Genomic DNA, 57646 nt, shown 5'->3' with positions numbered 1-57646 from the left:
TAAAAGCTTTATTTTCACCCGATAAAATACCCATAAAACAAGAGGAAGCTCAAATGAGCTTCCTCTTGTGAAAAATTGTGGGACAGCAATGATCGCAAGATTCCTTTTTTACTGCTTGCAGGCTTATCGCTGCTGGATAACTTTTTTGCTTTTCAGTTCTTCCATTTCAGCAGAACTTAAATATTGACTCAAAATGGCATCAGTATCTTCACCCAGACAAGGTGGGGCCTTTTTATATTCTACCGGTGTCTTGGAGAGTTTAATCGGTGAACCGATTGAGGTGTAATCTTCACGTAAAGTATGCGGCATCTGAATCACCATATCGCGTGCCAATACCTGTTCTTCTTGCAAAGTCTGTTTCAGGTCATTGATCATTCCTACCGGTACTTTAACCGCATGGATTAAATCCACCCAGGTTTTTGCCGGTCTAGTATAGAAATGAGCCTGTAGAACTGTGGTCAATTCTTCACGATGTGTAACACGTCCAGAATTTTTTAAGAAGCGAGGATCTTCTGCCACCTTAGCCAGACCAACGGCCTGACACAAAGCTTGAAATTGCAGATCATTACCACAGGCAATAATAAATTCACCTTCCTGGGCTTTGAACACCTGATAGGGCACAATATTGGCATGCGCGTTTCCGAAGCGACCGGGTACTTTGCCTGAGGTGAGATAATTCATGGCCAGAACAGAGAGGGAAGCAACCTGGGTATCTAACAGCGCCATATCAATATACTGACCTTCACCGGTTTTCTCACGGGACAACAAAGCCGCCTGAATGGCAATTGCGGCATATAAGCCGGTGGTCAGATCGGCAAAGGCCAGACCTGCTTTTTGCGGGCCACCTCCTGGAAGGTCATCACGTTCCCCCGTAACACTCATCATGCCGCCCATACCCTGAACAATGAAGTCATAACCTGGCTCTTGCGCACGCGGACCATTTTGACCAAAGCCAGTAATGGAACAGTACACCAGACGCGGATTTATCTGGCTCAGACTTTCATAGTCCAGACCATATCTTTTCAACGAACCCGCTTTATAGTTCTCAATCACTACATCACTCTGTTCTGCGAGTTTCTTGATAATGCTTTGACCTTCCGGGGTAGATAAATCTACGGCAACCGAATACTTACCACGATTGGCTGAAAGATAGTAAGCCGATTCATGGGTATCTTCCTGCTGATTATTTTTAAGCCAAGGTGGTCCCCAGATACGGGTATCATCCCCATGATCCGGTTTTTCAATCTTGATCACTTCTGCACCCAGATCAGCCAGAATCTGGCTACACCAGGGCCCAGCCAAAATCCGGCTTAAATCCAGTACACGAAATCCTGTTAAGGCACCCATTATTACGCTCCCTGTTCGATCATATTCAAATGACATATCGTTCTTATCCCTCTTTTTAAAGCTATATGAAAATGAAAGAACAATCAACTTTATGATAATAAATTTCGTATAACAAAATAAAACATCTAAAATGATGAATATTCATCTTATTTTCTTTAGCCTGATGCAAATATAAGTATGAACGAAGAACAAGAGGTCACTGATAAAAAGGAAAAAGCGATCTCCCAGACAGGATTAAAAAAGGAGTCAATCAAGTGAATTAAAAACGGATTAGCCTTAAAGCATATTCATTAGCGGAATAGCTTTAAATATAAAAGATCATGAAAACCTAAGGATAGGAAAACAGAGATTTAAATATGACGGATTTAGCGAGAGAATTAGAAAAGATTAAACCTACGACCAAACGAACGCAGCAAATTGCTTTTATTTTCGCCTTTCTGGCTTTACTGGTAGATGGCGCGGACATGTTGCTGCTGTCTTTCAGTTTAAATAGCCTGAAAGCAGAGTTTGGTCTCAGTAATCTGCAGGCCGGTACACTGGGCAGTTTTACCTTAGCAGGTATGGCGATTGGTGGCTTTATGGGTGGCTGGGCCTGTGACCGTCTGGGCCGTGTACGTACCGTAGTCATTTCGATTCTGGTATTTTCCATATTGACCGCAGCCTTAGGTTTTGCACAAAACTTTGAACAATTTGCTGTTTTACGCTTTCTTTCTGCCTTTGGCATAGGCTCTTTATATATTGCAGCCAATACGCTCATGGCTGAATATGTTCCAACTGAATATCGCACCACGGTTTTAGGTACCTTACAGGCAGGATGGACCGTCGGTTATATTGTGGCCACTGTACTGGCAGGCTGGATCATTCCAGAATATGGCTGGCGAACCCTGTTTTTTATTGCCATTACTCCCTCGGTTATGGCGATTTTTATCCAGAAACTGGTTCCTGAGCCAGAATCCTGGCAGCGTGCACGTTTGCAGCGTCTATATGCCCCAGCTGAAATCACAGCACAGCAACCCGCCAAAAAAAGCACAGTCAAAGAGATTTTCGTGGATCCTGCGAATCGCAGAATGTTTATTTTGTGGATCTTTACGGCCGGTTTTCTGCAATTTGGCTACTATGGCGTAAACAACTGGATGCCGGCATATCTGGAATCTGAATTGCACATGAATTTTAAATCCATGGCAGGCTATATGATTGGTACCTATGTAGCCATGATTTTCGGAAAAATTCTGGCGGGCTTTGCTGCAGACCGTCTGGGTAGACGCGCTGTCTTTTCGTTTGGAGCAATTGGAACGGCGATTTTCCTGCCCGTGATTGTGCTATTCAATACACCAGATAACATTGCCTATCTGCTGATTTTCTTTGGATTCCTGTATGGTATTCCATATGCGATTAATGCCACTTATATGACAGAAAGCTTCGCCACCTCGATTCGTGGTACTGCGGTAGGCGGTGCTTATAATGCAGGCCGTATTGGCGCCATGTTTGCCCCTGCAATTATTGGCGCGGCAGCCAGCGGTGGTTCAATTGGCCTAGGTTTCCTGATTATGGGCGGTGCCTATTTCTTGTGTGGTGCAGTGTCAGGGATATTCATCAAAGACCGTCAATACGATCCACAAAAAGCATAATTTCAACTTATAAAAAAAGAGCCTGAATACAGGCTCTTTTTTTATATTCATCAATTAAAGCTGTATTTCTATTTGTTTATTCCTGATCTGTTTCTTTATGCAGATGAATACTTTTTAAACCATCATTTACTTTATTGAGCAGATGAATCAGGGTAATCACATCATCAAAAGCCAGCTTATTTAAGGCCTGACCATAAAAATCAAAGAAATCAGCTTGCAAGTTGTCCCATGTTTCCAAGCTGGGATGTAGCCAAAGCAGTGGATCTAATTCATCAGCATCAGGTGAATTTCACCATGGCCTCGACCCCATTCCTGAATGACCTGTCCAATACCGTGGCGGAACAGCATGACAAGGTTGATTCACTAAAAAATTTTCCTGTGTGCTGGTGCACCCATTCCGGGGCCATTGGTACAAAAAGCCCGGGAAACTCTGGGTGTTAAAGTCATATCAGCCTGGGGTATGACCGAATGTGGTGCGGTGACGCTGACTCTACCTGAAGATGAGGATGAACGCTCTTTCAATACTGATGGCATCGCTTTGCCAGGTGTGGAAATCAAGATCGTGGATAAAAAAGGTCAGACCAAAGCCGTGAATGAATCCGGGCGTTTGATGATCCGCACCTGTTCAAATTTTGGTGGTTATTTAAGACGTCCACATTTGAATGATACGGATGCCGAAGGCTGGTTTGATACTGGCGATATTGCCTATCAGGACGAGCAGGGCTATATCCGGATTTGTGGACGTAAGAAAGATGTGATTATTCGGGGCGGGGAAAATATTCCGGTCGCAGAAATTGAGTCATTGCTATATAAACATCCGAATATCGCTACAGTGGCTTTAGTGGCTTATGCAGATGAGCGAATGGGTGAGCGTGCCTGCGCAATCATCAAGCTGAAAGATCCTGCTCAACCTTTAAGCTTCAATGAGTTGGTGGATTTCCTGAAAACTCATAATCTGGCTATGCAGTATCTTCCGGAGCGCCTGGAAATCTGGGAGGATATTCCGATGACGCCATCCGGGAAAATCCAGAAGTTTAAACTCAGAGAATTACTGGCACAGCATATTGCCTCCACAGCGGCTGAAGCGAACTAAATCTGGGAATATACAGAAATTAAACCCTGAATAATCTTGCATCATTCAGGGTTTTTCTTTTTCAAAGAAAATGATCTAAAGGTTTAATGCAAACTTTAGAATCACGTCTATTTTAATAATTTTAATAAGGCTTCAGCCGTTGCAGCAGAAGAGGCCGGGTTTTGTCCGGTAATGAGCAGACCATCTTGTTGCACGTATACCTGCCAGTCCTCAGCTTTGGAATATTTCCCACCTTTTTCTTTCAGCATGTCTTCAACTAAAAATGGAACAATGTCTGTCAAACCCACGCCGTCTTCTTCGGTATTACTAAAACCGGTGACTGTCTTGCCTTCTACAATAGCACGGCCTTCGGAATCTTTCACATCACGCAGGACCCCCGGTGCATGACAGACCAGCGCAACAGGTTTATCTGCCTGCAAGGTTTGCTCAATTAAAGAAATGGAATTCTGGTCTTTGGCCAGATCCCATAATGGACCGTGACCACCCGGATAGAACACGGCATCAAAATCCTGATTTAAGACTTCACTCAACTTATGTGTATTGGCAAGAGCCTGCATGGCCACCTCATCTGCTTCAAAGCGTTTGGTGGTTTCGGTTTGCGCATCCGGCTCATTACTTTTTGGATCTAATGGTGGCTGACCACCTGCAGGAGAAGCCAAAACTACTTCTGCGCCTGCATCGACAAAGGTGTAATAAGGCGCAGCCAGCTCTTCCAGCCAGAAGCCGGTTTTTTTGCCTGTATCGCCAAGCTGGTCATGTGAAGTCAGTACCATCAAGATTTTCATATTATTTTCCTGTAGCTCATTAAACATCGCGAATGATCGACTGTTAATTTAACAAGTCACGGACGTCAGGAATGTTGTGATACGTTCATTTGCTGTATCGATACGTTGTTGTTTCAGTTGATTTAACTAAGGTGCATAGGCTTGCAACGTGAACAGTGTATTCAAGATCTCTCATCTGCCCATTAACAGGTCTTGCTGAAGATCAGCTTGTTTACGCAAGAAATCCCAGACCAGTTTTATTTTTGGTTCATGTTGCAGATCGACCAGCGTCAGCATCCAGAAAGTATGGGTAAAACTGACCTGATCACCCAAAACCTCTTTGAGTTCGCTTTTATCATTGACCAGAAATTTCGGCAAAATGGCCAGTCCGGCCCCTGCACGAACCGCAATCTCCTGCGCCAGAATACTATTACTGCGAAAACAGGCACTGACCTGCATGGGAAGACGTTCCAGCGAATAGAGTGCAGTGCTATAGACCAGATCATCAATATAATCGACAAAACGATGCTGTTTGAGGTCTTCCAGTTTTTTAATTTTCGGATTTTGCTGTAAATAATGCTGGCTGCCATATAGCTTTAAACAGTAATTAGACAAACGAGTAATGATATAGGGCCCAGATTTGGGCCGGTCAATCGCGATCACAATATCGGCTTCACGATGTGAAAGTTTAATCGCCTTCGGCACCGGAATCAGGTCAATGGTCAACAAAGGATAATGCTGGGAAAATTCTGCCAAAAGACGGGCTAAAAATGCCGTACCAAAACCTTCTGGCGCACCAATCCGGACCCGACCTTGCAAAGGGTCGTGGCGCTTGTCAATCTGGATAAAGGACTGTTCCATCTGTTCCACACGCGGCACCAGTGCCAGACCTTCCGAGGTTAGTTCATAACCGGTGGCTTCGCGCTTAAACAGTTGCGTACCTAAAGTACTTTCCAGGGCCTGAATCCGCCGCGCTACGGTGCTATGTTCAACCCCGATTAAGCGTGCTGCGTTGGTGAGTGTTTTAGCACGCGCCAAAACTAAAAAAAAGCGTAAATGATCCCAATCTACTTTCATTTTTTATTTAACATCCTGTTAAATTCCTGTGCATATTTGCACAACCATCGTGCACCAATTTCTATTGGTGGTCAAAGTGTTCTTTGTTAGTCTGCTGAAACAGCGTAAAAATTATACGTCAAATAAAAGCCAGTAAAGGCAGATACAACGACAATAACAAACCAGCACGGAGCGACCATGAACGCCATTTCTCATCCACAGCAAAGTACCGGATTCACCACCGCAAAACTCCTCATTAATGGTGAATTTGTCGAATCAAGAACCAGCCATTGGCAAGATATTGTTAATCCTGCCACTCAGGAAATCTTGGGCCAAGTGCCTTTTGCTACCGCAGAAGAAGTTAATGCCGCCATTGCTGCTGCACAAAATGCATTTGCCAGCTGGCGCCAGACCCCGATCCAGGCACGTATGCGAATCATGCTGAAACTGCAGGATCTGATTCGTACAAACCTAAAAAGTATCGCCCGAGTCTTAACGGCGGAACAGGGCAAAACCCTGGCTGATGCCGAAGGTGATATCCAGCGTGGTTTAGAAGTGGTGGAGCATGCCTGTTCGATCGGTTCACTACAAATGGGTGAGTATATTGAAGGTGTGGCACGCGGTGTCGATACCTATACTTTGCAGCAACCCTTGGGTGTCTGTGCAGGAATTACCCCGTTTAACTTTCCGGCGATGATTCCACTGTGGATGTTCCCGATGGCGATTGTCTGCGGCAATACTTTTGTCTTAAAGCCTTCTGAACAGGATCCACTATCGACCATGATGCTGGTTGAGTTAGCGATTCAGGCAGGTGTGCCGGCAGGCGTACTGAATGTGGTACATGGCGGCAAAGAAGTGGTCGATCTACTGTGTACCCATCGCGATATCAAGGCGATTTCTTTTGTCGGTTCGACTGCAGTCGGCACGCATGTCTATAACCTTGCAGGCCAACACGGCAAGCGTGTGCAGTCGATGATGGGCGCCAAAAACCATGTGGTGGTGATGCCAGATGCGAATAAAGAACAGACCTTAAATGCCTTGGTCGGTGCAGCTTTTGGCGCAGCAGGTCAACGTTGTATGGCACTTTCCGTGGCGGTAATGGTCGGTGAGACCAAGCACTGGGTCGATGAACTGGTCAATAAAACCAAAACCTTAAAGGTAAATGCCGGGCATGAACCGAATACCGATGTTGGACCAGTGATTTCAACCCGTGCCAAATCGCGTGTCATCGATTTAATTAACAGTGGTGTTGAACAGGGTGCAGAACTGCTGCTGGATGGCCGTGATGTACAGGTTCCAGGCTATGAACAAGGTAATTTTGTCGGGCCAACGATTTTTAATCAGGTCACGACCGATATGCGCATTTATAAAGAAGAAGTATTTGGTCCGGTACTGGCAATCATGCATGTCGATACTTTGGAACAGGCGATTGCACTGATTAATGCCAATCCGTTTGGTAATGGCGTTGGACTGTTTACCCAAAATGGCAATACGGCACGTACCTTCCAGAACCAGATTGATATCGGTCAGGTGGGCATTAACATTCCAATTCCCGTACCTGTGCCTTTCTTCAGTTTTACCGGTTCACGCGGTTCAAAACTGGGTGATCTCGGTCCTTATGGCAAACAGGCGGTGCAGTTCTATACCCAGACCAAAACCATTACCAGCCGCTGGTTTGAAGATGACCAGGAAACCACTGGTGTCAATACCACAATCAGTCTGCGTTAAGGAGCATCAGCATGAAGATTGCATTTATCGGTTTAGGCAACATGGGCGGCTCCATGGCGCAAAACTTGCTCAAGTCCGGTCATCAGGTTTTTGGTTATGACTTAAGTGCAGTGGCTTTACAGCATTTTGCAGAAGCTGGCGGTGTGGTCTGCGACAGTCCACAAGCTGCCGCGAAGCAGGCGGAGATCGTGGTCAGCATGTTGCCTGCAGCCAAGCATGTGCGTGAAGTCTATTTGGGTGAACACGGTATTCTGGAGGTGCTTCAAGCGGGCAGCTTATGTATCGACAGCAGTACCATTGACCCGCAAACCATTCAGGAGATTGCCGCAGCAGCGCAGGCCAAGCAGATTCGCGTCTGTGATGCACCGGTATCCGGCGGTACTTTAGGTGCCAAAGATGGCACTTTAACCTTTATGGTCGGCGCAGATGATGCCACCTTTGAGGCCGTTAAACCTGTTCTCGGCTGTATGGGTAAAAATCTGGTGCATTGTGGTGCGGTGGGAACAGGACAGGTGGCAAAAATCTGTAATAACCTGATTCTGGGGATTTCCATGACTGCGGTTGCAGAAGGGATGGCACTCGGTGCCAAACTGGGCATTGATCCACAGGCCTTGGCTGGCGTGATTAACAGTTCCACCGGACGTTGCTGGAGTTCTGAAATTTATAATCCGTGGCCCGATATTTGTGTCAATGCGCCGTCATCGCGGGGTTATACCGACGGTTTTGCCGCACAACTGATGCTCAAAGATTTGGGGCTGGCTGTCGATGCCGCGCAACAGGTGGATCAGCCGGTGGTACTTGGCAGCATGGTACAGAAACTCTATCAACAACTGTGTCAGGAAGGTGATGCCCATCTGGACTTCTCCAGCATCATGCATCAATACACCACGCCACCTGCTTAAAACTTAAAAGATTAGATGGAGCAAGGATTCGCTTCAATAATTACACCTTGTCAGTAATAACGATAAATTCAGGCTGAGGTTTAACATGTTAGATTATCAAACAACGGTTCAAGACTTTGATTTAAACACGGTTGCAAGCCAGTATCTCTCCGGTTCAATGCAGGCAGTAAATGCCTGTTATGAATGCTGTGACCGTCATGCCAATTCCGATGCCATTGCCTTGTACTGGCATGGTAAAGATGGCCGTAAAGAACAGTATAGCTTTGCCGAACTCAAAAAATATTCCAGCCAGTTTGCCAACTTTTTAAAGTCTCAAGGCATTGGTAAAGGCGACCGCGTTTCCGGATTATTACCACGTACTCCCGAGTTGATCATTACTATTTTGGCAACCTGGCGGATTGGTGCTGTCTATCAACCCTTATTTACGGCCTTTGGTCCCAAAGCCATCGAGCATCGTATTCAGCTGGCGCAAAGCAAGCTGGTGGTGACTGATCTGGCGAATCGGGACAAATTATCCGAGATCAGCAACTGTCCACCGATTGTGACGGTACATGCCGAAACTGAGGCAGAGCGCTATCCGCACGACCTCAGCTTCTGGACGGTATTAAACCGTCAGGCTGAAGCTTGTGAGCTGGAGATCCTGAATGTTGATGATCCATTTTTATTGATGTTTACCTCGGGCACCACTGGACCAGCGAAACCGCTTAAAGTCCCTTTAAAAGCGCTGATTGCTTTTGCAAGCTATATGCAAAATGCCATTGGTCTGACTCCTGAAGATGCTTTCTGGAATATTGCCGATCCCGGCTGGGCCTACGGGTTGTATTACGCGATTACTGGCCCCTTAATACTTGGACACTCGACCTTGTTTTATGAAGGTGGGTTTAATGCGGAAAGTGTCTGCGACATTGTTAAGGAATATGGCATTACCAATCTGGCTGGTGCACCGACCGCTTACCGCATGATGATGGCAGCCGATCCTGCTCAAATGGCAAAACTGCGCGGTAAATTACGTGTCGTCAGCAGTGCGGGTGAACCGTTAAATCCGGAAGTGATCCGCTGGTTTAAAGAGGTGCTGGATGTACCGATTTATGACCATTATGGCCAGACTGAAGTCGGGATGGTGGTGTGTAATCATCATGCCCTGGAACATCCGGTCCGTTCAGGTTCGGCAGGCTTTGCCAGCCCGGGTTACCGAATTGCCGTTGTCGATGAACAGGGTCATGAATTAGCGGCTGACGTCCCGGGAATCTTAGCGGTTGATATCAGCCAATCGCCGATGATGTGGTTCTCTGGCTATGAAGAAAGCCGTAAATCTCCCTTTGTCGGCCACTACTATTTAACCGGTGATACCGCGGAAATCCATGCTGATGGCAGTATGAGCTTCGTTGGACGTAGTGATGATGTCATTACAACGTCAGGCTATCGGGTCGGCCCATTTGATGTAGAAAGTGCCTTGCTGGAACATGATGCCGTGATTGAAGCAGCAGTCATTGGCGTGCCTGATCCTGAGCGTACCGAAGTGATTAAAGCCTTTGTGATTCTGGCGAATAATTTTGCAGCTTCGACCCATCTGGAAGAAGAACTGGGTCAATTTGTGAAAAAGCGTTTGTCTGCACATGCCTATCCGCGCCTGATTGAATTTGTGACCGAATTGCCCAAAACCCCAAGCGGTAAAATTCAACGCTTTTTACTGCGCAATCAGGAAATCAACAAGCAGCAAGCCAAGACCGCATAACAGCTAAAGCCAACAGATTGAATAAGAAGATTAAATAAAGAGATTGAAGGAAGAATCCATGCAATTAACGGAAGAACAACAACTGATTCAGGACATGGCAAAAAGCTTCGCCCAGGAACAGATTAAACCCTTTGCCGGCGAGTGGGATCAAAAAGGCATCTTTCCTAAACAGGCCTTAGCCCAAATGGGAGAGCTGGGTTTTTTAGGCATGCTGATTCCGGAAGAATGGGGCGGTTCGGGCACAGGCACGCTGGCTTATGTCTTGGCCTTAGAAGAAGTCGCTGCGGCTGATGGTGCAACATCCGCGATTATGAGCGTACATAACTCGGTGGGTTGTGTGCCGATTTTCAAGTTCGGCACGGAAGAGCAAAAGCAGCAATTTTTAAAGCCTTTAGCGCAAGGTGAAATGATTGGTGCCTTTGCCTTAACCGAACCGCATACCGGATCGGATGCTGCTGCGATTAAAACTCGGGCGGTCAAGGATGGCGATCATTACATTCTGAATGGCGCCAAACAGTTCATTACTTCAGGACACAATGCCGGAATGATTATTGTGTTTGCCGTGACTGATCCAGCTGCGGGCAAAAAAGGCATGAGTGCATTTTTAGTGCCGCGAGACACACCTGGCTATGAAGTCATTCGGGTGGAAGAAAAACTCGGCCTGCATGCTTCGGATACCTGTCAGATTGCCCTAACTGATGTCCGCATTCATGAAAGTTTAAGACTCGGTGCCGAAGGCGAAGGTTTAAAAATCGCCTTGGCTAATCTGGAAGGTGGTCGGATCGGCATTGCCGCACAGGCGGTTGGCTTGGCACGTGCCGCATTGGAAGAAGCCACTGTTTATGCGCACGACCGCGTGGCTTTTGGCAAACCTATTTTTGAACAGCAGGCGATTTCTTTCAGGTTGGCCAGTATGGCGACTGAAATTGAAGCGGCACGGCAACTGGTGCATTTTGCAGCACGCAAAAAAGAAGCCGGTGAAGCCTGTTTAACCGAAGCCTCCATGGCCAAGCTATTTGCTTCAGAAATGGCAGAACGTGTCTGCTCCAAAGCGCTGCAGATTTTTGGCGGCTACGGTTATCTCAAAGATTTCCCGATTGAGCGGATTTATCGGGATGCGCGGATTTGTCAGATTTATGAAGGCACCAGCGATATTCAGCGCTTGGTGATTGCACGCAGCCTCTAATTTTAAAAGGATTTATCTCATGCAATGGCAAACGATTTTACTCGAACAGCGTAACGGGGTCGGCCTAATTACTTTAAACCGCCCACAAGCGTTAAATGCACTGAATAACCAGCTGATTGTTGAAGTCAATCAGGCACTGGATCAGCTGGAAAAAGATCCGGCAATTGGCTGTATTGTGATTACCGGTTCGGAAAAAGCCTTTGCCGCTGGTGCCGATATTAAAGAAATGGCAGATCTGAATTTTCCGCAAATTTATCTGGATGATTTTTTCAGTCTGGCCGATCGAATTGCGCAGCGTCGTAAACCTTTAATTGCCGCAGTGAGTGGTTATGCTTTGGGTGGTGGTTGCGAACTGGCTTTAATGTGCGACTTTATTTACTGCGCTGATAATGCAAAATTTGGTCTGCCTGAAGTGACCTTAGGCGTGTTGCCCGGCATTGGTGGTACCCAGCGTTTAACCTTGGCGATTGGTAAGGCCAAAGCCATGGAAATGTGCCTGACTGCACGGCAGATGGGGGCGCAGGAAGCGGAGCAAAGTGGTTTGGTGGCTCGGGTATTTGCCAAGGAAGAATTGCTGGAGCAAACCCTGCAAGCTGCCGAAAAAATTGCTGAAAAATCGCTTACTGCCGTGATGATGATTAAAGAATCAATTAATCGGGCCTTTGAAGTGAGCCTGGCTGAAGGCCTGCGCTTTGAACGCCGGGTATTCCATTCCATTTTTGCAGGTTCCGATCAAAAGGAAGGCATGCAGGCCTTTGTGGAAAAACGCCCAGCCAAATTTACCCATCAATAAGAAATTCATAATAGGAACAAAAAGAATGAGTGATGAAAATAATTTAGCGATTCGGGTCGCAGGGGGGCTGGGCATTATCAGCCTGGACCGCACCAGCCATTTAAATGCCTTAACCCTGGCGATGATTCAGGGCATTCAGGCGCAACTCGATCAGTGGCTGCATGAACCACAGGTACAAGCGGTTCTGATCAATTCCAACAGTCCCAAGGCGTTCTGTGCCGGAGGAGATATCCGCTATCTGTATGACAGCTATCAGGCCGGCAATACCCAATATCAGGATTTTTTTGCCACTGAATATAAGATGCTGAGCACCTTGCGTAATTTTCCAAAGGCCGTGATCGTGATGATGGATGGCTATGTACTGGGCGGAGGCTTTGGATTGGCTCAAGCCTGTCATATCAAAGTTACGAGTGAAAAATCACGTTTTGCCATGCCAGAAACTGCGATTGGTTTTTTCCCCGATGTCGGTGCTACCCATTTTCTGTCCCGACTGGATGAAGTCGGTGTCTATATGGCATTGACTGGTGAGCAAATCAGTAGCAGTGATGCGCTGTATCTGGATCTGGTGGATTATCATGTGCCGAGTGAGCGTTTTGCTGAATTAGAAGCAGCATTGATTGCAGCACCGGTATTAAACCCGATTGAGATTCAAAAGGTCATTAGTTCCTATATTACGCATCCGGTGGAAAGTGAGCTGCAAAAACGTGCAGATCTAATTAATCAGCATTTTGGCTATCAACACCTGGAGGAGATTGAACAGAGTCTTGCTCATACAAGTAATTCAACTGATCAGGACTGGGCCAATAAGATGCGAACCATTTTGCAGCAGCGTCCGGTTATGGCCAAGCAAACCAGCCTGAAGTTACAGCAAGCTGGACAGAATTTGTCGCTAGAAAAATGCATGCAGCTGGAACGGGACTTACAAGATGTCTGGTTAGAGCAGGGCGACTTTATTGAAGGCGTTCGTGCACTGATTATCGATAAGGACAAAAATCCACAATGGCGAACCGAAAATGCAAAATTTGAACAAACACTGGAAAAGCTCTGGCCAGCATGGACTCAGCAGCGTATCGAAAATATTACTTAAAGCTGATGCTAAAAGACTCTCTATAATTTAATTATAGAGAGTCTTTAGATGTGTCCTATTATAGCGTCATGAATATGAATTTTGCTTAATGAGACGTTTTCTTTTTCTTGCCGCCCCCATCTTGTTTATTGACCGTTGACCAGGCAATACGTTCGGCTTCTTCTTCAGAATGACCACGTTCTTTTTCGCTTTCTTCAATATGTTCGGCCTGCCGTTTCTGCTTATCGGTATAGGCTGATTTGTCACCTCTAGGCATCTTAATATCCTCATCAGGTTTGGCTGAAATTACTATAACAAGAGCTTATTTTTACAAGGGTAAGTATTTGTTGGAATCATTTTATAAAAACCTAATTTTTTAAAATATGAAAATCTAAAGATTAAATAGATGAAGATAACGGTCAGCTAGAACCGCTATCTTCTGTGCCAGATTAGCCGTTAATAATACTGCCGCCATTCACATGAATCACCTGACCTGAAATATAGCTGGCTTCTTCACTGGCCAGAAATAAATACGCCGGTGCTACTTCACTTGGCTGGCCCATGCGGCCCATTGGGGTACTTTTACCAAAATCTTTAAGCTGTTCTTCATCAAAACTGCTCGGAATTAATGGTGTCCAGATTGGCCCTGGCGCGACACCATTGACACGAATGCCGGTTTTATTTTTCAATAAATTGGTGGAAAGGCTTCGGGTAAATGTAGTGATGGCACCTTTCGTGCTGGCATAGTCAATCAGCTGATCATGTCCGTGATAACTGGTAATACTGGTGGTATTGATAATGCTGTCACCTGCTTGCATATGCGGAATCACCGCCTGAGTCAGGTGGAACATCGACAGAATATTAACATTAAATGTTTTAAGTAATTGCTCGGGCGAGATATCGGTAATACTTTCTTTCGGGTATTGAACCCCGGCATTATTGACCAGAATATTAATCGTTTTAAATTCCTGAAGGGTCTGCTCCACCATTTTCTTGATTTCATCTTGATCTTGTAAATCACATTGAATCAGCAGACAACGGCGGCCTTCATCTTCCACCATTTTTTTGGTGTCCCGTGCATCCTGATCTTCATCCAGATAGCAAATGGCAATATCGGCACCTTCGCGAGCAAATAAGACCGATACAGAACGGCCAATTCCGCTATCACCACCAGTAATCAAGGCAACTTTGCCTTTTAATTTTTCACTGCCTTTATAATGCGGTTTAATAATTTCCGGTGCAGGGTCCATTTTGGTTTGCACACCCGGTTGATGGTCTTGTGTTTCAGTTGAAGCTGGGGTTTCAGGATAATGATTCATATCTTTTCCAATTCCAATGATTGTGGCCATATAAGAAAAAATATATTAGAAGCTTTTAGGCAAAATGAGGCTGGACTCAACATTTCATAACAGAATGTATTCGAGATTTATCAATTATTCGTTGAAACGGATTAGGTTGAGCAACCAGAACAGAAAAAGCTGATGAAACAGCTTCTGGCTACACTTTGATAGCTGAGGTGGTCTTGAAAGGTGAAATTTGATTAGGAAAGGTGAGGTATCAACGGAGATTTAAAATCTAGACATACATAGGCCTTTTTTACTGGGCTTGTATATAAAATAAATGGAGAGTTTTTTAACTCTCCATTTATTTATTCATTCTGATGTGTTTAAAAAATTTCTATAGAAATAAATTAAAGATTATCACTTAAATTAATTCTGGCCTGTGCTGCCTTTTCCTTTTTGGCTGAGGCTTTACCCCAGTTAAACTTTTGTGCACAGATGCCTAAGCCCACAATAAATAATGCAAGCACACTGGTATAAACCACTTCTTTAAAATAGGTTCCTTCAATAATCATGGTAATTAAAGCGCCGACAATAAAGATAATGACCAGATAAGTGAGCCATGGGAATAACCACATCTTGAATGGAATATTTTGTCCTTCAGCTTCCAGTTTTTTACGTAACTTAAGCTGAGAAATGGCAATAGCAAGATAGACATATAAAGATACGGTACCAGTCGCTAACATCAAGACATCATAAATATTCATACTTTCGGTGGCAGTCAGATAAATCGCCACGAAAGAAAACAGGCTTGAAAAGATGACACCTACCCATGGGCTGTTATTGCGGTTGGTTAAACCGAAACTCTTTGGTGCATCTCCACGTTTCGAGAGGGAATAGACCATGCGTGAACAGGTATAAAGTGCGGAGTTAAAGCAGCTACATACCGAGGTGAGCACGACAAAATTAACAATATGGCGTGCTTCGGGAATACCGAGTGCAGTAAGCGCTACGCTATACGTACCCCAGGTCGGATCTTTCAATAAAGGATTATTGTGTGGAATCAGGCAAACCGTAATCAACATTGAACCGACATAGAATAAAATGATACGCCATACAATTGAATTAGCGGCCTTACGAATTTCCTTGGCTGGATCTTTGGTTTCAGCTGCTGCTACGGTGACAATCTCTGCTCCCATATAAGCAAACATTACACCCAATAAGGCCGTGATCACCGATGAAAACCCATTAGGCATAAAGCCTTGAGCGGTTAGATGAGTTGTACCACCGAGCATAGAGGCATCGCCCCAAGGCCACAGGTGCATCACGGCCAAACTACCAAACACCAGAAACAGTACAATGGCAATAACTTTGATCAGGGCAAACCAGAACTCGAATTCACCAAAGTTTTTTACGTCACGGAGATTAATCCAGACCAGTGCTACAGTGACCAGAAGCATATAGCCCCAGATCGGGATAAATGGAAACCAGCTATTTAGGATTTTCCCGGCAACAAAGGCTTCCCAGCCCATGAGCAACGTCCAGAAAGACCAGTATAACCAGCCGATAGAAAATCCAGCCCAGCGCCCGATTCCACGATCCGCATAGGTTGAAAATGAACCACTGTCGGGATTCAGTACCGCCATTTCTCCCAGCATACGCATGATGAGTAAAACTAATATTCCACCTAGAGTATAGGCAATGAGTGCAGCCGGTCCTGCAGAATAGATGACATTACCGGAGCCGACAAAGAGTGCTCCACCAATGACACCGGCAATTGAAATCATGGTGAGATGGCGTGATTTAAGTCCGTTTTTTAAGCCGTTTGATGATTCGGAATTGGAGAAATGTTGATGTTCTGCCATATAATTTCCCTTAATATCAATAGCGTAGCGGCAATAAAATTCCTTATTTGGCTTACGCTATCTTATCCTTTGAAACTGTAACCGAATTCATCAGTGCTTGACCAATATTAAGTTAATCTTAATAAAATGAATCCTTGTAGCCCTATAGACAGGATCACACTTTGATTAAAGTACGGTTACATGCTGTTCATGTATGCGGTTAATTTCTCTTTTTTGTTGTAAAGTGACGAGAGCCATTTTTGAGCAATTCAAAGGAGCCAATTGGCTTAAGAGATAAAAAATATAAGCAGGCAATATTTACAGAAAAATAAAGCCTACCTAAAATATCAGGCTAAAAGCAGGTTTACGTTCCCTTTAAAAATAAATTAAAAGCTTTTTGATTTTAAAAATATAATTGTATTGATCCCTGAGTTTTTACTAAGTTAAAGTGCGGATCCCATGCTCGCGCAAGCACTTTAACAATATCCCGAAAGCCACCAGAATTTCCTGTTCACTCACACAGGCAAAGCCCAGTAATAATCCTTTCTGCCGGGTGGAATAATGTTTGGTATAGTATTGCGATAAGGCTCTGACCTTGATTCCCAGTTCAAGCGCTTTGGATGCAATCAAGACATCATCACTGCTGCTGGGCAATTTTAAAATCAGATGCAAACCGGCGGCGGTATTGTATTCATGCAGAAAATCTTCACCTAAATGTCGGCGAATCAGGTCAATTAAAAAAGCGTGGCGTTTGCCATACAATAAACGCATCCGTCGGATATGCGCTTCATAATGTCCTTCACGGATAAATTCAGCCAGTGTTTGCTGATCGATTAAGTGACCACCACGATAAAGTTCCGAAGCTACAATTCGCAATGAAGAAAAGAGCTGTTTTGGTACCACTAAATAGCCAATACGCAGGGCCGGATAAATCGTCTTACTGAACGTCCCCATATAAATCACCGGAGAATCCGGCTCTAAACCTTGTAAAGAAGGATAGGGCTGGCCCGAGAACCTGAACTCGCTGTCATAATCATCTTCAACAATCCAGCTATTGTGCTGGCGTGCCAGTGCAATTAACTGTTTGCGCCGTTCTAAACTTAAATGTGAGCCCAAAGGATACTGATGCGACGGCGTCACAAAAATCAGTTTAGGTGTTTTCTTGGGATGCAGATCGGGAATAATCCCTTCCTGATCCACCGGTAAGGAACGTAGATTGACGCCATTAATTCGTAAAATATTACGCGCGCCCCAATAGGCTGGATCTTCGATCCAGACCTCATCGCCTATGTCGCTTAAAGTACGCGAGACCAAATCAATCGCCTGATGGGTGCCTTCGGTAATAATGATCTGATCAGCATCGCACTGCACTGAACGGGCAATTTTCAGATATTCTGCCAGCTCCTGACGTAGTTCCAGGGAGCCACCGGCATTGCTGTAAATCAGGTTGTTGACTTGAGGTTCACGGCTCAAACGTGTCTGGATTTTGCTGAAAATATGATGCGGAAATTCGGTTACATCGGGTGCGCCCGGTACAAAGGCTCCCCATTGATAAGGCGAAGCTGCGGAATAACCGAGCAAGTAGGAACCGCGTTGCGACAGATTGTAATTTTGCTGCGCTTTTTTTTCCGGAATAGTAGGAGAATTCTGTTCTGCCTTCACTAAAAAGGATTCGGGTAATTTCTCTACTACCCAGGTGCCTTGACCGGTACGGGCATCCACATAGCCCTGTGCCTGTAATTGTTCATAGGCATTTAAAACCGTATTACGCGATACCTGAATTTCTTTGGCCAGATCACGCGATGCAGGCAAGCGGGTTTTGGGAGCCAATACGCTATCAATAATCGCGTTACGCAAGCAGCGGAACAGGCGCATCTGTAATGTTCCTGTGACATCTTGCTGCAATCGCTGCAGTAAATAATCTCCAAGCAAGCTACGCAATTGGCTCTCTCCTACAAATTTGAAATGGCTCTCGTGAGAGCGGTATTGCTAGGTGCAAAATAGTCTGATCAGGCAGTCATTGTAAAGTGTCTTGTATGCGTTTTGATCATGTACCTGCGGCTTGAATGCGAGCATACAGGCGGGCAGGCAATATACACAGATACCGATTAAAACTAAAGCGGAAAATCTAGACACTGATTTTGTTTGGAGCTCGCTGAACTAAGACCTGAATCAAGCAATGATTGCCATAACAGCTGAATAGAGATGTGTTGCAGCCGCCAGGACATACGACTGCATATAACAAAAGGATCATAGAATGAACATGATGATGAAAGGATTGACCTATACCGAGCAAGGTACAACGGCCTGGAACAATTATCTTAAGCAACTGGATAAAGTAGCGCCTTATCTGGGTGAGCTGAGTGAACGACTGGACATGCTGCGACGCCCAAAGCGCAGTTTGATTGTCGATGTTCCGGTCATCATGGATGATGGTACGGTTCAGCATTTTGAAGGCTATCGTGTTCAGCACAATTTAACTCGCGGTCCAGGCAAAGGCGGCGTGCGTTTTCATCCAGATGTCAATTTAGATGAGGTGATGGCTCTGTCGGCCTGGATGACGATCAAATGTGCTGCTCTAAATTTACCTTTTGGCGGTGCCAAAGGCGGTGTGCGAGTTGATCCGAGCCAGCTTTCCAAGCGCGAACTGGAACGCTTGACCCGACGTTATACGGCAGAAATCAATTTAATTATTGGACCGCAAAAAGATATTCCGGCGCCGGATGTTGGAACCAATCCGCAAATCATGGCCTGGATGATGGATACGTTTTCCATGAATGCGGGTTCTACGATTACTGGTGTAGTGACCGGAAAGCCGGTTCATTTAGGGGGGTCTTTAGGCCGCAGTAAAGCTACAGGTCGCGGCGTATTTATTAGCGGTCGTGAAGTTGCCCAGCAAATCGGTCTGGATTTAAAAAATGCTCGGGTTTGTGTACAGGGTTTCGGTAATGTGGGCAGTGAAGCTGCGCTGCTTTTCCAGGAAAATGGCAGCAAAGTGATCTGTGTTCAGGACCATTCTGCCACCATGTATCAGAAAGAGGGGATTGATATTAAAAAGCTGCTTGAATACTCAAATGCCCACCATAAAATTCAGGGATTTTCTACCAGCGATGAAATTTCTGCATCAGCTTTCTGGACCATTCCTGCCGAAGTCTTTATTCCGGCAGCGCTGGAAGGTGTGATTAATACTCAGGTCGCGCAAAATATTCAGACCAAAATGATTCTGGAAGGTGCCAATGGTCCCACTTTGACTGAATCGGATGAAATTCTGAGTGAGCGTCATATTACCGTGGTGCCAGATGTAATATGCAATGCGGGTGGCGTGACGGTCAGCTATTTTGAATGGGTTCAGGATTTGGCCAGTTATTTCTGGACCGAGGAAGAGATTAATCAGCGTATGGATGCCAGCATGAAAAATGCGGTACAGGATGTATGGCAAAAATCAGTCCAGGCCGGATGTTCTTTGCGTACAGCCGCTTATATTCTGGCCTGTGAGCGGATTTTAATGGCGCGTCAGGAACGCGGCATCTATCCGGGTTAAGCGAAGTTTTTGCAAGATGGATTAATCCATAAAAATGAATGGATTTAATCCATGATGACCTATCCTAAATTTTCGCAATGGATTTTTAAATTGGCTTCTTTATTTAAAAAGGAGCCAATTTTTATTAAAAAAATAAATACTTGTTTATAAATAAAATAATTTTATATTTTGACTCTTTTACTAATTTCAACTAGACCAATTGGCTCCTTCGATCTGCTGCAAAGTGGCTCTCGTCTCATACGTATAAAAGCGCAAAATGAACCATATCAGCCAGTCTTTGGCAAATTTCTATCCAAAGATCCGGATAGCAAAATTTACAACGTATGAATCAAGAATGAGGATACAAAATGGACAGTAAACACTCAGCACTGAATGCACGTAAACAGCAGGCGACACCACGTGGTGTTGGGGTCATGTGTCAATGGTACGCGGAAAAAGCAGAAAACTCGACCATCTGGGATGCAGAAGGCAATCAATATATCGACTTTGCGGGCGGAATCGCCGTACTGAATACTGGCCATCGTCACCCTAAAATTATTGCTGCGGTCACTGAACAATTAACCAAATTTACCCATACGGCTTATCAGGTTGTACCATACGAGAGTTACGTTGCTCTGGCAGAACGTATCAATGCACGCGCTCCCATCCAAGGTGCTGCAAAAACCTCATTCTTTTCGACTGGTGCTGAAGCTGTCGAAAATGCAGTTAAAATTGCCCGTGCCCATACTGGCCGTCATGGCATCGTGACTTTTGGCAATGGTTTCCATGGTCGCTCATTTATGACGATGGCCATGACCGGTAAAACTGCACCTTATAAACGCGACTTTGGGGTGATGCCTGGTGGTGTTTTCCATGCCCGTTATCCGGTGGAATCCAAAGGCATTAGTGTTGATGATGCAATTCAAAGCATTGAAGACATTTTCGCAGAAGATATTGCTGCGCATGACGTAGCAGCAATTGTGCTTGAACCTGTACAAGGCGAAGGCGGTTTTAATGTGGTGCCAGCAGAATTCCTGAAACGCTTGCGTGTATTATGCGATCAAAACGGCATTTTACTGATTGCTGATGAAGTACAGTCTGGTTTTGCGCGTACAGGTAAACTGTTTGCGATGGATTATTATGAGACCAAGGCAGACCTGATTACAATGGCCAAGAGTCTAGGCGGCGGTTTCCCGATCTCAGGCGTTGTAGGTCGTGCTGAAGTCATGGATGCACCAAATCCAGGTGGATTGGGCGGTACTTATGCCGGTAACCCGGTTGCTGTTGCGGCTGCCCATGCGGTACTGGATATCATTGAAGAAGAAGGTCTTTGTGAAAGAGCGAATGATCTAGGCGCAGAACTGGTTGATGTTTTACATGAACTGAAAATGTCATCTAGCATGGTCAAAGATATTCGTGCACTGGGCTCAATGGTGGCGGTTGAGCTTGAAACTGCGGAACAGGCAAAAGCTGTACAAAACCATGCCATGCAAAATGGTCTGTTAATCCTGACCTGCGGTCGTTATGGTAATGTAATCCGTTTCCTATACCCGCTCACGATTCCGGCAGAACAGTTCCGTGCGGGATTGGCTATCTTGAAACAAGGGTTTGCACTGTCTGTCGCAGCCTAATAAAAGAGTAATGATCATGCTTCAAGCGCAATATAGAGATTTATTACAGCATCCTGATATCAGCTTCGATCAGCCTGCCACGGATGAATATATTGAAGTCAAAGATGCAGCAACCCAAGCCACTTTGGCCTGGGTAAAATCCCATGACCGGACATCTGTAGAACAGCTGATAGCTCGTTCTCAGCAAGCCCAAAAAGCCTGGAAAACCAAGACAGCCCTCGAACGTGCGGATGTGCTTTGGGCCTGGTTCAATCTGATGCAGGAACATAAAGAATCTTTGGCTCAGATTCTGACTGCTGAACAGGGTAAGCCACTGGCTGAGGCGCGTGGTGAAATTGGTTATGCCGCTTCCTTTATCCGCTGGTTTGCCGAGCAGGCGCGCCGTATTGATGGTGACGTGTTGACACCAACGCTTGCCCATCAGCGTTTATTGGTCGTTAAACAGGCGATTGGGGTAACAGCTGCGATCACGCCATGGAATTTCCCGGCGGCGATGATTACCCGTAAAGCCGCGCCAGCTCTGGCTGCTGGCTGTTCCATGCTGGTTAAACCGGCTGAACAAACACCTTTAACCGCCTATGCGCTTGAAGTTTTGGCCTTGCGCGCAGGTTTGCCACAAGATGTATTGCTGCATGTTAGTGGTGATGCGGTTGCAGTGGGTCAGGTCTTATGTGAAAGCGAAACTGTGAAAAAGTTAAGCTTTACCGGTTCGACTCAAGTCGGCCGTATCCTGATGCAGCAATGTGCACCGACCATCAAAAAACTGTCTTTAGAACTTGGTGGCAATGCACCGGTTCTGGTCTTTGATGACGCCAATCTTGAACAGGCGGTACAGGGCATCATGGCCAGTAAATTCCGGAACAGTGGGCAGACCTGTGTTTGTGCGAACCGGATTTATGTACAAGATGGCATTTATGATGCACTGGTAGAAAAACTGGTGGCTGCTGTTGCCAAGCTGAAAGTCGGGGATGGCCGGGATGAAGCTTCTACCCAAGGTCCATTAATTGATGAGGCTGCGATTGAAAAAGTGCAATCACATATTGCAGATGCAGTGAGCAAAGGCGCACAGGTGAAAACCGGTGGACAGCGCTCAAATCTGGGCGGTACATTCTTCGAACCAACGCTTCTGACTGAAGTCACCCAACAGATGCGTATTGCAAAAGAAGAAACTTTTGGACCGTTGGCGCCGTTATTCCGCTTCAAGACTGAAGAAGAAGCAATTCAGATGGCGAACGATACGGAATTCGGTCTGGCCACCTATGTATTTAGCCAAAGTACAGCACGTCAGTGGCGTGTAGGCGAAGCCTTAGAATACGGTATGGTGGGAATCAATACCGGAGCTATCTCTAATGAGGTTGCGCCATTTGGTGGAGTCAAGCAATCAGGATTAGGCCGTGAAGGGTCCAAATTCGGTATGGATGAATATCTTGAAATGAAATATCTCTGTGTTGATATTTCTTCATAATGACGTTTAAAAAGTAAACGTATTCATTAAAAAACTGATAAGAAAATATCAGCCTCCAGTGAATCCCGCGTTTAATTTAAACCGGGATTCCTGCGATAGAGCAAGGACTCAATAAACAGATTGGAGGAGGGCATATTTTCAGTTGTTAAGTCATTCTTCTTCTCTAAAATTCCCCTAAATATCAATTAAAGCATCAGATTATCATCAGGATTTAACCCTGATTTCTAACTTTAAACCAAAAGCATCCAGTAATTTCTGCATAGACTTGAGTGTTGGATTGCCTTCAGGTTGTTCCATTTTCTGTAGAGTCTGGGGAGCAATCTTGGTAATTTTAGCCATATCGTTGAGTGTGAGGTGCAACTCGGTACGAATGAAGCGAGCAACCTGATGAAAAGGCCAGTCAGGATTGTTACTGACGGTTTCAAGTACAGACAATCTCTTTTGCATCTGTTGAATCGGAGTCAGTGGCTTGAAGCGTTTATCCATAATTCAGCTCCTCCAATTGTTGGCAAATATTATCAATTCGATACTGGCTATTTTCCAGAATTTCAGGTGCCAATTGCAGATGTTGCATGTGCTCGAGTAACCCCTGATAAAGTGGTAATTGTTCGATTAATACCGCTTTGATTTCTTGTGGATCAATCATCGTGCTTTCGGCGATCTGTTCAATGACTGAATGCCAAATTGGCATACCACCATGATCATCTCGCTCCCAACGCGTAGTTCGGGCAATACCATCTGGATGTAGCCACATCGGCGCAAAATCAAATAATGGGGTTAGTCGAATGATTCCATTACTGAAACGTTGAAGCGCTGTATTACGGGTATGATTGTCCTTATTGCCTAAAGCGACATTGGCAAGATCACGCTTCAAATATTCAAAGATTTCCTGTTTTGGTTCAGTACAGCATTGCATCAGCAGGCTACAGATCTGGTTATGGGTCATTCTTACCCCAAAACCGGCTTTTCCCCCCAGAGAAGCAATACTTTCCTGAGCAATTCTTTCGACCTTCCTGTCGATCACCTTACGGTCGAATCGAGGAATGAATAAAGTCTTGCCATGCAGCTCCAGTTCCTGATGAACACGAAGTCCCAGGTACTGAGCAACTTTCATATATAAGGCTTCGTGCATCAAAATTTTATCTAAATTCTGATCGCTGCCACGGCTGAATTTCACCAGCCAATGCTGTTTGACCTGATCATCTGTCAGCGTGTGATCCAGATAGAACAGGTCATCGTGACCTTGGGTCAGCAGTAATTTTGGCCACTCGCCCTGAATACCAGAAGAACCGGCAATAAAAAGTCCATAAGAGGCCAAGGATTCAATAAATTTTTCTTGACGTTCTACGACTTGGTCCAGACTAAAGCCATGATTCTGCTGAACAGGGAACTGCCCCTGTAGCCATTCATAAGCCTCTTTAATCCGTAAATTACCAATCGGATTGCCTGCACCCGCTTTTAAAAGCGCCCAGTCTGCTTGTTCCTGAGTATTTTCAGAAAAATTAAGCTGACGGAGTAATTCTTTACGACCATAACCTTGAGGTAACAAATCCATCAGGAAGGCCGGCCAGGTAGATTGCAATGTATTTTGCACATTTACCGGTAAATGATAGGCTAGCGCATGCCCATCCCTTAAATCCATATAAGAAATAGCATATTCAAACAGATATGATGTTCGCGTGGCTGCTTGCCATCCAGTCTGTTGTTGACCGACAATCTCAACAATAGCGCAATCAAGCCATTCATCTTCCTGATAAATCTGCAGTGTGCAATATTGATCCATAATTTTATTAAAATAGTAAAATAAAGTGATTTTATTTATTATATACCTATTTTAATAAAAAACTAATTTTATCTTCTTAAAGTTCTTTATCGTTCTAAAAGTCCTTATCTTCACCAGAACACAAGGCTTATGAGGCTATATAACAATTCTGATAAAAATCACTATATAACCCAATTCATTCAAAAATGAGTTTGGCTAGAGACCTACATCGACATATAGCTAATAAATTTAATAATCCTGTAATTTTAAATATCAGAGGAGCGCTAGCTCTGGTTATTTATTGTGAATCTTTCTTTTGAATAAAATTTTAAGCGGCAAATAAAGGACTAAATCCCCGTTTACGTAGTAATTTTCGGTACATGCTTGAACTCCGATCTGCCGGAAAATGCGCTTCTAAAGATAAGTCCAGAGGTAAATATTCAGGTTTCTGATTTTCTACAATCACACGATCTTCCTCGAAAATTTTCATATTAAAGGCATAGGCATCTTCAACCGGTAAATCTTTATCATAATTGCGGCAAATAGGTGCAAAAAGTCGTGTTGAACGCGCAGTCATGGGTGAAGCCGCATTCATGATGACCTGCTTGGCATGATTTGGAAAATGAATCGTAAGTGTTGCAGTAAAGGGTAGGCTCACTTCAAAATGACGTAACCATTTAAAATCTTCCTGGCCACGCTGCTCGATTCCGATCGGATAACGTCCCACACTGCTGATATAATCTGCATTAAAACCGACCTCCGTTTCTGTCGTACTGTAATCAGGAACTTCTACATCCTCCGGATCGCCAAAAGTGTCTGGATGCACCCAGGCAAAATGTGCCACATCAATAAAACCTTCGAGCTGTCTTCCTGCAAAACATTGAATGTCTATCTGAGGGCAGACCAGTTGCTGATACTCAGCATCATCCCAAAAAGGCATATGAGGAATATGAGGTTCTGCATCCTTTTCAGCGCTTAACGAACACCAGATCAGATCATATTTTTCTACCGCAGCATAAGTTTTCAGATGGAAACGCTCCGATATTTTATGCTGAGGATGTGCAGGAATACGGTTGCATTTACCTTCACTGCCAAAGCGTAAACCGTGATAACGACACACCACGCCTTGGCCGTCATTTTTCCCCAAGCTTAAAGGTACACCGCGATGCGGACATGCATCTTTCGCCACCACCAGTTCATCGTTCATTTTATAAATCACCAGAGGCATATCAAGCAGCATGCTACTTGTTGGCTGATCTGTAATATCACGCGCAAGTGCAATCGGATACCAGTACTGAGCCAAAAGATGCCAGTCATGTTCCTCGAATGTCATATGGACTGGTAAGTCGGGACTAAAAGCGGCGATATTTGTATTCATAATGGGTTCTGTGTCATGACCTTTAGCTGGACTATAAAACAGCAAGGTGTTCTATGAAATTTCAATTAATAGGACATAGGATTGCGTAAATCAGAACACTGACCGGCGATTGAAAACAAATAAGCATCTTTCTAGGTTTTTTATATTCAACCACGCAAATATTGAGATGGGATATTTCTAAGCTTAAATTTCGCTGAAAATATTTTTTTTAAAAGCGTGCTCTCAGTTTCAATGCTCTAGTTTGGCGCATAAATTGCTTATCACGCGTATAGAAAATTGATCATTTACTCAGAATCGACAAGGAATTGATGTGACGACTAGCTACTTACGCGGACAAGAACTTATTGACAGCATTCGCAGTGCACCTTATTCGCGTGACCTGATTGGCTATCATGATGAACCACTGAAAGTGGAGTGGCCAAACGACGCGCGTGTCGCGGTACAGTTTGTGCTGAATTATGAAGAAGGTGGGGAAAACCACATTGAACATGGTGATGCGGGTTCAGAACAGTTTTTATCAGAAATCATTGGTGCTGTCAGCTTTCCAGACAAACATATGTCGATGGATTCGATGTACGAATATGGTTCACGTGCAGGCTTCTGGCGCATTCATCAGGAGTTTCAGAAACGTGGTTTGCCGATGACCATCTTTGGAGTCGGCATGGCCTTAATACGTAATCCTTATGTGGTCGAGGCGATTAAATCAGCTCATTATGATGTCGTTTCACATGGTCAGCGCTGGCTACATTATCAGGACATGCCGCTTGAACTGGAACGCCAATATATGGATCAGGCGATCAGCGTTTTGGAAAGCCTGTTTGGTGAAGCACCGATCGGCTGGTATACCGGTCGGGACAGTCCGAATACCCGTCAACTTCTGGCTGAATTTCCTCAAATCAAATATGACGCTGATTACTATGGAGATGATTTGCCATTTTGGAGCACCTTGACCAATCAGGCAGGGGAAACACGTCCGCATTTGATTATTCCTTATAGCCTGGATAGCAATGACATGAAATTCAGTTCGCCTGGCGGTTTTAATAGCGGGGAGCAGTTTTATCAATATCTCAAAGATGCTTTTGATGTGCTCTATGCCGAAGGAGAAACTGCGCCAAAAATGCTGTCGATTGGCATGCACTGCCGTATTTTAGGACGGCCGGGACGTTTTAAAGCACTACAAAAGTTCCTGGACTACATTCAAAATCATGACAAGGTCTGGATTTGCCGCCGTGGGGATATTGCCGAGCACTGGTATAACCATCATGCGCCATAATCATAAAATGTATTTGAAAAGATCAGTTTAAATGCTCTTTTTTGAGTCATGCACTTTATAAAAATAACAAACACATCAGCTTTGGCACTGTTATTGCAAAACCAGTTTTAAATAACCAAGCAATATAATCAGGCGATTGAAGAGTGCAACTTGTTGAATTTAATCAAGCATCAACAGAAGATGCGATGATCTTTTTAAAGCACTGTGTGCAAATACCCAGCTGGTCGACCGAGCTTGCCGCAAAACGTCCTTATGCATCGCTTGAGGATATTTTGAATGCAGCGCAACAACAAGCGGCGACCTGGAGTTGGGATGAGATTAAAACTGCACTGGATAATCATCCCCGTATAGGTGAAAAACAGGCACAGGCTGAATTAAGTGAAATAGAAAAAGACTTTTCCCATCGTGAACAATCCGGTATTACAGCAGATAAAGATACCCAGCTCGCTCTACTTAAAGGCAATCTTGCCTATGAGAAAAAATATGGGTTTATCTTTCTGATCAAAGCCGCTGGATTGAGCAGTGAAGACGTCCTTCAAGCCCTGAACTATCGTTTGCTAAATGACCCAGAGATTGAGAAACGTATTGTCCATCATCAACTGGCAGAAATTGCCTTGTCACGACTGGCTCAGGAGCTTCATGCATGATTAGCACGCATATTTTAGATACACATCTGGGAAAACCTGCGACAGACGTGGTCATTCGACTTTTTGCTGAAGACGGTCGCCTGATTAGGGAAGCAAAAACCAATGCAGACGGCCGCGTCAGTGATTTCGGCATGACCGAGTTTAAAGCGGGTGCCTATAGTCTTGAGTTCTTTACATCTGCCTATTTTGAAAATTCGGGTTTAGAAACTTTTTTTCCTAAAGCAGTTATTCATTTTTATGTGAAAGATGCGTCCCAGCATTTTCATATTCCTTTACTGATCAGCCCATTCGCGTACTCCACATATCGCGGAAGCTGATTTTATATTTAGACTTTGAGGGTGAGAAAAATGACAGAACAAAGTAAAACAATATCACCTGAACATGAATATTTAGGTGCGGGAAAAAGTGCAGCTTACGGTTTGCAACACGTACTGACTATGTATGGCGGAATTATTGCACCACCTTTAATCGTGGGAACGGCCGCCGGTCTGGAAGCTTATCAAATTGGATTATTGATTGCAGCGGCGCTATTTGTGGGTGGTTTAGCCACAATTTTGCAAACCGTTGGGGTGAAATATATCGGCGCGAAATTACCTTTGGTACAAGGGGTTTCTTTCGCTGGCGTTGCGACGATGGTCGCGATTGTGACCACAGGCGGTGGTTTGCAAGCAGTTTACGGTGCGGTCATTGTCGCCTCATTGATCGGTTTTTTCCTCGCGCCTTATTTCTCCAAAATTATCCGTTTCTTTCCACCAGTCGTGACAGGCTGCGTCATTACTATCATTGGTTTGTCTTTATTACCTGTAGCAGTCCGCTGGATGATGGGCGGCAATCCCAAGGCACCAGAATGGGGAAGTGTCGAAAATATTGGTCTGGCACTCATGACTTTAGCTTTAGTCGTCTGCCTGAATTTGAGCCGACATGCTGCTATTCGTCGCTTATCTATTTTACTGGCAATTGTTTTAGGTTCAGTACTGGCTTATTTATTCGGTTTTGGTGATTTCTCTAAAGTTGCGAATGGAACATGGATTCAGGTACCCAGCTTCTTCGCCTTTGGACTACCGACTTTTGAGCTCACTGCCATCATTTCCATGCTTATCGTTACGCTAGTGATTATGACCGAAACCACAGCAGATATCATTGCAGTGGGTGAGATTGTAGGTACCAAAGTGGATGCGGATCGTATCTCGAATGGCTTGCGTGCCGATATGTTATCGAGTGCGATGGCACCGGTTTTTGGTTCATTTATGCAAAGTGCTTTTGCGCAAAATGTCGGCTTGGTGGCGATTACCGGAATTAAAAGCCGATTTGTGGTCGCTGCGGGTGGCATGATTTTAGTAGTGCTGGGTTTACTGCCCATTATGGGACGTTTGATTGCTGCCATTCCTGTACCGGTATTAGGTGGTGCAGGTCTGGTACTTTTTGGAACAGTCGCTGCAAGCGGGATTCGTACCTTGGCTAAAATTGATTATAACGAGCAAAAAAATCTCATCATTGTTGCGACCGCTATTGCTGCCGGTATGATTCCAATTATTGATCATTCCTTTTATGCCAACTTTCCCAAATGGGTACAAACCTTATTTCATTCGGGGATTAGCTCAACCTGCTTAATGGCCATTTTACTCAACCTGTTGTTCAATCATCTAAACCTATTTAAAAATAAAAGTACGGCAACAGCCGAAGTCGTGGCAAAGCTTCCCCATTAGAAAATTTAAACCAGGATGAAAACAGTCCAGAAAATGGGCTGTTTTTTTATCAAAAATTAAAAATGTTGGCTTTGTTTTTGCTTAATTCAGAATGTGATTCTTTCATTCCATTGGGGACCCTTATTTATGAAATTCACTCAACTTACTGCTGCAACATTACTTGTATTGGGTGCGGCATCCGCACAGGCAAAACCGATCTGGCAAGACTTCAGTGTCACCGGACTTTATGGAGAAAACTATGAGGTGGTCGATGAGAAACAGGCGACTGCGACCTTTGAATATACGGCAAAAGTAAAATATGCAGATGTCTTCTTCTTCATTGACCGTATGCGCGGTGCAGATGACTTTAAATCAAGTTATTTTGAATTTTCACCACGTTTGAGCTTGGGTGAAGTGTCGGGTCAGAAGCTTGCCTTTGGTCCGGTTAAAGATGTACTGGTTTCAACGACCTGGGAAGGTGGAGAGGGTTTTGATAACTTCCTGTACGGCGTAGGTTTCGATCTGGATATTCCATATTTCCGTTATGCCAGCATTAACCTTTATCGCGTGAATAATGAGAATATTGATGATGATTACCAGTTGACACTGACCTATGGCGTGCCAATTAAACTGGGAACTGAAGAATTTCTGGTGGATGGCTTCTTGGACTGGTCTACAGAAGAAGATACTCATGACAGCGAGATGAACTGGACCACCCAATGGAAATGGAATGTCGGTAAACACATTTCTCCAGACACCAATTTATATCTGGGGATTGAACATTCTATCTGGAACAACAAATTCGGTATCCCAAATGCCGATGAAAATAATGTCAGTGCTTTAGTGAAATATCACTTCTAGGCAAAGTGATGAAGAAATAAGTTAAAAGCCCTGATAAAAGGGCTTTTTTTAATGCGTTTAAAGTACGATCTGGATGTTTTCAGGAAAGGGATGAACATCACAGTTTGATCCGTTGCCTATACGATCCACCACCACAAATTCACTGGGTGCTTCAAGGGTCAATAAGGGATGATGCCAGGTTCCGGCACGATAATTTATCCCTTGAGAACCATTAGTGATAAATGCCTGAATCAGACTAATATCGGGCTGTGTATGATCAAGTTCAGGCGCTACAACGATTAAAAATTGCTGGTCGTGCATCGGAATAAAAGCCTGTGAACCCAGAGGATGTCTTTCCAGCATCGAAATTTGAAAAGGAATTGCCGTGGCTTGTATATTTCTAAAAATACTCAGTCCAACCTTGGCATCACTTTCTACTTCAGACAGGGCATGATAACGCTCAGTCTGCTGCTCATTGATATGAAAAAAATGATTACCCTGACAGGCAATCACTTCTCCAAAAGGCAGAAAACTTTCCGTGCTTAAAGGCTGTATTTTTATACTTTGCATATGCATGCTATTCATCATTTAGGCCACTTTTCCCCAGAGCCGAATCCGGCTAATACCGCCATCGGGAATCATATTGACGCGGATGTGGGAAATTTTTTCGTGTTGTAAAATCTCATTGATGTAATGATGAATATGATCCATTTGCATAGGCTGAGCTTCTAACAAAAAAGGCCAGAACATACTTTGTGGAATAAGTTGCTCATCGGTTGCATCCTTAACATAGATGGCTTGAATAGAAACCTCGGCAGGGAAGTTACCTTTAAAATGGGCGGTATCAATTTCAATTTTCTCGATTTGGGCACTGGCGCCTAGAGCCAAAATGCACCAGTCAAATCCTGGAGCACGACGCCGTTTGGTTTCCCAGCCATCGCCCATGTTAATGCCACGTCCCGGATTAATCAGATTGCGTGGATGTCCAAAATGCGCATCGCTATAGGCAACGACACGGCCACCATGTTCTAGTGCCAAAACATCTAGCATTTGATCACTATCTTGCAGATTGATTTTTACCTGACCATAGACCTTAAAACGTGCAATCCCACCGTCAGGATAAATATTCAAACGGACATGGGTAAATATCTGCTTTGCTGAAATCTGAACAATATGATGCTGGCTGGGGCCCAAGACATTATTTTCTATAATGCTGATCCATTCTGCCTGATCAAGATTTCCATCTGGCGCATAACATGCTTGCACAGCAGCAGAGGCCGGATAATTACCGCTAAAAAAAGTCGTATCAATATCCAGTGCCTGTATTTGACCTGTAACAGCAAGTTTAATGATGGCCCAATCATAGCCCGCGTGGCGCTTGCGACGGGTTTCCCAGCCATCCATCCATTTGCCATGCTCATCAAACTTGTCTTCGATAAAGACCGGTGCCTCAAACTGCAACATGCGTTTCGCTTCAGCAAAAAACTCATCTGAACATTCAAGAATTTCTGCGCCAATTCGCGCATCTGCAAGGTTAGTTAACTGCTGTACTGGAGCAGGCAGATCAAAAATTGGAGCTAATAAGGTCGCCATCTTAAATTTCCATCATCATTGTTATACGTCACATGAATATGCACTTTTATAAACCCAGATTTGATTCTGTATTTATAAAAACAGGACATTGAAGGAATTTAAAAGCACAGCGTATGCCAACTTTCGCAATTTTTTTAGTGCATCTTTTTTCAAGGATGGCACGTTTTTAGCATTTTAGCTGGCAATGAAGATGAAATAGCCAGGAGAAATAGATGGAAATTGCAATTATTGGGGCAGGTATGGGCGGATTAACCACAGGAATTGCACTAAAAAAGTTCGGACATCGGGTCACCATCTATGAGCAGGCAGAACAGATTTTACCTGTCGGTGCTGCAATTTCCTTGTGGTCGAATGGGGTGAAGTGTTTGAATTATCTGGGCTTAACTGAGCAGGTTGCAAAGCTAGGTGGCCAGATGAATGACTTAGCCTATATCGATGGTTTGAATGGCGAGGTCATGACGCAGTTTAGTTTGGCGCCGTTAATTGAAGAAGTCGGTCAACGTCCATATCCGGTATCGCGTGCTGAATTACAAAATATGTTAATGGATGCGTTTGGCCGGCAGGATATTCAGCTCGGTAAAAGAATGGTGTCTATTGAGGATAAGGGGCAACACGTCGAAATCGGTTTTCAGGATGGCAGCACTGCTTCTGCAGCATTATTGATTGGTGCGGATGGTACGCATTCCATGACGCGTCAATATGTCTTGGGCAAACAGGTTGAACGCCGTTATGCCGGCTATGTGAACTGGAACGGACTGGTTGAGATCTCTGAAGATTTAGCGCCTGCACAGCAGTGGACCACTTTTGTCGGTGAAGGCAAACGTGCTTCACTGATGCCTGTGGCAGAGCATCGCTTTTATTTCTTCTTTGATGTGCCATTGCCCGCAGGTCTGGAAAATCAGCGTTTGGAATATAAGACCCTATTAAAACAGTATTTTTCTGGCTGGTGCTCACAGGTTCAGCGCTTAATTGACAGTATTGATGAGCAGAAAACCAATCGTGTCGAGATCCATGATATTGAGCCTTTTACCCGGTTTTATAAGGGCCGTGTGGTAATTTTAGGGGATGCAGCACATAGCACCACACCCGATATCGGACAGGGAGGTTGCCAGGCAATGGAAGATGCGGTCTATCTGGCACGTGCCTTACAAATTAATACGCTAGGTCTGGAAGATGCCCTCAAACGCTATCAGAATAAACGCAATGAACGCGCCAATGAATTGCTGCTACGTGCACGTAAGCGTTGTGATGTCACGCATATGAAAGATGAGCAAATTACCAAAGACTGGTATGCAGACCTACGGAAAGAGCAAGGCCCACATATTATGAAAGGCATTATTAGCAATATTGTGGGTAATCCATTGGATTAAAAACAGTTAATTTCATCATTAATATTAAATAAAAGCCGCGATTTTAGTTATCGCGGTTTTTGTTATTTAGGTATGAAAATACTACAGTTGCTGCACCTTGCTTTTTAAGGCTTCCATTTGTTCAATAATATGTTTGATCATCAACTGGGAAACGCGTGAAATCTGGCGTTTAGGCGCCACACAGAGGGCAATGGTCAGCGGATGCAGCCCTTTTTCAGAGATAGGTTTAAAGACCACTTCATCTCGCTCGACATACGGTAAAACATCGAGATAACTAAAAATTCCAATCCCGGAATTCGCCTTAATGAGAGTATTCATCAGGCGGATATCATTCGATTCCGTTTTACGTGCAGGTATAAATTGATGATGTTTATACAGTGCCTGTACATAATCATGAATAATCAGGGGTTCGGCCGGAATAAAATGGTTGTCATTCAAGGTATCTGAAAAATAAATCTTTTCTGCTTGAGCAAAAGGATGAGACTTACCCATCACAAAACCTAAAGGCAGTTCCAGAAAATAGAGGACTTCAATATGTTGATGGGATTTTGGATTCAGGATCAGGCCAAAATCCAGATCTGCCTCAATCACTTTTTTGGCTACAATTTCACTGTCTGCAACCCGGATATTAAAATTAATCCAGGGATAATGTTCATACATATATTGCACGGACTGCATGACAAAACCATCATTTAAGGCAGAAATTAAACCAAATTCGATGGTCCCACGCGTAAGCCCCTGAATTTCATCAAAGCGAATCCGGGTTTGCTGGAATTCTTTTTGCCATTTTAAAACATCGGCATAGAGTAATTCACCCGCCAGTGTCAGTTTTAAACCATGGGGCAAACGCTCAAATAACACAATTCCCAGTTCTTCTTCAGCCAAAGCAATTTGCCGATGTACTGCAGACACGGAAATGAATAATTGATCTGCGGCCTTGCGTAAACTTCCCGTTTTCGCCACCGCGATAAAATATTCTGAAAATCGGGAAAAAGGCGTATTCATTAATTTAGTCAAGCGAAGAACCACCGTTTATTTATATCAATATTTGAGATAAACGTGTTTATGCGAGTTTTATGCCAAAGAAGGCAGCTTTATTCGGCAAGTACATTTGTACATGGTTGATGTGTTCTAATTTCAAGAATGAATAGTACGAATCATTCTAATAGACAGAATGACAATAAATTAAGTAATTTCAATCATAAGCAAAGCCAAAATTGCACAGTTCTGTACTGTTCAAGGCCTGTAAAAAGAGACCATCCACAGTAAGAATATAGGTTTGATATGAACGCCATTCCAGTCATCAATTTATTCAACAAACCCTGCTATAGCCAGTTTGATGATCAGGACTGGGAAATTCTGGCTCGTCACTGGTATCCGGTTGCACGGATTCAGGACGTTTCTACCCAACCGCAACAAGTAACCCTGCTTGATGTCAAACTTGCACTGTATAAAACAGACAGTGGTGCAATTCACCTGGTTCGTGATCTCTGTCCACACCGGGGCGTACCCTTAACCAAAGGCTGGGTTTCGGGTGAAAATCTGGTCTGTCCTTATCATGGTCTACACTACAATGGTCAGGGAAAATGTATCAAAATTCCTGCACAACCCGAGCTGACCAACATTTCTGAGCGTTTTTCTCTGACTAAATTTCCTGTAGTGCAAAAATATGGCCTGATTTGGACCAGTATTTTTGGCCGTGACGAAGCAAAAGCCAATTTTCCTGTTTTAGATAGCTGGGAGATGCAAGATCATCAGGCAATTTTACCGCCGTTTGTGGATATTGCCGGCTCAAGTGGTCGTCAACTGGAAGGCTTTATTGATGTTGCACATTTTGCCTGGGTTCATCAGGGTTCTTTCGCAGATCCTGAAAATCAGGTTGTACCCAAATACACGACAGAACGTACAGATTACGGCCTGCATACCGAATATGTCAGCAGTGTCAGCAACTATCCACATGGTATGCAAGATTTAGCACCAGAAGGCTTTTTGTGGAAACGTGTATTTGATGTCTATCCGCCGTTTTCTGCAGTACTTACCGTACATTTCCCAGAACAGGGACAATTAAAAATTCTCAATGCCTGTTGTCCGGTTTCACACAATAAAACTCGGTTATTTGTGCCGCTGACACGCAACTTCGATACCACAGGAGATTTACAGGCGGTATATGACTTCAATGCACAAATTTTTGCCGAAGATCAGGACATGGTGGAAAGCCAGAAACCTGAAGAATTACCGCTCGATATTTCCATGGAAGCACATTTTGAAGCGGATCGTTCTTCAACGACCTATCGTCGAATCTTAGCCGAGTGGGGATTAAGTAAACGTTATGTTGTCTAATATATTTTAAAATTTAAAAATATGGATTAAACTTTAAATAGAAACCCTATATTTTAATATAGTAGTTTTTATTTATATTATTTTTGAATGATCAAAATATTATTTATATGTCCTTATTTATTAATTAAAATTGATTAATATTTTCAAAATTTGGAAATTAAATAAATCAATCCAGGCAAGCTCCGATTAGAGATTTCCAACCTCCTTCAATGAGGAGAGAAAAGAATAATATCTTTAGAACATTACCCTCTCAGTGCATTACAAGCTAAATTGAATTATAAAAAATATTAATATATTTTAATATTAGTAACTTATATAAAAAAATTCCAATCCATCAATGAAGCTCAATACATGGTTCTATCATTTTAATTTATCTTTGCTCATGAAAAATATGAAGCTTGGATTAAAAAAGGAATGCGCAAATTTAAGGCATTTTATTTTATCGCACCACTTATAAGCAAAAATAAAAAAATCCTTTCATCAAATTAAATTTTAGGATCAATTATAAAATTAGTATTTATATATTTAATAAAAGTACGCTTTTATTAAATATAAAAAACAAAAATATCTTATTTTAAAACCCTATTTTTATTATTTTTAATAAAAACTGGAATGCTTATTGCTAATTATATATTGAACAGACTGAGCACATTTGCGTGAAGTCATTTTAAAGCATGTGTTGCATGACACAGAACAACCAAGAGCAGAATAGAATGAAAGAAAAAAATAGCTTGAAAACCGGATTGAAAAAATTGGTAGGGGTGTTAATGGCAAGTGGTGTAATGGGCATGGCCGTTGTCGCCAATGTTCAGGCCCAAGATAAAGCCGCGTTTGTTTATATTGGTCCAACCAGTGATCATGGCTGGACTTATTCTCACGACCAGGGCCGTATTAAAACTGAAAAAGCACTAGCTGGAAAATATAAAACTTCCTATATCGAAAATGTCCCGGAAACGGCAGATGCCGAACGTGTGATCCGTAACCTGGCGCAGCAAGGCAATAAAGTTATTTTTGCGACTTCATTTGGTTATATGAATGCGATGGAAAAAGTATCCAAGCAATTTCCAAATACAGTATTTATGCATGCCACAGGTTATAAACAGGGGAAAAACTTAGGGGTTTATGATGTCCGTACCTATGAAGGCGCTTATATGCTGGGTGTGGTCGCAGGTCAAAAAACCAAAAATAATGTATTGGGCGTAGTTGCGTCTTTTCCGATTCCTGAAGTTATCCGTAATATCAATGCCTATACCCTCGGTGCACAAAGTGTAAATCCAAAAATTAAAACCAAAGTCATTTGGGTGAATTCATGGTTTAACCCGGGCAAAGAACGTGATGCAGCCTTGGCTTTGATTGCTCAAGGCGCAGATGTGCTGATGCAAAATACCGATTCTCCAGCAGTGGTACAGGCGGCTGAACAAAAAGGTGTCTTTGCTTTTGGCTGGGATTCTGACATGAGCAAATTTGGCCCTAAAGCGCATCTTGCTGCATCGGTTTTACATTGGGAAAAAATTTATACTCCGGTAATGACGCAAGTCAGCAAGAAAACCTGGAAACCAAGTGCAATGTGGTATGGCGTAAAACAAAAAGCCGTCGATATCGAAAGCTTTGGTCCTTCAGTGTCGGCAGCCTCTAAAGCAAAAGCGCTCAGCGTACGTGATGGCATTTTAAAAGGCACACTGCATCCATTTACCGGCCCGATTCATAAACAGGATGGTACATTGGTCTTGGCAAAAGGCAAGCGCCTAGATGATGCGGCACTAAGTAAAATGAATTACTACGTGAAGGGCGTAGAGGGTTCATTACCGAAATAAAGCTTTGCCATTTTGCAATTAAAAATCTTTAAACACTTTGATGTACTTTTCTGCATCCATTTGCATGCCTGACAACCATCGATGGATGCTGAATTGCTACGGCATGGAATAGGGCACTGATGATGACCTCTCAACACGATAGATCTGCTCATGCGCAAGAGTTGAATGCACGTTCTTCTTCAGGTGTACCGCGTTTACAGCTCATCAATATCTGTAAAAGTTACAATTCATTGAAAGCGAATGACCAGATACATTTAACCGTTCAACCCGGACAGATTCACGCCATCTTGGGTGAAAATGGCGCCGGCAAAAGTACCCTGATGAAAATTATTTATGGGGCAACCAAGGCCAATCAGGGACAAATCCTCTGGAACGGTAAAGAAGTACATATTGATAGCCCGTCGATGGCAAGAAAGCTCGGGATTGGCATGGTCTATCAGCATTTTTCTTTGTTTGAGACTTTGACTGTAGTCGAAAATATTTCGCTGGGACTGGATGAAAAAATTCCTTTAAAAGCTCTAAGTCAAAAAATTATTGCAGTCTCAGAACAATATGGTTTACCGATTGATCCACGCCGCGAAGTACATTCTTTATCGGTAGGTGAACGGCAACGCGTCGAAATTATTCGCTGCCTTTTGCAAAATCCCGCTTTAATTATTTTAGATGAACCGACTTCAGTATTAACGCCACAAGCGGTACGGCAACTGTTTAAAACCTTGCGTTTATTGGCCTCCCAAGGCGTTTCAATTTTATATATCAGTCATAAATTACATGAGATCAAAGAACTTTGTGATGAAGCAACCATCTTGCGCAATGGCCGTGTGACCGGAAATGTCGATCCTAAAAAAAACAGCACCAGTGATTTAGCACGTTTAATGATTGGCCGTGATTTACCGACCTATCTACGCCCTGAATATACAGGTGAAAAACAGGTGCTATTCCAAGTCGAGAATCTGGCTTACCAGTCTGATGACCCATTTGGCGTGTCGCTGAAAAATATCAATTTAAATATTTGTGCCGGTGAAATTGTCGGTATTGCCGGGATTTCTGGCAATGGGCAAGCAGAATTACTGTCTTTATTGTCGGGTGAAAACAGCCTGAAACATGGCCGGATGGTTCTGGATCAAATCGATATTTCCCGATTCAGTCCTGGACAACGGCGTGACTTGGGCCTGGGCTTTGTCCCTGAAGAACGTTTGGGCCGAGGAGCAGTTCCGAACATGACACTGTCCCAGAATGCCTTACTGACTGCATTTCGGCAGAACCTGACGCAATGGGGATTAATCAAGTTTTTGCAATGTAAGCTTTTTGCCGAGCACTGTATTGAAAAATTCGGGGTGAAAGCCAGTGGTGCAGAGGCTGAAGCACGTTCCTTGTCGGGTGGAAATTTACAAAAATTTATTGTAGGCCGGGAAATTTTGCAAAATCCGAAATTCCTGATTGTGGCTCAACCGACCTGGGGTGTTGATGTCGGCGCGTCCATGTTTATCCGGCAAACCCTGATTGATCTCTCTCGACAAGGCGTCGCTATTTTGGTGATTTCAGAAGAATTAGAAGAGCTGTTTGAAATCAGTGATCGTCTCTGTGTATTGGCCAATGGTGAACTATCTCCAGCGATGCCTACCCATGAAACCAATACTGAAAATGTTGGGGTCTTGATGTCAGGTATTTCAAGTCATGACACTGCGATCATCGTAGAGGAGCAGCAAGCTCATGCTTAATATAGCCAAAAAACAAATATACAGGTTGAGAGGAGAGCGACATGCATTTACTGGAACCGCGTGAACATCCATCTCACATCATGAAGTGGCTTTCACCGCTCATTGCGCTGCTGGCCATGCTGATTGTCGGTAGCATTTTATTTTTAATGTTGGGGATTAATCCCGCGCAAGCCATGTACATCTTCTTTATTGAACCGCTGACTTCCTCTTATGGTTGGAGTGAACTGGCAGTGAAAGCCGGGCCTCTGATTCTGATTGCCTTGGGGCTGGCGGTTGGATTTCGAGCCAAATTATTCAATATTGGTGCTGAAGGTCAGCTCACCATGGGCGCGATTTTTGGCGGTGGTATTGCGATTTTATTTCATGATCACATCGGCTGGTGGATTCTCCCGTTAATGATTGTCATGGGCGCACTTGGTGGGGCACTCTGGGGCGCAATTCCTGCCTTACTGAAAACCCATTTTAATGCCGAAGAAACCCTGACCACCCTGATGATGAATTATGTCGCAGTATGTGTGTTGCTATACCTGGTCAATGGTCCCTGGCGTGATCCGGAAGGGATGAACTTCCCTCAATCGGTGGTTTTTAGTGAGAGTGCGACGCTGCCATTTATTGTAGAAGGCACACGCATTAATACCTCTATTTTTATCACTTTTTTTGCAGTCCTTCTGTTCTGGGTTTTTATGCGTAAAAGTCTGACGGCCTATAAACTGGAAGTCAGCGGTCAGGCACCTTTAGCTGCCAAATACGCAGGTTTTTCTTCCTCCAAAGCTATCTGGATGAGTCTGGTGATTTCCGGAATGATGGCAGGTATTGCCGGAATCTGTGAAGTGGCTGGACCTATTGGTCAGCTGAATCCGAACCTGTCCCCAGGTTATGGCTATGCAGCGATTATCGTGGCCTATCTAGGGCGTTTAAACCCAATCGGTATTGTACTGTCAGGCTGTTTTATGGCGCTGATTTATCTGGGCGGTGAAATGGCACAAATGCAGCTACAGCTTCCGGTCGCGATTACCGGTATTTTCCAGGGGCTGCTGTTGTTTTTCCTGCTGGCTTCCGATGCATTAATTGAAAACCGTTACCGGTTTAGCAAAAAAATGGCGTCACCGGTCCCTCAGCCCACAGCAACTACCCTTTAACCCAATGTTGTCTACAGCAAAAGGAAGCATGATATGGCTTTAGAAATAACTGCAATTCTTGCAGGTACTGTTGCAGCAGCAACACCACTGATTTTCGCAGGTCTGGGGGAATTGGTCACACAGCGGACAGGTGTGATTAATCTTGGAGTAGAAGGGATGATGCTGGTCGGTGCAATTGCAGGTTTTGCTTTTGCTGAGCAATATGATGCCAGTGTATTAAGTGCCTTATTGATGGGTGGTCTGGCAGGCATGCTGATGGCCCTGATTTTTGCCTTTTTTACCTTGTCTTTAAGTACCAATCAATCCGCGTGCGGTTTGGCTTTAACCATTTTTGGACTCGGTATCTCTGCATTTTTGGGACAGAACTACGTCAGTATGGCTTTACCGGGTCTGGCTAATTTTAATATTCCACTATTAGCGGATATTCCAGTATTGGGTCCGATTTTGTTCCAGCAAAACTATGTGGTGTATTTGTCGATTTTGGCATTTTTTGCCGTTTGGCTGGTGCTGGCCAAAACCCGTTTGGGCTTATTGCTTAAAGCAGTTGGAGAATCACCGGAAAGTGCGCACGCCATGGGTTATCACGTGTTGGCGATTCGTTATGGCGCAGTACTATTTGGCGGTTTGATGGCAGGAGTTGGCGGAGCATTTCTATCAACCGTCTATACCCCGATGTGGATTGAAAATATGGTCGCAGGCCGCGGCTGGATTGCCATTGCACTGGTAGTATTTGCGGTGTGGAAACCAACACGTTTAATGCTCGGCGCTTACCTGTTTGGGGGCGTAACCATTTTGCAATTTCACGCCCAGGCGCTTGGAATCAAGGTTCCGAACGAGCTGCTTGCCGCATTGCCCTATATAGCCACCATTGTGGTACTGGTCATGATTTCACGGAATAAAAAAGTACTCAAAATGAATTTGCCATCTTCTTTAGGCAAAACCTTCGTGCCATAACCGCAGCCATTCATCATAAATAGAATAGATTTGAGTATAAATCATGAAAATTTTAACAGCTTCCTATGTCCTTACCATGAATGCGCAGAATGAATGTATTAAAAATGGCGCGATACTGATTGAGGGCGACCAAATAAAAGCAGTGGGTACATTGGCACAGTTAACTCAATGCTATCCAGAGGTGCTCATTGAAGATTACCCACAAAAGATCCTGATGCCGGGCTTGATCAATACCCATTGTCATTCCGGTTTATTGCGTGGTACGGCTGAAGGATTACCGGTTTGGGATTGGTTACAGCAGTATATTGACCCGATGCACCGGGTGTTGACACCAGAGGATGCGAAAATCGCCTCCTATTTATGTTATGCCGAGGCACTATTGTCGGGAACGACCACCATCGTTGATATGTGGCGTTATATGGACGGAAGTGCTGAAGCTGCGCAAGCATTGGGAATTCGTGCCGTTCTAGTACCTTATGTCGCGGAACATCCGGATCACAATTATTTTGAAACCTTAAAAAGTAATGAGGCTTTAATCAACCGTTGGCATCAGCAGGCGAATGGACGTATTCAGGTTTGGGTGGGTTTAGAGCACCTGTTTTATGCTGAAGCTTCAGCATTAAGCCTCATTGAGAAACTTTGTCAGGATTATCAAACCGGTTTTCATACCCACAGCAATGAAAGCCAATTTGATGTACAGGAAAACCTGCGCCGTTCAGGTATTCGCCCAATTGAGAGTCTGCAAAAACTGGGCTTGCTAGATCTGCCTAAAACTTTGTTGGCACATTGCGTCTGGACAGATGCAAATGAAATTCAGATTTTAAGGCGACATGCGGTAGGGGTTGCGCACAATCCTATTTCCAACATGAAGTTGGCTTCCGGTGCAGCGCCTGTCGTTGAAATGCTACGTCAAGGCGTTGCGGTGGGTTTGGGTACTGACGGAGAAAAAGAAAACAATAACCTGGATCTATTTGAAGAAATGAAAACGGCATCATTGCTGGCCAAATTTTCTTCGCTGGATGCGGCCGCCCTGGATGCCTGGTCAGTCTGTCAAATGGCTACGATTACAGGAGCTAAAGCCTTGGGTATGCAAGATGAAATTGGTTCATTGGAAGTCGGCAAACAGGCCGACCTGATTGCGGTGAAACTGGATACACCGCGGATGACGCCGTTGATTGATCATAGAAAATTATTTAATTTGCATACCAATTTAGTCCATGCAGTTCAAGGCCAAGATGTCGTGATGACGATGGTGGCGGGACAGACTGTGGTTAAAAATGGCCGTTTGATCAATGCCGATTTACAGGCTCTAATTGATCAAGTGAATCAGGCGGCGCCACGCTTGTTTAAACGTCGTGATCAGTGGTTTGCAAAGCAGGGGCAAACGGTGAATGAATTACAGCGGGAAGAATTTTAAGATTTACGTGGGGGTTGAGGTTATTCATTGATAGTGGGGTGACCTCAGACGCCTTTCTAACGCATGATTTAAATGAAATTAAACAGAGTGAATAGACTGATATTTTCTAATCTTTAGATGAGTTTCATTCATTCACTTCTAAAATGTATCAAATCCACTACAAACCATTCTTCGAGTTTATTACTCACTTTCACCTACTTAATATTTAATAGAAATTATTTCAAGCCATTAATATTAATGATTTTATCCTCTATTGAACCCTAAAATTACATAGAAAAAATCTGTCATATTTTTCTTTATTAAGTGATCTTGATATCTTAAGAACAACCAAGAATGAATAAAATTCACTTTTCATTGAGTTTAAATCAGTTTTATTCATCTTAACGTTCACGTATAACTAGGCTCATTCAGAAATTTGGTTATTAGAACTTAGGGTAGTGAATCACAATGAGTAAAAAGTTTGCATGTTCAATTAAGCGCATTCGTTTTGACGAAAACTATCAACCTGCAGATAGCACACGTCTGACGACGAACTTTGCCAATTTGGCGCGTGGCGAAAGTCGCGAACAGAATTTGCGTAACACTCTACGAATGATCAATAACCGTTTTAATGCATTGGCACATTGGGATAACCCAAAAGCAGATCGTTATTCAGTTGAAATCGATATTATTTCAGTTGACCTGGATATTGAAGGAAATGGCAAAAAGTTCCCTGCAATTGAAACTTTAAAAATCACGATTATTGATCATCAAACCAATCAGCGTATTGATGGCATGATTGGCAACAGTTTCTCGTCTTATGTCCGCGATTATGATTTTAGCGTGGTACTTCCTGAACATATCAAGAAAAATCCAGCCTCGACCAAGCCAGAAAATTTTGGTGATTTACACGGCAAGCTTTATCAATATCTCGTCAATTCTGAAGTATTTAAAGCAGAATTTAAAAAACAGCCGGTGATTTGTTTGAGCGTTTCAACCTCGAAAACTTACTACCGTACAGCGAATGTACATCCTGTATTGGGTATGGAATATAAAAATGATGAGTATTCACGCACCGATGAATACTTCGCCAAAATGGGCTTAACCGTTCGTTATTTCAAACCTGAAAATGCTGCTGCACCTTTAGCATTTTATTTCGCAGGTGACTTATTACGTGATTATACCGATCTGGAGTTGATCAGTGCGATCAGTACCATGGAAAGCTTCCAAAAGATTTACCGTCCTGAAATTTATAATGCGAATTCTGCTGCGGGTCAGGTCTATCAACCCAGCCTTGAGTACCCAGATTATTCATTGACTCAAATTGTGTATGACCGTGTTGAGCGTGGTCAGTTGGCAGTGAAGCAAGGAAAGTGGACGGAAGAGCACTTTATCAAACCTTATAAAGACATTCTGGAGCAATGGGCTGCCGAGTTCACGCTCACAAATATTGCCGACCAAGAACGCGCTGCTTAATACACCACATTATTTTACGAATATAGAGATAGAAGATTAGACATGGCACTTTTACAACCTAAAAAGCTACTCCCAACATCAACTGCAGGCAGCTTACCGAAACCGTCTTGGCTGGCAGAACCTGAAAAACTTTGGTCACCCTGGAAATTGGAAGGCCAGGAATTACTCGATGCAAAACAAGATGCACTGCGTTTGTCCCTACATGAACAACAGCAAGCAGGCATTGATATTGTCAGCGATGGTGAGCAAACCCGTCAGCATTTTGTGACCACATTTATTGAGCACCTTGAAGGCGTTGACTTCAATCAGCGTGAAACGGTCAAAATCCGGGATCGTTATGAAGCGAGCGTGCCATCAGTCGTGGGTGAAGTTTCTCGTCAAAAACCTGTCTTTGTTGAAGATGCCAAATTCTTACGTTCACTCACAGATCAACCGATTAAATGGGCGCTTCCTGGTCCAATGACCATGATTGATACGCTATATGACGGTCACTACAAGAGCCGCGAAAAACTGGCTTGGGAATTTGCCAAGATCCTGAATCAGGAAGCTCGTGAGCTTGAAGCGGCTGGCGTGGATATCATCCAATTTGATGAACCTGCATTTAACGTGTTCTTCGATGAAGTGAATGACTGGGGTGTGGCAACTTTAGAGCGTGCACTTGAAGGCTTGAAGTGTGAAACTGCGGTACACATTTGCTATGGTTATGGTATTAAAGCCAATACCGATTGGAAAAAGACCTTAGGCTCAGAATGGCGTCAGTACGAAGAAGCATTTCCGAAACTGCAAAAATCAAAAATTGATATTGTGTCGCTCGAATGCCGTAACTCACGTGTTCCGATGGATTTGATTGAGTTGATTCGTGGTAAAAAAGTCATGGTGGGTGCTATTGATGTCGCAAGTAATCAAATTGAAACAGCTGAAGAAGTGGCAAATACGTTGCGTAAAGCACTTCAGTTTGTGGATGCAGACAAACTCTATCCATCAACCAACTGTGGCATGGCACCACTTGGTCGCCAAGTGGCTCGTGGCAAACTCAATGCACTCAGTGCAGGTGCTGAGATTATTCGTCAGGAATTATCTCGCTAATTAAAGTGAATCCATGATGCTTTTAAAAGATTGAAAGTATCATTTGAGTGATATAACGCTCTTTATAAAAAGCTGAATATTGGAATACGGTGATGGTTGAAGCGACAGACTTTAGAAACGCAATGTCTTTATTAACAAGTGCAGTGAATGTAGTGACCACGATGGGCGATTCAGGTCGTCATGGTTTTACTGCGTCTGCCGTGTGTAGCGTGACCGATACACCACCGACATTGTTGGTTTGTATGAATAAATCATCGCGTTCTTATATCAACTTTGTTGAAAATAAAGTGCTGTGCGTAAATGTACTCAGTGCAGATCGAGCGCATCTTTCAAATGTTTTTGCATCTTCAAAATTCAGTTCTGAACAACGATTTGAACAGGGTGAGTGGACTGAATTAGAAACAGGTTCTCCTGTACTTCAAGATGCACTGGTGAGCTTTGATTGTGAAATTGGGCAGATCCAGGAAGTTGGTACACATACGATTTTGATTTGTCCGATTGTTGCCATTCAACAGAATCAGGAAGATCAAGCCCTGGTTTATTTTAATCGTGCCTATCATCAGGTCGGGGAAACAGAGTCTGTCTAATCCTGGAGCTGATGTAGGATTAAAATATTTTAGATTTAAAAGCTTATTAACTTCCGTAATTTTGATTAAACTGGTCTACTAAGAATAAGGAATTAGGTAGACCATCAACAAGGATGAATGGCGGACTAATGCAATAATTTACAGCTATCTATAGCCTAGAATTTAAAGATACAGCAGTTAAATTGATGTGCTGCTTTAAAAAACTGTTTATATACTAAAAATACGTACAGTCACTGGATGACACAAGGTGAATGCTCTTGAATATGCTTTTGCAAAGTTTATCTTTTCAGGAATTACTGACCATCATGCTGTCGGCATTAGGCTGTGGTCTTTTAATTGGACTTGAGCGTGAACGTCATAAAAACAATAACCATGAGCAGAGTTTTGCAGGGTTAAGATCATTTACGATTACAGCTTTATTGGGTGCTTCATGTTTCCTTTTGCATCTCTATATTGCGGTGATAGGAGCCGTCGCGGTCAGCCTGTTCTGTGTGTATAGCCTGTTTCAACAGAAGCAGGATATTGGATCTACCACTGAACTGGCTTTTTTAATGACCTATATCATTGGCGCTATTTGTGTATGGAATATCCCACTTGCTGCAGGGATAGCGGTTCTACTCACGATCATTCTGATGGGCAAACAGACATTGCATCAATTTGCTGGAAAAACGATCCAAAGCTATGAGTTAAGAGACGGGCTACTTTTATTGGCTTTGATATTGATTGCGTTGCCGGTCATGCCCAATAAGCCCTTGTGGGGCGCCGTACTGAACCCCCTATATCATCCTTAAACTACTCATTTTAATCTTGATTGTGCAGTCCATAGCACATGTGGCAAAACGAATCCTGTCCAATGATAAGGCGCTTATTTTATCTGCCTTAGCCTCGGGATTTGTCTCCAGTACGGCCACAATTGCCAGTTTGGGCATGCAAGTCCGATCCGGGCGGGCCAGTGCAAAATTAAATGCAGGTGCTGGATTGATCTCCTGTATTGCCACCTTATTACAGCTTTTGCTGATTGTTCTGGGAGTGAGCGTAGAATGGTTCAAGTTCCTGCTGATTCCGAGTTTGGTAGGGATCGGAATTTTATGTATTGCTGCTGGATTCTTGATTTATCGAACTCCCCAAGCGGATAACAGTACGACCATCAATGAAATACAAGAAATTGATAGCCGGATGTTCAGTATCAAAGAAGCGGTAATTATTGCGGTCAGTTTAACCTTAATCCAGGCAGGGATTTACGGCGCGAATCTTTTACTGGGGGATAGCGGCTTAATTTTAGGTACTTTTTTAGCCTCTTTATTTGAAGTGCATGCTGCTGTAGCAGGTGTAGTGATACAGGGAAATCCTCATAACCTGACTTTAATTTATGCTGTCATGATTGGACTTGCGGCACATGCGGTGTCTAAAAGTATCAATTCTTTTGTGACTGGGGGATGGAAGTTTTTTCTGTATTTTGCGCCTAGCCAAATTCTACATATGTTAGGGCTTATCTTTATTCTTCTGAGTTTGAAATAAAAGGGAGCTGGTTTGCATATATTATAAAATGATCCAGTCATTTTAAGCCATTTTTAAGTTTCAGATTCTAGGCTAAAGCATCTTAAAGTCTTTGAGCCACGGATCATGCTGAAGCTGTTTTCCCATTCGTCTTTTTTTAGTCAGCGACCTAAAAAGTCGATTAGTCTTTCAGGCTTCAACATGTTGCTGGCTATGTGGCTGGGATTGATCCTAAACTTTGCTTTCTACCAGAAAATTCATGAATTTACACCTTATACCAATCTGAAAGCAGGCGTATTACTGGTCGCTACGGCACTGATTATTATTGCCTTTTACAATCTGATACTACAGTGGCTGAACTGGAAATGGAACGCCAAAATACTGGCCAGCGCCCTGATCATTTTGGGTGGTTTTAGTGCTTATTTTGTCAATAGTCTGGGGGTCGTTATTACGCCAGACCAGATTCAGAATATGCTGCAAACCGATGCCCGCGAAGTTCGAGATCTCTGGTCAATGCGACTGGTCATCTGGACACTAGTATTTGTAGTTTTTCCACTTTTTATCATCTGGATGCTTAAAATTCAGCCTGCATCGCTTGGGCATCAGCTGGTGCATAAAAGCCTGAGCAGTGTAGTCTCACTCGGACTGATTCTAGGTTTATTGTTCTGTTTCTATGTCGATTATGCCGCCATCTTCCGTGAGCACCGCGATCTGAAGGGTATGCTTTCTCCACAAAATAGCATCGCGTCCACCTTGTCCTATTATAAAAAGAAAGCACCTAAAGCGAATTTACCTTTGGTGGCTTTTGGCGAAGATGCACATCTGTTACAGCAGGCCCAAATGCAGGATCATCCCAAATTGATGGTGCTAGTTGTTGGAGAAACTGCACGTGCCGAGAGTTTTGCTTTAAATGGCTATGCGCGCAATACCAATCCTGAACTGAGCAAGTTAGCGGTGATTAATTTCAATCAGGTGAGCTCTTGTGGAACTGCAACTGCCGTTTCAGTGCCTTGTATGTTTTCGGGCATGTCACGTGAAACCTATGATGAACAGCTAGCCAGCCACCGTGAAGGTTTGCTGGATATTGCTCAGCGCGCCGGATATCAGGTGACCTGGATTGATAATAACTCAGGCTGTAAAGGTGCCTGTGACCGGGTACAAAAGTATCAGATTCCGGCACAACTGAAACAGAAGTGGTGTGATGCTGGTGGTGAATGTTTTGATGAAATCCTGGTGGATAGCCTGAAAGATTATCTGGCGCATCTGGATAAAAACAACCCGAAACCACAATTAATTGTACTGCATCAGATGGGCAGTCATGGCCCCGCATATTTCAAGCGTTCCAAAGCGCCATATCAGCCATTTCAACCGACCTGTAAGACCAATGCCATTCAGGGCTGCAGTACAGAAGAATTAAAGAATAGCTATGATAATTCGATTGTATATACAGACCATGTTCTTGCCCAGATCATTGAAACTTTAAAGCAGCAGACTCAATATCAGACCGGTTTCTGGTACCTGTCTGATCATGGAGAATCTACCGGAGAGCATGGTTTATACCTGCATGGTACACCTTATAGTATGGCACCGACCCAGCAAACCCATGTCCCGATGCTGATGTGGTTCTCCGATACCTGGAAGCAGCAGAATACCCAGCAGGTCAACTGTCTCAAAGGACAGACCAGCCAGACCCGTAGTCAGGATCATCTTTTCCCCAGCTTATTAAGCTTGCTGGATATAAAAACGCAAGTGACTGAAGCTAAAAATGATATGCTTGCACAATGCTCACCATCATTAAAGAACAGAGCTTGAAATGCATAAAATACTGATTATTGAAGATGACTTTATGATTGCCGAGTCGACTGAAACATTGCTCAAGCTGCATCAGTTTGAGGTGTACTGGGTCAATAATGGGATTGAGGGTTTAAAACAGTTACAGCAGCAGGTCTACGATATTGTCCTGCTCGATTTAGGCTTGCCGATGATGGATGGCATGCTGGTGCTGAAAAATATCCGGCAGAAGTTTCCGAATTTACCGGTGCTGATTATTTCTGCCCGGGATCAATTACAAAACCGGGTGGATGGGCTGAATCAGGGAGCAGATGACTATTTAATCAAGCCTTATGAATTTGACGAGTTACTGGCCCGTATTCATGCCTTAATACGCCGTAGTGGTTTAAAAAATACCGGGATAGATACGAATAAGAAATTATCACACAGTGGTTTAGAACTAGATCTGGAGCAGCATATCGCTCTGTTTAATGGACAGGCTATAGAATTATCCAATCGGGAATGGTCCATCTTAATGGCCATGTTAAATCATCCGAATAAAATTTTTTCCAAGAATGATCTGGAAGACAAGCTTTATGACTTTGATAGTGATGTCAGTAGTAATACGGTAGAAGTCTATATCCATCATCTGCGGGCAAAATTAGGAAAAGACTTCATCCGTACCATACGTGGGCTAGGATATCGCTTAGGATGAGCGCCATGCAGAAACGTTATTCCTTGCAAAAACGTCTGGTCATTTATATTTCATTATTTAGCGTAGTACTGGGCTGTGTGCTGATCTTTGCGGCATACCGGATTGCGCTCGAAGAAATTAATGAAGTACTGGATAAACAGATGCAAAGCCTGGCAGAGCGCATTTCAGAAAATCATCCGCAGCCCCTGCAAAGTCAAATCGATCTGGCAAAACAATACAGTGAAGAAGATTTATTTGTAGATATCTGGTCCTATACAGATACAGCCACTTCCTTGCATCCGCAGGATATTCTTGTGGCACCGGTCAGGAAAGCAGGTTTCTACAAGCATCAAACGCCATATGGAACCTGGTTAACTTATATTATTCCTGCTAAGCAATTACAGATTCAGGTGAGCCAGCAGCAAAATGTCCGGCAGGAACTAGCGCTGGAACTGGCAGCCAATATGTTTCTTCCTTATGTGCTTTTTTTACCTTTTGCAGTATTTGGCTTAGGCTGGATGATCCGGAAAAATTTTCAGCCACTCAATGATTTTAAAACTGAATTGGCCAGTCGCAAGGCACAAGACTTAAAGCCAATTGCAATGAAAGATTATCCCCTAGAGCTGGAACCGACTATTCAGGAAATGAATTATCTGTTTGGCCGAATTTCTCTGGCCCAACAGGAACAACGTCAATTTGTAGCAGATTCTGCCCATGAATTACGCACGCCACTGACAGCACTAAACTTACAGCTGCAAATTTTGCTACAGCAGTTCCCTCAAAGCGAGTCTATCCATAATTTGAGTCAAGGCATTTTGCGTATGCAGCATCTGGTCAACCAGTTATTGAGTCTGGCAAAACAGGATGTGACCGAAGGTTTAAGCGAACCTGTTCAATTGCTATCACTGAATCAAATGACAGCCACCTGTATCGAAGAACTAATTCAATTGGCGCTACAGAAAGACATTGATTTGGGCGTAGAACAGCAACAGGAACTGCAGATTCAGGGCCAGGCTTCAGCTTTGCACTCGATTATTTATAATTTAATTGATAATGCAATTAAATACAGTCCGAAGGATGGCGTGATTAATGTATCTATTTTCCAGCAAGGCCGGCAGGCGGTTTTACAAATTGAAGACAGTGGGGCAGGGATAGATCCTGCTCAATTCAATCAGATCCGGCAACGCTTCTACCGGATACATAACCATGCAGAAATTGGCAGCGGTTTGGGTTTATCCATTGTAGATAAAGCCACCGAGCGCTTGGGTGGAACACTAGAATTTTCGCGAAGTACCAATCTGAGTGGCCTTTGTGTACAGGTCAAGCTTCCTTTAATCGAAGCCTAAGCGAATAAGCTTCTGGTTTTTTTGGAGTTAAGGTTGCCTGATACTAGAGAGTATAGGAGTGGTCTTTTCTATGGGTAGTTTATGGCTAAACAGCGTATAGCCAATGACATTCATGCACCAGATAATCCAGCCAGTCCATAAATTATGACTCAGGAAATGTGCTCCGCGCATCATTTGTGCCCAGCCCATGGTCAACCCTAAAATTATTGCAGCGATCAGAAGAAAATAAGCACGCTTGCGGTTAGAAATGCGATAAACAAAATAACCAGCCATCAACGCAAAACCACTAGATGCATGCCCTCCAGGAAAACAGTGGCCCGCAGTAGCACTAAAATCCCACAAAATCCCGTTATGGGTAGGTATGGTCATATCCCAGGGACAGGCATGGGCCGACTGAGATTTTAAAATTCCGATCGAGGCCGTGGTCAGCACCACCATGCTAAAGAAATAGCCAAATTCCCAGCGCTGCGTATGCCAGTTCTGCCATTTTAGTGATGCCAACCAGGCCAGTAATAATGTGATATACACCAGAATCAGCAGGTCTTTAACATAGCGATGATTGAGTTCTGCCAGTGCCCATTGTTGTCGAAGGGGAAATTGACCCTGATCATCGATAAAGGGATAGATGAGCTGCAAGTCCAGCACTCCTCCAATGTCAAAGAAGTTGAGAAGAATCAAAAAACTGAAGATCAAAAGTAAAGTTTGGGTCAGTAAAAACCGGGAACGGTCAGTGATCATTTTTAAGTTGTCCATTTCAGGCAGTAGCAAGAGCAGAGGTCAAATCAAATGACCAGCTAAAATGATGCCCCAGGTCACGGCAATTAAACTGAGTGCTACAAACTGAGCCGCACTGCCCATATCCTTGGCATTTTTAGACAGTTCATGCCGTTCCATGGAAATACGGTCTACCACTGCCTCTATCGCTGAGTTAATCAGTTCAATGATCAACGCCAATAGGCACACGGCTACCATCAGCGCTTGCTCAACCCGGCTAACCGGCATCCAAAAGCTTACAGGAATCAAAATAAGGTTAATCAGCAGGATCTGCCGGAAGGCGGCCTCATTTTGAAAGGCTGTTTTAAATCCAGCTAGGGAATAACGGGTCGCATTAAAAATACGCTGCGTTCCCGAGGTGCCTTTATAAGGTGAGCGGTAGGAAGACATAGAACAGTTTCAGTCAACAAGAGATAGGATTAACTTAAATTTTCAATCTTAAAATGCTCTTAAAAAACCGGCCGTTCTCTGGATTTTTTATACACACAGCTTTTACATTCTTTTGCACAAAATTAAGAATTTTTTAAGTTTGGACTTCTATCTTGAGTAGCAAGTTAATTTCGTGGTGTGAGCCAAATGATCAAGTTTAGTTTTGATCCTTATTTCTCTAGTCAGATTCACTTTCTAAATACATATTTCAAGCAGCCTGAATATAAAAAACAAACCCATCACAATAAATTTTTAGTACAAGTACCTCCGGCGTATCCGGTAATTTCAGCACAGGATCAATCGCTACATTTGACGGTCAAAACTGTAGAACAAAGCGAGACACCTGAACGCCGTAGCCTGGAACATTTTATTCAGGAAAAATATCAGCAAGTCCATCAGGCCACTGTATCGAGCTTCTCTTCGACCCTGTTTGCCGGTTATCACGGCGCCGAGATTCAGGTGGTGAATGCAGCATTTAAATCAATTTAATGCCTTTCTGGAACAGTATCTCGATGAACCAATTGAAAATATTCTTGGCAAGCTCAGCCAGACCACGGTCAGCCGAGACAAAGTAGTAGAAATTGGCAATCTGGCAGCACTAGATATGGACAAAGCCAAACTGATGGTGGCCTTTCTGGTTTTTCATCTCTCGCAGTAACACATCGAATGGGCAGTATGTACCGGAACAACTGCAGTACGTTATGTGTTGCAACAGATGGGATTACGTTTTCATGTGCTTGAAAAGGCTGATCCGCAAGTCCTAGGAGAGGCACAGCACCTGTGGGGCAGCTATTACCAGCAGAAACCTTATGTGCTGGCGATTGATGTGGCAGAAGCCCTACAAGTCGCTCGTCAACTTTATCAATTTAGTCATTAAAGCATTTTGCTTGATCAGCGAGGCACAGAATTTAAATGATGACTGCTTTATTTGAACGTATCAACCTGCAAGCACGACAATATCCGCAACGAGAAGCGGTAGTCACCGCACAGGCAACACTCAGCTATGCGGAGCTACAGCAGCGGGTAGAATTATTGAGTGCCAGTTTCAAGCAGCTTAATCTGCTCCGGTGCCTCTGTTTTTTACTGCAGCGCAGGTACGGCATCTGCTTTCCGACAGCCGAACCGAGCTGCTCTGTATTCTGGATGAATCTTTCTCTGCACCAGAATGGCTGTTAAATCTAGCTAAAGACATGAGTAGAGATGAGATTTCCATTTAATTCAATTTTCTTCTAAAAATTTCAAAATTCACTTTTATGGACAAGGAAGATATGAACTTATGGTTAAGTGTATCTTATTTAACTTGTATTTAACTTATGTTCACCTAAAGTCTAGTTCATAAATAAATTTATGATTTTCTAATATTAAATTTAATTCCTTAGAGTAATAAAAATATTTATTAAAAAATATATGGTTCATGAACCTAGCTATAAATGCATATTTTTCAACTAAAATGGTCTTAAGAATAGACTAAATTTGTTTAGAAGATTAATGGCAGTCCAGTTTCAGAAAAACTCAGCAGGTTGGTTGCAAATGGTAATGTACTTCAATACCAAGAGGATGAGTTGTTAAATAAAAAAATTAATGGGAAATCTAGCCAGATAGCATCATAAAAATCATTTTTTATTTGATATAAACTTTAAAACCTGCTTTATACGCATGTTTTTTGTCTTGGTTTTATATAAATAGAACTTCATTTGGTATTCCATTTTCAATGGTGCGAATGAAAACTAGGTAATCATTTTACTGATTCGGACAGTAACTAGTTTGTCTGACACCACACCCATACCAGCACATATCTGAAGTTGGGTTGATGGCATCATAGTTTTCCCATGGTTTAAATTGGCATATGTCATTGTTGTCTTGTTTGGGTTTTACGGTGCATACATTATAAAAAGGGCAACAATTATTGGGTAATTCAGAGGTATCCATAAGCCCACCATCTTCTTTAATGTGGAGTCCGAGAAAGTGTAATGCAGCATGAAATTGTTGCCAATTTTCTAAATACCCAACCTCACCCAAGGATATTAATTCACTATTAATCGTTCGATCTATGATTTTGTTAGCAGCTAGTGGAACCATGATTGCACATGAGCTGTACTTCTTTAATACTTCTGAAAATTTTTGAGGGTTTTCCTTTAACTGATTTAGGATATCAAATTCCACAAACGGATTTCTATTTCTAACTTCTAAATTTGTTTTTATAACTTTAAATACAGACTTGATGGATAGCCCGATAGAGTCATCAATTGGGAAAGATTGTTTTATCCATTCTTCAGTGTTATTTAATCTTTCGGTGATATTATTTTGCTTTAAAAAGAGGTGGATCAGGAAATTTGAACAACACTTATAAGTGATATTTTGCTCCCCAAATGATGTTATAAACATCAATATATGGAGTATTTTATGACACGTAGACCAAGAAGAAATCATTCAAATGACTTTAAAGCTAAGGTAGCACTTGCTGCGATTAAAGCAGAAAAAACACTTGCTGAATTGAGTGCTGAATTTGATGTTCATCAAAACCAAATTATTGACTGGAAAAATCAACTGATTTCAGCTTCCTCGCAAGCTTTCGATCAATCAAAAGCTCCAACAGAACCACCCATCGATCTAAAAAAACTACATGCAAAAATCGGTGAGCAGGCATTAGAAATTGATTTTTTAGAAGGTGTGTTGAAGAAACTGGGTCGCTTCAACCACAAAAGTTAATCGATGACTCACTTCAGATTTCAGTATCTAAGCAAGCTAAGCTGCTGAAAGTCTCCCGTGGTTGTTATTACTATCGCCCAAAACCTGTGAGTGAATCAGATCTGAAGCTGATGCGCTGTATGGATGAGTTACATATGCAATACCCTTTTGCAGGTAGCCGTATGATGCGTGATTTATTGAATCGTCAAGGACATCATATAGGACGACGTCATACACGTACTTTAATGAAGAAAATGGGCATTAATGCGTTATATCGTAAACCAAATCTAAGTCAGGCTAATCAAGCTCACCGTAAATATCCATATCTGCTCAAAGGATTGGCTATTCAGCGCAGTAATCAAGTGTGGTGTACGGATATAACGTATATCCCTATGGCAAAAGGCTTTGTTTATTTATGTGCTGTGATTGATTGGCATAGCCGCAAGGTACTTGCGCATAGGGTATCGATTAGTATGGAGATGGATTTTTGTATTTCGGCTTTAAATGAAGCGATTGAAAAATATGGATCACCTGAAATATTTAATACAGACCAGGGCAGTCAGTTCACCAGTGATGCATTTATTGATGTATTGAAATCAAATGGCATTCAAATCAGTATGGATGGTAAAGGTCGATGGATTGATAATGTGATGGTTGAACGGTTATGGAGAAGCGTTAAATATGAAGAGGTGTATCTCAAAGCTTATAGCAGTGTCACCGATGCGAAAAAGCAATTGAGTGCATATTTTGAATTTTATAATTTGAAACGACCTCATTCGAGTCTGGACAAAATGACTCCAGATGAGTTTTACTATGACCAGCTACCACAACAAAATAAGGTAGCTTAACTAGAGCAGAATATCACTTATAAATAAGCTTTTAGTTGTTCAAACAAGTGGGACCACCTCTGAATATGGGTAGTTAGTTTAGAATACTCTTTCTCATTTTCTAATAAATTATATTTCTCAAAAACAGACTTACTTAAATAGTTTCCTAAAAAGCCATTAACTAATCTTGTATTTAAAGGAATGACATTCGTTTTATTGATAAAAGCTCTTTGTAGAGTTGTAGATTTAAACTCATGAATGAATAGTAAATTCTCAAAAGGAATTTTTTCTGTCTTACCCTCATAATTAAATACAAAATCAATAGGAAATTCAGAACCATAATTAGCTAATCCCTTAATTAATGTATTGATATGGTTTTTTAAATATTTTCTCCTTTCTGTTCCATGATGAAATTCTTTAAATACTGGAATATTTTTTAGCGTCTTAATCACCACCTCACGTTGACCAGATCTTCCTCTATACGTATCTTTTACTCCAAACACCGTACCTATCAGATCATCTACTTCAACATAATCATCTAAAATTTCATCTATTGTTTTAGGTAAAAAATTGGAACAATCTTTTGATCTAATATAGTAAAGATGCTCTCTACATTCTTTTGTTAGCTCTAATACTGATTGAAAGATTACCTCAACTAAATTTGCGGACAAAGTCGTTATCTAGACTTTTAAAACTATGATTAATTTCACTTTTTACAGTTAAACTTCGTTTAGAAAATTTGCTAAAAATTTTCTTTTTATTCATCAAATATAGATCTATGTTTTTTCTGCGATGTGTAATTTCTGTGACAGTAAGCTCTTGATTTCTAACATTCCAGTATTCATCAAGTAGATATGCAAAATACTTAAATAAAGACCTTATACGCTGAGTAATGGTCATATAGTTAACATCAAGATTAGATCTCAAACGAATTAGATTGGTTTCTACTTTTTTATTATTTTCTAAGAAAAACATAAAATTATCGATTTCTTGTAAATAGATTTCAGGGTCATAGTTCAAAGAAAGGAATGACTCACAAAACGATGTTGAAAATTTCTGAAACCAGAATTCATACCAAAATTTAAGTGCGAGCATATCTGATTGTTGGGTAGCTACACTTTGAAATCTCAAAACAGATAAAGAATAGAGCAATGGATAAAGACAAGCAGTTGTAGTCGAAGCATTGAACAGCACAACAATTCGATTTTGAGTTGAATGTTTTTTTGAGAGTTTGATTGTCTTTAAGAAGAACATTACACAATTGAAGAACTAAATGAAGTAAACACTATATAGACTTAAATAAAATTAGCATAGGATTATTTGGAAAATAAGTTATTGATTTATATATTGTTTATCTATAAACACGGGTGATTATGAAGTAAATGTATCATGTAACCAATTTAACATAATATACATTATACGAAATACTATTGTTAGAACCCATTTAAAGTGTCTATATTCTCACCAATAAAAATGTCTGGTTTATGATGGTTTTTATCACCATGGACTGGATATAAAATAT

At 42.9% G+C, this 57646-nt stretch carries 49 protein-coding genes and 4 pseudogenes; 34 read left to right on the top strand and 19 right to left on the bottom strand.

The features are described 5' to 3' along the window. Positions 1-123: 123 nt before the first annotated feature. Complete coding sequence (locus tag NI469_RS06890; protein ID WP_253174704.1) at positions 124-1347, bottom strand: CaiB/BaiF CoA transferase family protein; 1224 nt, start codon at positions 1345-1347, stop codon at positions 124-126. A gap of 356 nt (positions 1348-1703) precedes the next feature. Between NI469_RS06890 and NI469_RS06885 the strand changes: the two genes are divergently transcribed. Beyond that, positions 1704-2975 carry an MFS transporter gene (locus tag NI469_RS06885; RefSeq protein ID WP_253174703.1) on the top strand — a complete coding sequence of 424 codons (1272 nt, stop codon included), beginning with the start codon at positions 1704-1706 and terminating at the stop codon, positions 2973-2975. A 76-nt stretch (positions 2976-3051) separates the two neighbouring features. Here NI469_RS06885 and NI469_RS06880 read toward each other — a convergent pair. After that, positions 3052-3213 (bottom strand): annotated as a pseudogene (locus NI469_RS06880) (MarR family transcriptional regulator); the annotation flags it as partial. Positions 3214-3215: 2 nt separating this feature from the next. On the opposite strand from NI469_RS06880, the pseudogene NI469_RS06875 reads away from it, so the two are divergent. Next, positions 3216-4068: pseudogene (locus NI469_RS06875) on the top strand (AMP-binding protein); the annotation flags it as partial. 107 nt (positions 4069-4175) lie between these two features. Here NI469_RS06875 and NI469_RS06870 read toward each other — a convergent pair. Further along, positions 4176-4853, bottom strand: coding sequence for a type 1 glutamine amidotransferase domain-containing protein (locus NI469_RS06870; protein WP_253174701.1), 678 nt, complete (start codon positions 4851-4853; stop codon positions 4176-4178). Positions 4854-5024: 171 nt separating this feature from the next. After that, positions 5025-5909 carry a LysR family transcriptional regulator gene (locus tag NI469_RS06865; RefSeq protein ID WP_253174700.1) on the bottom strand — a complete coding sequence of 295 codons (885 nt, stop codon included), beginning with the start codon at positions 5907-5909 and terminating at the stop codon, positions 5025-5027. A 177-nt stretch (positions 5910-6086) separates the two neighbouring features. Here NI469_RS06865 and NI469_RS06860 point away from each other — a divergent pair, with 177 nt between their 5' ends. The 6 genes from NI469_RS06860 (at position 6087) to NI469_RS06835 (ending at position 13319) form a co-directional block, all read left to right on the top strand. Beyond that, positions 6087-7616 carry a CoA-acylating methylmalonate-semialdehyde dehydrogenase gene (locus tag NI469_RS06860; RefSeq protein ID WP_253174699.1) on the top strand — a complete coding sequence of 510 codons (1530 nt, stop codon included), beginning with the start codon at positions 6087-6089 and terminating at the stop codon, positions 7614-7616. An 11-nt stretch (positions 7617-7627) separates the two neighbouring features. Continuing rightward, a complete protein-coding gene (mmsB, locus tag NI469_RS06855) occupies positions 7628-8518 on the top strand; it encodes a 3-hydroxyisobutyrate dehydrogenase (protein WP_253174698.1) in 891 nt (296 codons plus the stop codon). 85 nt (positions 8519-8603) lie between these two features. Beyond that, positions 8604-10253: an AMP-binding protein gene (locus tag NI469_RS06850; protein ID WP_253174697.1), complete on the top strand. Its 1650-nt coding sequence runs from the start codon at positions 8604-8606 to the stop codon at positions 10251-10253. A 58-nt stretch (positions 10254-10311) separates the two neighbouring features. Further along, positions 10312-11439 carry an acyl-CoA dehydrogenase family protein gene (locus tag NI469_RS06845; RefSeq protein WP_253174696.1) on the top strand — a complete coding sequence of 376 codons (1128 nt, stop codon included), beginning with the start codon at positions 10312-10314 and terminating at the stop codon, positions 11437-11439. A gap of 19 nt (positions 11440-11458) precedes the next feature. Next, positions 11459-12232: an enoyl-CoA hydratase gene (locus NI469_RS06840; protein WP_004646938.1), complete on the top strand. Its 774-nt coding sequence runs from the start codon at positions 11459-11461 to the stop codon at positions 12230-12232. A gap of 25 nt (positions 12233-12257) precedes the next feature. Beyond that, the gene (locus NI469_RS06835) at positions 12258-13319 is read left to right on the top strand and encodes an enoyl-CoA hydratase/isomerase family protein (RefSeq protein WP_253174695.1); all 1062 of its coding nucleotides are present in this window, start codon (positions 12258-12260) and stop codon (positions 13317-13319) included. Between the two features lie 85 nt (positions 13320-13404). On the opposite strand, the gene NI469_RS06830 is transcribed toward NI469_RS06835, so the two are convergent. The 4 genes from NI469_RS06830 to pdxR all read right to left on the bottom strand — a co-directional run bounded on the left by NI469_RS06830 (position 13405) and on the right by pdxR (position 18363). After that, positions 13405-13575: a hypothetical protein gene (locus NI469_RS06830; RefSeq protein WP_004280276.1), complete on the bottom strand. Its 171-nt coding sequence runs from the start codon at positions 13573-13575 to the stop codon at positions 13405-13407. A 172-nt stretch (positions 13576-13747) separates the two neighbouring features. After that, positions 13748-14617 carry an SDR family oxidoreductase gene (locus NI469_RS06825; protein ID WP_005246373.1) on the bottom strand — a complete coding sequence of 290 codons (870 nt, stop codon included), beginning with the start codon at positions 14615-14617 and terminating at the stop codon, positions 13748-13750. A gap of 371 nt (positions 14618-14988) precedes the next feature. Further along, positions 14989-16443: an amino acid permease gene (locus NI469_RS06820; RefSeq protein WP_004280273.1), complete on the bottom strand. Its 1455-nt coding sequence runs from the start codon at positions 16441-16443 to the stop codon at positions 14989-14991. A 417-nt stretch (positions 16444-16860) separates the two neighbouring features. Next, complete coding sequence (gene pdxR, locus NI469_RS06815; RefSeq protein WP_253174694.1) at positions 16861-18363, bottom strand: MocR-like pyridoxine biosynthesis transcription factor PdxR; 1503 nt, start codon at positions 18361-18363, stop codon at positions 16861-16863. Positions 18364-18691: 328 nt separating this feature from the next. On the opposite strand from pdxR, the gene NI469_RS06810 reads away from it, so the two are divergent. The 3 genes from NI469_RS06810 to NI469_RS06800 all read left to right on the top strand — a co-directional run bounded on the left by NI469_RS06810 (position 18692) and on the right by NI469_RS06800 (position 23038). Next, positions 18692-19963 carry a Glu/Leu/Phe/Val family dehydrogenase gene (locus tag NI469_RS06810; protein WP_253174706.1) on the top strand — a complete coding sequence of 424 codons (1272 nt, stop codon included), beginning with the start codon at positions 18692-18694 and terminating at the stop codon, positions 19961-19963. A 347-nt stretch (positions 19964-20310) separates the two neighbouring features. After that, a complete protein-coding gene (gene gabT / locus NI469_RS06805; protein WP_044110443.1) occupies positions 20311-21573 on the top strand; it encodes a 4-aminobutyrate--2-oxoglutarate transaminase in 1263 nt (420 codons plus the stop codon). Positions 21574-21589: 16 nt separating this feature from the next. Further along, positions 21590-23038: an NAD-dependent succinate-semialdehyde dehydrogenase gene (locus tag NI469_RS06800; RefSeq protein ID WP_129717363.1), complete on the top strand. Its 1449-nt coding sequence runs from the start codon at positions 21590-21592 to the stop codon at positions 23036-23038. Positions 23039-23242: 204 nt separating this feature from the next. Here NI469_RS06800 and NI469_RS06795 read toward each other — a convergent pair whose 3' ends face one another. The 3 genes from NI469_RS06795 to NI469_RS06785 all read right to left on the bottom strand — a co-directional run bounded on the left by NI469_RS06795 (position 23243) and on the right by NI469_RS06785 (position 26178). Further along, a complete protein-coding gene (locus NI469_RS06795) occupies positions 23243-23524 on the bottom strand; it encodes a helix-turn-helix domain-containing protein (protein WP_004280265.1) in 282 nt (93 codons plus the stop codon). Beyond that, complete coding sequence (locus NI469_RS06790; RefSeq protein ID WP_253174693.1) at positions 23517-24821, bottom strand: type II toxin-antitoxin system HipA family toxin; 1305 nt, start codon at positions 24819-24821, stop codon at positions 23517-23519. The genes NI469_RS06795 and NI469_RS06790 overlap by 8 nt, the downstream gene beginning before the upstream one ends. A gap of 307 nt (positions 24822-25128) precedes the next feature. Further along, positions 25129-26178: a Rieske 2Fe-2S domain-containing protein gene (locus NI469_RS06785; protein WP_253174692.1), complete on the bottom strand. Its 1050-nt coding sequence runs from the start codon at positions 26176-26178 to the stop codon at positions 25129-25131. A 310-nt stretch (positions 26179-26488) separates the two neighbouring features. On the opposite strand from NI469_RS06785, the gene puuE reads away from it, so the two are divergent. From puuE to NI469_RS06760, 5 genes are all read left to right on the top strand, one after another. After that, positions 26489-27451, top strand: coding sequence for an allantoinase PuuE (gene puuE / locus NI469_RS06780; protein ID WP_253174691.1), 963 nt, complete (start codon positions 26489-26491; stop codon positions 27449-27451). 143 nt (positions 27452-27594) lie between these two features. Further along, on the top strand, positions 27595-28098 hold the full coding sequence (gene uraD / locus NI469_RS06775; protein WP_004729754.1) for a 2-oxo-4-hydroxy-4-carboxy-5-ureidoimidazoline decarboxylase: 504 nt from the start codon (positions 27595-27597) through the stop codon (positions 28096-28098). Continuing rightward, on the top strand, positions 28095-28415 hold the full coding sequence (gene uraH, locus NI469_RS06770; protein WP_004646924.1) for a hydroxyisourate hydrolase: 321 nt from the start codon (positions 28095-28097) through the stop codon (positions 28413-28415). Before uraD ends, uraH begins: the two co-directional genes overlap by 4 nt. A 30-nt stretch (positions 28416-28445) precedes the next feature. Further along, complete coding sequence (locus NI469_RS06765) at positions 28446-29804, top strand: nucleobase:cation symporter-2 family protein (protein ID WP_253174690.1); 1359 nt, start codon at positions 28446-28448, stop codon at positions 29802-29804. Positions 29805-29930: 126 nt separating this feature from the next. Further along, complete coding sequence (locus NI469_RS06760; RefSeq protein WP_004280255.1) at positions 29931-30644, top strand: outer membrane protein OmpK; 714 nt, start codon at positions 29931-29933, stop codon at positions 30642-30644. Between the two features lie 57 nt (positions 30645-30701). Here NI469_RS06760 and NI469_RS06755 read toward each other — a convergent pair whose 3' ends face one another. Both NI469_RS06755 and alc read right to left on the bottom strand, forming a co-directional pair. Then, positions 30702-31199: an ureidoglycolate lyase gene (locus NI469_RS06755; RefSeq protein WP_253174689.1), complete on the bottom strand. Its 498-nt coding sequence runs from the start codon at positions 31197-31199 to the stop codon at positions 30702-30704. Positions 31200-31211: 12 nt separating this feature from the next. After that, positions 31212-32216: an allantoicase gene (gene alc / locus NI469_RS06750; protein ID WP_253174688.1), complete on the bottom strand. Its 1005-nt coding sequence runs from the start codon at positions 32214-32216 to the stop codon at positions 31212-31214. A 212-nt stretch (positions 32217-32428) separates the two neighbouring features. Here alc and hpxO point away from each other — a divergent pair, with 212 nt between their 5' ends. Beyond that, positions 32429-33586 carry an FAD-dependent urate hydroxylase HpxO gene (gene hpxO / locus NI469_RS06745; protein WP_253174687.1) on the top strand — a complete coding sequence of 386 codons (1158 nt, stop codon included), beginning with the start codon at positions 32429-32431 and terminating at the stop codon, positions 33584-33586. Positions 33587-33667: 81 nt separating this feature from the next. Here the strand turns inward: hpxO and NI469_RS06740 are convergent, their stop codons facing one another. Continuing rightward, positions 33668-34591, bottom strand: a complete 924-nt coding sequence (locus tag NI469_RS06740; RefSeq protein WP_253174705.1) for a LysR family transcriptional regulator — start codon at positions 34589-34591, stop codon at positions 33668-33670. 279 nt (positions 34592-34870) lie between these two features. On the opposite strand from NI469_RS06740, the gene NI469_RS06735 reads away from it, so the two are divergent. From NI469_RS06735 to NI469_RS06675, 13 genes and pseudogenes are all read left to right on the top strand, one after another. Then, positions 34871-35926, top strand: coding sequence for an aromatic ring-hydroxylating oxygenase subunit alpha (locus tag NI469_RS06735; protein WP_253174686.1), 1056 nt, complete (start codon positions 34871-34873; stop codon positions 35924-35926). Between the two features lie 713 nt (positions 35927-36639). Beyond that, positions 36640-37740: a BMP family ABC transporter substrate-binding protein gene (locus NI469_RS06730; RefSeq protein WP_253174685.1), complete on the top strand. Its 1101-nt coding sequence runs from the start codon at positions 36640-36642 to the stop codon at positions 37738-37740. Between the two features lie 119 nt (positions 37741-37859). Beyond that, a complete protein-coding gene (locus NI469_RS06725) occupies positions 37860-39461 on the top strand; it encodes an ABC transporter ATP-binding protein (protein WP_253174684.1) in 1602 nt (533 codons plus the stop codon). A 41-nt stretch (positions 39462-39502) separates the two neighbouring features. Then, the gene (locus tag NI469_RS06720) at positions 39503-40600 is read left to right on the top strand and encodes an ABC transporter permease (protein ID WP_253174683.1); all 1098 of its coding nucleotides are present in this window, start codon (positions 39503-39505) and stop codon (positions 40598-40600) included. Between the two features lie 33 nt (positions 40601-40633). Next, positions 40634-41554, top strand: a complete 921-nt coding sequence (locus NI469_RS06715) for an ABC transporter permease (RefSeq protein WP_253174682.1) — start codon at positions 40634-40636, stop codon at positions 41552-41554. 43 nt (positions 41555-41597) lie between these two features. Beyond that, positions 41598-42971 carry an amidohydrolase family protein gene (locus tag NI469_RS06710; RefSeq protein WP_253174681.1) on the top strand — a complete coding sequence of 458 codons (1374 nt, stop codon included), beginning with the start codon at positions 41598-41600 and terminating at the stop codon, positions 42969-42971. A gap of 447 nt (positions 42972-43418) precedes the next feature. Next, entirely contained in the window at positions 43419-44426 is a 1008-nt protein-coding gene (locus NI469_RS06705; protein WP_253174680.1) for a DUF1852 domain-containing protein, read from the top strand. A gap of 42 nt (positions 44427-44468) precedes the next feature. Then, positions 44469-45512, top strand: a complete 1044-nt coding sequence (locus NI469_RS06700) for a methionine synthase (RefSeq protein ID WP_253174679.1) — start codon at positions 44469-44471, stop codon at positions 45510-45512. A 92-nt stretch (positions 45513-45604) separates the two neighbouring features. Continuing rightward, on the top strand, positions 45605-46099 hold the full coding sequence (locus NI469_RS06695; protein ID WP_005246437.1) for a flavin reductase: 495 nt from the start codon (positions 45605-45607) through the stop codon (positions 46097-46099). Positions 46100-46350: 251 nt separating this feature from the next. After that, a pseudogene (locus tag NI469_RS06690) lies at positions 46351-47617 on the top strand (MgtC/SapB family protein). A 105-nt stretch (positions 47618-47722) separates the two neighbouring features. Beyond that, positions 47723-49408 carry a phosphoethanolamine transferase gene (locus NI469_RS06685; protein ID WP_253174678.1) on the top strand — a complete coding sequence of 562 codons (1686 nt, stop codon included), beginning with the start codon at positions 47723-47725 and terminating at the stop codon, positions 49406-49408. Position 49409: 1 nt separating this feature from the next. Beyond that, positions 49410-50081, top strand: a complete 672-nt coding sequence (locus NI469_RS06680; protein ID WP_219309456.1) for a response regulator transcription factor — start codon at positions 49410-49412, stop codon at positions 50079-50081. 5 nt (positions 50082-50086) lie between these two features. Beyond that, on the top strand, positions 50087-51406 hold the full coding sequence (locus NI469_RS06675; protein WP_253174677.1) for a sensor histidine kinase: 1320 nt from the start codon (positions 50087-50089) through the stop codon (positions 51404-51406). A 27-nt stretch (positions 51407-51433) separates the two neighbouring features. Here NI469_RS06675 and NI469_RS06670 read toward each other — a convergent pair whose 3' ends face one another. Together NI469_RS06670 and NI469_RS06665 are read right to left on the bottom strand one after the other, a co-directional pair. Further along, the gene (locus tag NI469_RS06670; protein ID WP_253174676.1) at positions 51434-52144 is read right to left on the bottom strand and encodes a phosphatase PAP2 family protein; all 711 of its coding nucleotides are present in this window, start codon (positions 52142-52144) and stop codon (positions 51434-51436) included. A 39-nt stretch (positions 52145-52183) separates the two neighbouring features. Beyond that, positions 52184-52570: a diacylglycerol kinase gene (locus NI469_RS06665; RefSeq protein WP_253174675.1), complete on the bottom strand. Its 387-nt coding sequence runs from the start codon at positions 52568-52570 to the stop codon at positions 52184-52186. A gap of 186 nt (positions 52571-52756) precedes the next feature. Here NI469_RS06665 and NI469_RS06660 point away from each other — a divergent pair, with 186 nt between their 5' ends. From NI469_RS06660 to NI469_RS06650, 3 genes and pseudogenes are all read left to right on the top strand, one after another. Then, positions 52757-53098, top strand: coding sequence for a thermostable hemolysin (locus NI469_RS06660; protein WP_253174674.1), 342 nt, complete (start codon positions 52757-52759; stop codon positions 53096-53098). After that, positions 53076-53486 (top strand): annotated as a pseudogene (locus NI469_RS06655) (thermostable hemolysin). The gene NI469_RS06660 and the pseudogene NI469_RS06655 overlap by 23 nt, the downstream one beginning before the upstream one ends. 190 nt (positions 53487-53676) lie before the next feature. Beyond that, on the top strand, positions 53677-53826 hold the full coding sequence (locus NI469_RS06650; RefSeq protein ID WP_253174673.1) for a hypothetical protein: 150 nt from the start codon (positions 53677-53679) through the stop codon (positions 53824-53826). A 523-nt stretch (positions 53827-54349) separates the two neighbouring features. Here NI469_RS06650 and NI469_RS06645 read toward each other — a convergent pair. Then, positions 54350-54994 (bottom strand): hypothetical protein, encoded by a 645-nt coding sequence (locus NI469_RS06645; RefSeq protein ID WP_253174672.1) that lies wholly within the window; start codon positions 54992-54994, stop codon positions 54350-54352. 18 nt (positions 54995-55012) lie between these two features. On the opposite strand from NI469_RS06645, the gene NI469_RS06640 reads away from it, so the two are divergent. After that, positions 55013-56145, top strand: a protein-coding gene (locus tag NI469_RS06640) for an IS3 family transposase (RefSeq protein WP_253174671.1) whose coding sequence is annotated in 2 segments (ribosomal slippage) — positions 55013-55265 and positions 55265-56145 — 1134 coding nt in all. Because the reading frame shifts where the segments join, the coding sequence is not laid out codon by codon here. Between the two features lie 17 nt (positions 56146-56162). On the opposite strand, the gene NI469_RS06635 is transcribed toward NI469_RS06640, so the two are convergent. Together NI469_RS06635 and NI469_RS06630 are read right to left on the bottom strand one after the other, a co-directional pair. Continuing rightward, positions 56163-56795, bottom strand: a complete 633-nt coding sequence (locus NI469_RS06635) for a hypothetical protein (protein ID WP_253174670.1) — start codon at positions 56793-56795, stop codon at positions 56163-56165. Then, positions 56776-57318 (bottom strand): hypothetical protein, encoded by a 543-nt coding sequence (locus tag NI469_RS06630; protein ID WP_253174669.1) that lies wholly within the window; start codon positions 57316-57318, stop codon positions 56776-56778. Before NI469_RS06630 ends, NI469_RS06635 begins: the two co-directional genes overlap by 20 nt. Positions 57319-57646: the final 328 nt, after the last annotated feature.

The organism is Acinetobacter lwoffii (assembly GCF_024129735.1).
Lineage (GTDB): Bacteria > Pseudomonadota > Gammaproteobacteria > Pseudomonadales > Moraxellaceae > Acinetobacter > Acinetobacter lwoffii_H.
This window is presented reverse-complemented; position numbering and strand designations above follow the sequence as displayed.

What these genes read in the sequence shown, in the direction of transcription:
- NI469_RS06680 (WP_219309456.1), top strand. Translation starts at nt 49,410, where the DNA reads ATGCATAAAATACTGATTATTGAAGATGACTTTATGATTGCCGAGTCG.
- NI469_RS06840 (WP_004646938.1), top strand. Translation starts at nt 11,459, where the DNA reads ATGCAATGGCAAACGATTTTACTCGAACAGCGTAACGGGGTCGGCCTA.
- NI469_RS06675 (WP_253174677.1), top strand. Translation starts at nt 50,087, where the DNA reads ATGCAGAAACGTTATTCCTTGCAAAAACGTCTGGTCATTTATATTTCA.
- NI469_RS06710 (WP_253174681.1), top strand. Translation starts at nt 41,598, where the DNA reads ATGAAAATTTTAACAGCTTCCTATGTCCTTACCATGAATGCGCAGAAT.
- NI469_RS06720 (WP_253174683.1), top strand. Translation starts at nt 39,503, where the DNA reads ATGCATTTACTGGAACCGCGTGAACATCCATCTCACATCATGAAGTGG.
- NI469_RS06800 (WP_129717363.1), top strand. Translation starts at nt 21,590, where the DNA reads ATGCTTCAAGCGCAATATAGAGATTTATTACAGCATCCTGATATCAGC.
- NI469_RS06700 (WP_253174679.1), top strand. Translation starts at nt 44,469, where the DNA reads ATGGCACTTTTACAACCTAAAAAGCTACTCCCAACATCAACTGCAGGC.
- NI469_RS06665 (WP_253174675.1), bottom strand. Translation starts at nt 52,570, where the DNA reads ATGTCTTCCTACCGCTCACCTTATAAAGGCACCTCGGGAACGCAGCGT.
- gabT (WP_044110443.1), top strand. Translation starts at nt 20,311, where the DNA reads ATGGACAGTAAACACTCAGCACTGAATGCACGTAAACAGCAGGCGACA.
- NI469_RS06835 (WP_253174695.1), top strand. Translation starts at nt 12,258, where the DNA reads ATGAGTGATGAAAATAATTTAGCGATTCGGGTCGCAGGGGGGCTGGGC.
- uraH (WP_004646924.1), top strand. Translation starts at nt 28,095, where the DNA reads ATGATTAGCACGCATATTTTAGATACACATCTGGGAAAACCTGCGACA.
- NI469_RS06715 (WP_253174682.1), top strand. Translation starts at nt 40,634, where the DNA reads ATGGCTTTAGAAATAACTGCAATTCTTGCAGGTACTGTTGCAGCAGCA.
- NI469_RS06760 (WP_004280255.1), top strand. Translation starts at nt 29,931, where the DNA reads ATGAAATTCACTCAACTTACTGCTGCAACATTACTTGTATTGGGTGCG.
- NI469_RS06870 (WP_253174701.1), bottom strand. Translation starts at nt 4,853, where the DNA reads ATGAAAATCTTGATGGTACTGACTTCACATGACCAGCTTGGCGATACA.
- NI469_RS06730 (WP_253174685.1), top strand. Translation starts at nt 36,640, where the DNA reads ATGAAAGAAAAAAATAGCTTGAAAACCGGATTGAAAAAATTGGTAGGG.
- NI469_RS06845 (WP_253174696.1), top strand. Translation starts at nt 10,312, where the DNA reads ATGCAATTAACGGAAGAACAACAACTGATTCAGGACATGGCAAAAAGC.
- NI469_RS06685 (WP_253174678.1), top strand. Translation starts at nt 47,723, where the DNA reads ATGCTGAAGCTGTTTTCCCATTCGTCTTTTTTTAGTCAGCGACCTAAA.
- NI469_RS06765 (WP_253174690.1), top strand. Translation starts at nt 28,446, where the DNA reads ATGACAGAACAAAGTAAAACAATATCACCTGAACATGAATATTTAGGT.
- NI469_RS06795 (WP_004280265.1), bottom strand. Translation starts at nt 23,524, where the DNA reads ATGGATAAACGCTTCAAGCCACTGACTCCGATTCAACAGATGCAAAAG.
- NI469_RS06820 (WP_004280273.1), bottom strand. Translation starts at nt 16,443, where the DNA reads ATGGCAGAACATCAACATTTCTCCAATTCCGAATCATCAAACGGCTTA.
- NI469_RS06850 (WP_253174697.1), top strand. Translation starts at nt 8,604, where the DNA reads ATGTTAGATTATCAAACAACGGTTCAAGACTTTGATTTAAACACGGTT.
- NI469_RS06885 (WP_253174703.1), top strand. Translation starts at nt 1,704, where the DNA reads ATGACGGATTTAGCGAGAGAATTAGAAAAGATTAAACCTACGACCAAA.
- NI469_RS06660 (WP_253174674.1), top strand. Translation starts at nt 52,757, where the DNA reads ATGATCAAGTTTAGTTTTGATCCTTATTTCTCTAGTCAGATTCACTTT.
- NI469_RS06830 (WP_004280276.1), bottom strand. Translation starts at nt 13,575, where the DNA reads ATGCCTAGAGGTGACAAATCAGCCTATACCGATAAGCAGAAACGGCAG.
- NI469_RS06865 (WP_253174700.1), bottom strand. Translation starts at nt 5,909, where the DNA reads ATGAAAGTAGATTGGGATCATTTACGCTTTTTTTTAGTTTTGGCGCGT.
- NI469_RS06740 (WP_253174705.1), bottom strand. Translation starts at nt 34,591, where the DNA reads ATGAATACGCCTTTTTCCCGATTTTCAGAATATTTTATCGCGGTGGCG.
- NI469_RS06645 (WP_253174672.1), bottom strand. Translation starts at nt 54,994, where the DNA reads ATGTTTATAACATCATTTGGGGAGCAAAATATCACTTATAAGTGTTGT.
- NI469_RS06790 (WP_253174693.1), bottom strand. Translation starts at nt 24,821, where the DNA reads ATGGATCAATATTGCACACTGCAGATTTATCAGGAAGATGAATGGCTT.
- NI469_RS06890 (WP_253174704.1), bottom strand. Translation starts at nt 1,347, where the DNA reads ATGGGTGCCTTAACAGGATTTCGTGTACTGGATTTAAGCCGGATTTTG.
- NI469_RS06755 (WP_253174689.1), bottom strand. Translation starts at nt 31,199, where the DNA reads ATGCATATGCAAAGTATAAAAATACAGCCTTTAAGCACGGAAAGTTTT.
- NI469_RS06825 (WP_005246373.1), bottom strand. Translation starts at nt 14,617, where the DNA reads ATGAATCATTATCCTGAAACCCCAGCTTCAACTGAAACACAAGACCAT.
- NI469_RS06735 (WP_253174686.1), top strand. Translation starts at nt 34,871, where the DNA reads ATGAACGCCATTCCAGTCATCAATTTATTCAACAAACCCTGCTATAGC.
- NI469_RS06860 (WP_253174699.1), top strand. Translation starts at nt 6,087, where the DNA reads ATGAACGCCATTTCTCATCCACAGCAAAGTACCGGATTCACCACCGCA.
- NI469_RS06705 (WP_253174680.1), top strand. Translation starts at nt 43,419, where the DNA reads ATGAGTAAAAAGTTTGCATGTTCAATTAAGCGCATTCGTTTTGACGAA.
- NI469_RS06695 (WP_005246437.1), top strand. Translation starts at nt 45,605, where the DNA reads ATGGTTGAAGCGACAGACTTTAGAAACGCAATGTCTTTATTAACAAGT.
- mmsB (WP_253174698.1), top strand. Translation starts at nt 7,628, where the DNA reads ATGAAGATTGCATTTATCGGTTTAGGCAACATGGGCGGCTCCATGGCG.
- NI469_RS06725 (WP_253174684.1), top strand. Translation starts at nt 37,860, where the DNA reads ATGATGACCTCTCAACACGATAGATCTGCTCATGCGCAAGAGTTGAAT.
- NI469_RS06810 (WP_253174706.1), top strand. Translation starts at nt 18,692, where the DNA reads ATGAAAGGATTGACCTATACCGAGCAAGGTACAACGGCCTGGAACAAT.
- NI469_RS06785 (WP_253174692.1), bottom strand. Translation starts at nt 26,178, where the DNA reads ATGAATACAAATATCGCCGCTTTTAGTCCCGACTTACCAGTCCATATG.
- NI469_RS06670 (WP_253174676.1), bottom strand. Translation starts at nt 52,144, where the DNA reads ATGATCACTGACCGTTCCCGGTTTTTACTGACCCAAACTTTACTTTTG.
- hpxO (WP_253174687.1), top strand. Translation starts at nt 32,429, where the DNA reads ATGGAAATTGCAATTATTGGGGCAGGTATGGGCGGATTAACCACAGGA.
- alc (WP_253174688.1), bottom strand. Translation starts at nt 32,216, where the DNA reads ATGGCGACCTTATTAGCTCCAATTTTTGATCTGCCTGCTCCAGTACAG.